At 64.5% G+C, this 56,239-nt stretch carries 51 protein-coding genes (2 of these 51 running past the window's edge); 24 read left to right on the top strand and 27 right to left on the bottom strand.

Annotated features, from left to right (window positions below; translation table 11 throughout):
• A protein-coding gene (locus BRA1253DRAFT_RS22090; protein WP_007598001.1) for an MFS transporter crosses the window boundary here: on the top strand, positions 1-684 show its 3' portion. It extends 552 nt beyond the left edge of the window; 684 of the gene's 1,236 nt are visible here — the last part of the coding sequence; its start codon lies beyond the left edge, outside the window; its stop codon occupies positions 682-684.
• A 127-nt stretch (positions 685-811) separates the two neighbouring features.
• Here BRA1253DRAFT_RS22090 and BRA1253DRAFT_RS22085 read toward each other — a convergent pair whose 3' ends face one another.
• A complete protein-coding gene (locus BRA1253DRAFT_RS22085) occupies positions 812-1,306 on the bottom strand; it encodes a VOC family protein (RefSeq protein WP_007597999.1) in 495 nt (164 codons plus the stop codon).
• A gap of 91 nt (positions 1,307-1,397) precedes the next feature.
• Positions 1,398-1,943 carry a carboxymuconolactone decarboxylase family protein gene (locus BRA1253DRAFT_RS22080; RefSeq protein ID WP_007597998.1) on the bottom strand — a complete coding sequence of 182 codons (546 nt, stop codon included), beginning with the start codon at positions 1,941-1,943 and terminating at the stop codon, positions 1,398-1,400.
• 136 nt (positions 1,944-2,079) lie between these two features.
• On the opposite strand from BRA1253DRAFT_RS22080, the gene BRA1253DRAFT_RS22075 reads away from it, so the two are divergent.
• Positions 2,080-3,294, top strand: a complete 1,215-nt coding sequence (locus BRA1253DRAFT_RS22075) for an acyl-CoA dehydrogenase family protein (RefSeq protein ID WP_007597997.1) — start codon at positions 2,080-2,082, stop codon at positions 3,292-3,294.
• Between the two features lie 146 nt (positions 3,295-3,440).
• Entirely contained in the window at positions 3,441-4,580 is a 1,140-nt protein-coding gene (locus BRA1253DRAFT_RS22070; RefSeq protein ID WP_007597996.1) for an acyl-CoA dehydrogenase family protein, read from the top strand.
• A gap of 281 nt (positions 4,581-4,861) precedes the next feature.
• Here the strand turns inward: BRA1253DRAFT_RS22070 and BRA1253DRAFT_RS22065 are convergent, their stop codons facing one another.
• The 10 genes from BRA1253DRAFT_RS22065 to BRA1253DRAFT_RS22020 all read right to left on the bottom strand — a co-directional run bounded on the left by BRA1253DRAFT_RS22065 (position 4,862) and on the right by BRA1253DRAFT_RS22020 (position 16,372).
• A complete protein-coding gene (locus BRA1253DRAFT_RS22065; protein WP_035995346.1) occupies positions 4,862-5,899 on the bottom strand; it encodes an amino acid ABC transporter substrate-binding protein in 1,038 nt (345 codons plus the stop codon).
• A gap of 54 nt (positions 5,900-5,953) precedes the next feature.
• Entirely contained in the window at positions 5,954-6,547 is a 594-nt protein-coding gene (locus BRA1253DRAFT_RS22060) for a L,D-transpeptidase (protein WP_007597994.1), read from the bottom strand.
• 383 nt (positions 6,548-6,930) lie between these two features.
• Positions 6,931-7,905 (bottom strand): hypothetical protein, encoded by a 975-nt coding sequence (locus BRA1253DRAFT_RS22055; protein ID WP_007597993.1) that lies wholly within the window; start codon positions 7,903-7,905, stop codon positions 6,931-6,933.
• Between the two features lie 103 nt (positions 7,906-8,008).
• Positions 8,009-8,572: a thioredoxin family protein gene (locus BRA1253DRAFT_RS22050; RefSeq protein WP_007597992.1), complete on the bottom strand. Its 564-nt coding sequence runs from the start codon at positions 8,570-8,572 to the stop codon at positions 8,009-8,011.
• A 31-nt stretch (positions 8,573-8,603) separates the two neighbouring features.
• Positions 8,604-9,302 carry a cytochrome c biogenesis CcdA family protein gene (locus tag BRA1253DRAFT_RS22045; protein ID WP_007597990.1) on the bottom strand — a complete coding sequence of 233 codons (699 nt, stop codon included), beginning with the start codon at positions 9,300-9,302 and terminating at the stop codon, positions 8,604-8,606.
• A gap of 508 nt (positions 9,303-9,810) precedes the next feature.
• The gene (locus BRA1253DRAFT_RS22040) at positions 9,811-10,422 is read right to left on the bottom strand and encodes a sigma-70 family RNA polymerase sigma factor (RefSeq protein WP_007597988.1); all 612 of its coding nucleotides are present in this window, start codon (positions 10,420-10,422) and stop codon (positions 9,811-9,813) included.
• 409 nt (positions 10,423-10,831) lie between these two features.
• The gene (locus tag BRA1253DRAFT_RS22035; RefSeq protein ID WP_007597984.1) at positions 10,832-11,566 is read right to left on the bottom strand and encodes a response regulator; all 735 of its coding nucleotides are present in this window, start codon (positions 11,564-11,566) and stop codon (positions 10,832-10,834) included.
• 10 nt (positions 11,567-11,576) lie between these two features.
• On the bottom strand, positions 11,577-13,322 hold the full coding sequence (locus BRA1253DRAFT_RS22030; protein WP_007597982.1) for a DUF3369 domain-containing protein: 1,746 nt from the start codon (positions 13,320-13,322) through the stop codon (positions 11,577-11,579).
• On the bottom strand, positions 13,292-15,322 hold the full coding sequence (locus BRA1253DRAFT_RS22025) for an ATP-binding protein (protein WP_007597974.1): 2,031 nt from the start codon (positions 15,320-15,322) through the stop codon (positions 13,292-13,294). The genes BRA1253DRAFT_RS22030 and BRA1253DRAFT_RS22025 overlap by 31 nt, the downstream gene beginning before the upstream one ends.
• Before the next feature lie 54 nt (positions 15,323-15,376).
• A complete protein-coding gene (locus BRA1253DRAFT_RS22020; protein WP_035995345.1) occupies positions 15,377-16,372 on the bottom strand; it encodes a TRAP transporter substrate-binding protein in 996 nt (331 codons plus the stop codon).
• Between the two features lie 185 nt (positions 16,373-16,557).
• Between BRA1253DRAFT_RS22020 and ugpB the strand changes: the two genes are divergently transcribed.
• From ugpB to BRA1253DRAFT_RS21970, 10 genes are all read left to right on the top strand, one after another.
• A complete protein-coding gene (ugpB, locus tag BRA1253DRAFT_RS22015; RefSeq protein ID WP_007597972.1) occupies positions 16,558-17,898 on the top strand; it encodes a sn-glycerol-3-phosphate ABC transporter substrate-binding protein UgpB in 1,341 nt (446 codons plus the stop codon).
• 189 nt (positions 17,899-18,087) lie between these two features.
• Complete coding sequence (locus tag BRA1253DRAFT_RS22010) at positions 18,088-19,035, top strand: phosphotransferase (RefSeq protein ID WP_007597971.1); 948 nt, start codon at positions 18,088-18,090, stop codon at positions 19,033-19,035.
• A 395-nt stretch (positions 19,036-19,430) separates the two neighbouring features.
• The gene (locus tag BRA1253DRAFT_RS22005; RefSeq protein WP_007597970.1) at positions 19,431-21,053 is read left to right on the top strand and encodes an ABC transporter substrate-binding protein; all 1,623 of its coding nucleotides are present in this window, start codon (positions 19,431-19,433) and stop codon (positions 21,051-21,053) included.
• A 239-nt stretch (positions 21,054-21,292) separates the two neighbouring features.
• On the top strand, positions 21,293-22,306 hold the full coding sequence (locus BRA1253DRAFT_RS22000) for an ABC transporter permease (RefSeq protein WP_007597968.1): 1,014 nt from the start codon (positions 21,293-21,295) through the stop codon (positions 22,304-22,306).
• Between the two features lie 9 nt (positions 22,307-22,315).
• The gene (locus BRA1253DRAFT_RS21995) at positions 22,316-23,215 is read left to right on the top strand and encodes an ABC transporter permease (protein ID WP_007597966.1); all 900 of its coding nucleotides are present in this window, start codon (positions 22,316-22,318) and stop codon (positions 23,213-23,215) included.
• Between the two features lie 103 nt (positions 23,216-23,318).
• Positions 23,319-25,076 (top strand): ABC transporter ATP-binding protein, encoded by a 1,758-nt coding sequence (locus BRA1253DRAFT_RS21990; protein WP_007597964.1) that lies wholly within the window; start codon positions 23,319-23,321, stop codon positions 25,074-25,076.
• 19 nt (positions 25,077-25,095) lie between these two features.
• A complete protein-coding gene (locus BRA1253DRAFT_RS21985; protein ID WP_007597962.1) occupies positions 25,096-25,275 on the top strand; it encodes a DUF4089 domain-containing protein in 180 nt (59 codons plus the stop codon).
• A 7-nt stretch (positions 25,276-25,282) separates the two neighbouring features.
• Entirely contained in the window at positions 25,283-26,680 is a 1,398-nt protein-coding gene (locus BRA1253DRAFT_RS21980) for an AtzE family amidohydrolase (protein WP_007597960.1), read from the top strand.
• Between the two features lies 1 nt (position 26,681).
• Positions 26,682-27,074: an oxalurate catabolism protein HpxZ gene (hpxZ, locus tag BRA1253DRAFT_RS21975; RefSeq protein WP_007597958.1), complete on the top strand. Its 393-nt coding sequence runs from the start codon at positions 26,682-26,684 to the stop codon at positions 27,072-27,074.
• 4 nt (positions 27,075-27,078) lie between these two features.
• Positions 27,079-27,801: a GntR family transcriptional regulator gene (locus BRA1253DRAFT_RS21970; protein ID WP_007597956.1), complete on the top strand. Its 723-nt coding sequence runs from the start codon at positions 27,079-27,081 to the stop codon at positions 27,799-27,801.
• Between the two features lie 111 nt (positions 27,802-27,912).
• On the opposite strand, the gene atzF is transcribed toward BRA1253DRAFT_RS21970, so the two are convergent.
• A complete protein-coding gene (atzF, locus tag BRA1253DRAFT_RS21965) occupies positions 27,913-29,730 on the bottom strand; it encodes an allophanate hydrolase (protein ID WP_007597954.1) in 1,818 nt (605 codons plus the stop codon).
• A gap of 295 nt (positions 29,731-30,025) precedes the next feature.
• Between atzF and BRA1253DRAFT_RS21960 the strand changes: the two genes are divergently transcribed.
• Positions 30,026-31,876, top strand: coding sequence for a feruloyl-CoA synthase (locus BRA1253DRAFT_RS21960; RefSeq protein ID WP_007597953.1), 1,851 nt, complete (start codon positions 30,026-30,028; stop codon positions 31,874-31,876).
• A 359-nt stretch (positions 31,877-32,235) separates the two neighbouring features.
• Here the strand turns inward: BRA1253DRAFT_RS21960 and BRA1253DRAFT_RS21955 are convergent, their stop codons facing one another.
• The gene (locus tag BRA1253DRAFT_RS21955) at positions 32,236-32,742 is read right to left on the bottom strand and encodes a MarR family winged helix-turn-helix transcriptional regulator (protein ID WP_007597952.1); all 507 of its coding nucleotides are present in this window, start codon (positions 32,740-32,742) and stop codon (positions 32,236-32,238) included.
• 84 nt (positions 32,743-32,826) lie between these two features.
• Between BRA1253DRAFT_RS21955 and BRA1253DRAFT_RS21950 the strand changes: the two genes are divergently transcribed.
• Both BRA1253DRAFT_RS21950 and BRA1253DRAFT_RS21945 read left to right on the top strand, forming a co-directional pair.
• Entirely contained in the window at positions 32,827-34,047 is a 1,221-nt protein-coding gene (locus BRA1253DRAFT_RS21950; RefSeq protein ID WP_007597951.1) for a cytochrome P450, read from the top strand.
• Positions 34,048-34,091: 44 nt separating this feature from the next.
• Entirely contained in the window at positions 34,092-35,303 is a 1,212-nt protein-coding gene (locus BRA1253DRAFT_RS21945) for an ABC transporter substrate-binding protein (RefSeq protein WP_007597950.1), read from the top strand.
• A gap of 176 nt (positions 35,304-35,479) precedes the next feature.
• On the opposite strand, the gene BRA1253DRAFT_RS21940 is transcribed toward BRA1253DRAFT_RS21945, so the two are convergent.
• Positions 35,480-36,742, bottom strand: coding sequence for an NAD(P)/FAD-dependent oxidoreductase (locus tag BRA1253DRAFT_RS21940; RefSeq protein ID WP_007597949.1), 1,263 nt, complete (start codon positions 36,740-36,742; stop codon positions 35,480-35,482).
• A 307-nt stretch (positions 36,743-37,049) separates the two neighbouring features.
• Here BRA1253DRAFT_RS21940 and BRA1253DRAFT_RS21935 point away from each other — a divergent pair, with 307 nt between their 5' ends.
• A complete protein-coding gene (locus BRA1253DRAFT_RS21935) occupies positions 37,050-38,222 on the top strand; it encodes an ABC transporter substrate-binding protein (RefSeq protein WP_007597947.1) in 1,173 nt (390 codons plus the stop codon).
• A gap of 154 nt (positions 38,223-38,376) precedes the next feature.
• Here BRA1253DRAFT_RS21935 and BRA1253DRAFT_RS21930 read toward each other — a convergent pair whose 3' ends face one another.
• From BRA1253DRAFT_RS21930 to BRA1253DRAFT_RS42915, 9 genes are all read right to left on the bottom strand, one after another.
• Positions 38,377-40,248 (bottom strand): bifunctional sugar phosphate isomerase/epimerase/4-hydroxyphenylpyruvate dioxygenase family protein, encoded by a 1,872-nt coding sequence (locus BRA1253DRAFT_RS21930; RefSeq protein WP_007597946.1) that lies wholly within the window; start codon positions 40,246-40,248, stop codon positions 38,377-38,379.
• The gene (locus BRA1253DRAFT_RS21925) at positions 40,245-40,982 is read right to left on the bottom strand and encodes an ABC transporter ATP-binding protein (protein WP_007597945.1); all 738 of its coding nucleotides are present in this window, start codon (positions 40,980-40,982) and stop codon (positions 40,245-40,247) included. Before BRA1253DRAFT_RS21925 ends, BRA1253DRAFT_RS21930 begins: the two co-directional genes overlap by 4 nt.
• A gap of 10 nt (positions 40,983-40,992) precedes the next feature.
• Positions 40,993-41,736: an ABC transporter ATP-binding protein gene (locus tag BRA1253DRAFT_RS21920; RefSeq protein ID WP_007597944.1), complete on the bottom strand. Its 744-nt coding sequence runs from the start codon at positions 41,734-41,736 to the stop codon at positions 40,993-40,995.
• Complete coding sequence (locus BRA1253DRAFT_RS21915; RefSeq protein ID WP_007597943.1) at positions 41,733-42,731, bottom strand: branched-chain amino acid ABC transporter permease; 999 nt, start codon at positions 42,729-42,731, stop codon at positions 41,733-41,735. Before BRA1253DRAFT_RS21915 ends, BRA1253DRAFT_RS21920 begins: the two co-directional genes overlap by 4 nt.
• Positions 42,728-43,603 carry a branched-chain amino acid ABC transporter permease gene (locus tag BRA1253DRAFT_RS21910; protein WP_007597939.1) on the bottom strand — a complete coding sequence of 292 codons (876 nt, stop codon included), beginning with the start codon at positions 43,601-43,603 and terminating at the stop codon, positions 42,728-42,730. Before BRA1253DRAFT_RS21910 ends, BRA1253DRAFT_RS21915 begins: the two co-directional genes overlap by 4 nt.
• A 138-nt stretch (positions 43,604-43,741) precedes the next feature.
• A complete protein-coding gene (locus tag BRA1253DRAFT_RS21905; protein WP_007597937.1) occupies positions 43,742-44,872 on the bottom strand; it encodes an ABC transporter substrate-binding protein in 1,131 nt (376 codons plus the stop codon).
• 58 nt (positions 44,873-44,930) lie between these two features.
• On the bottom strand, positions 44,931-45,809 hold the full coding sequence (locus BRA1253DRAFT_RS21900) for a shikimate dehydrogenase (protein ID WP_007597935.1): 879 nt from the start codon (positions 45,807-45,809) through the stop codon (positions 44,931-44,933).
• A 143-nt stretch (positions 45,810-45,952) separates the two neighbouring features.
• Positions 45,953-46,891 carry a LysR family transcriptional regulator gene (locus BRA1253DRAFT_RS21895; RefSeq protein WP_007597933.1) on the bottom strand — a complete coding sequence of 313 codons (939 nt, stop codon included), beginning with the start codon at positions 46,889-46,891 and terminating at the stop codon, positions 45,953-45,955.
• A 332-nt stretch (positions 46,892-47,223) separates the two neighbouring features.
• Entirely contained in the window at positions 47,224-47,400 is a 177-nt protein-coding gene (locus BRA1253DRAFT_RS42915; RefSeq protein WP_007597932.1) for a hypothetical protein, read from the bottom strand.
• Between the two features lie 167 nt (positions 47,401-47,567).
• Here BRA1253DRAFT_RS42915 and BRA1253DRAFT_RS21890 point away from each other — a divergent pair, with 167 nt between their 5' ends.
• The 7 genes from BRA1253DRAFT_RS21890 to BRA1253DRAFT_RS21860 all read left to right on the top strand — a co-directional run bounded on the left by BRA1253DRAFT_RS21890 (position 47,568) and on the right by BRA1253DRAFT_RS21860 (position 52,905).
• The gene (locus BRA1253DRAFT_RS21890) at positions 47,568-48,296 is read left to right on the top strand and encodes a LuxR family transcriptional regulator (RefSeq protein ID WP_007597931.1); all 729 of its coding nucleotides are present in this window, start codon (positions 47,568-47,570) and stop codon (positions 48,294-48,296) included.
• 82 nt (positions 48,297-48,378) lie between these two features.
• A complete protein-coding gene (locus BRA1253DRAFT_RS21885; protein WP_035995340.1) occupies positions 48,379-49,038 on the top strand; it encodes an acyl-homoserine-lactone synthase in 660 nt (219 codons plus the stop codon).
• Position 49,039: 1 nt separating this feature from the next.
• The gene (locus BRA1253DRAFT_RS21880) at positions 49,040-49,258 is read left to right on the top strand and encodes a hypothetical protein (protein WP_007597928.1); all 219 of its coding nucleotides are present in this window, start codon (positions 49,040-49,042) and stop codon (positions 49,256-49,258) included.
• A 307-nt stretch (positions 49,259-49,565) separates the two neighbouring features.
• The gene (locus BRA1253DRAFT_RS21875) at positions 49,566-50,483 is read left to right on the top strand and encodes a branched-chain amino acid ABC transporter permease (protein ID WP_007597926.1); all 918 of its coding nucleotides are present in this window, start codon (positions 49,566-49,568) and stop codon (positions 50,481-50,483) included.
• Positions 50,480-51,424: a branched-chain amino acid ABC transporter permease gene (locus BRA1253DRAFT_RS21870; protein WP_007597924.1), complete on the top strand. Its 945-nt coding sequence runs from the start codon at positions 50,480-50,482 to the stop codon at positions 51,422-51,424. Before BRA1253DRAFT_RS21875 ends, BRA1253DRAFT_RS21870 begins: the two co-directional genes overlap by 4 nt.
• Positions 51,417-52,184: an ABC transporter ATP-binding protein gene (locus tag BRA1253DRAFT_RS21865; RefSeq protein ID WP_007597922.1), complete on the top strand. Its 768-nt coding sequence runs from the start codon at positions 51,417-51,419 to the stop codon at positions 52,182-52,184. The genes BRA1253DRAFT_RS21870 and BRA1253DRAFT_RS21865 overlap by 8 nt, the downstream gene beginning before the upstream one ends.
• Complete coding sequence (locus tag BRA1253DRAFT_RS21860) at positions 52,177-52,905, top strand: ABC transporter ATP-binding protein (protein ID WP_007597920.1); 729 nt, start codon at positions 52,177-52,179, stop codon at positions 52,903-52,905. Before BRA1253DRAFT_RS21865 ends, BRA1253DRAFT_RS21860 begins: the two co-directional genes overlap by 8 nt.
• Before the next feature lie 167 nt (positions 52,906-53,072).
• On the opposite strand, the gene BRA1253DRAFT_RS21855 is transcribed toward BRA1253DRAFT_RS21860, so the two are convergent.
• The 3 genes from BRA1253DRAFT_RS21855 to BRA1253DRAFT_RS21845 form a co-directional block, all read right to left on the bottom strand.
• Positions 53,073-53,438, bottom strand: a complete 366-nt coding sequence (locus BRA1253DRAFT_RS21855) for a hypothetical protein (protein WP_007597919.1) — start codon at positions 53,436-53,438, stop codon at positions 53,073-53,075.
• A 290-nt stretch (positions 53,439-53,728) separates the two neighbouring features.
• On the bottom strand, positions 53,729-55,177 hold the full coding sequence (locus BRA1253DRAFT_RS21850) for a glutamine synthetase family protein (protein WP_035995338.1): 1,449 nt from the start codon (positions 55,175-55,177) through the stop codon (positions 53,729-53,731).
• A gap of 180 nt (positions 55,178-55,357) precedes the next feature.
• Positions 55,358-56,239 carry the 3' portion of an aromatic ring-hydroxylating dioxygenase subunit alpha gene (locus BRA1253DRAFT_RS21845; protein WP_007597912.1) on the bottom strand. Its footprint extends 477 nt past the window's final position, so the window shows 882 of its 1,359 coding nt (coding positions 478-1,359); its start codon lies beyond the right edge, outside the window; it ends in the stop codon at positions 55,358-55,360.

Here is a 56,239-nt window from a genome sequence, read left to right as displayed (position 1 = left end):
GCCATGCTGGCGTTGCTCGTGCCGGTGATCCTGGTTGTCGTCGGCCGCCCGCCCGATCTCCATGGCCGGCGCGCCGCGACGAAAACGAAACCGCAATCGTCGGCGCAGATTCGCAGCCAGGCGTTGCGCGATGTCGGCTTCCTCACGGTGACAATTGCCTTTGCTTTGGTGCTGTTCGCGCAGGTCGGCTTCATCGTCCACCTGATCTCGTTCCTCGATCCCGTGATCGGGCGCGAGCGCGCGGCCGTCGCGGTTGCGGTGCTGACCGCGATGGCGGTGATCGGCCGGGTGCTGTTCTCGCTGGTGATCGACCGCCTCAATCAGCGGCTTGCCTCGGCGCTGTCGTTCCTGAGCCAGGCCGTCGCGCTTCTCGTCGTCATCAATTTGCACAATGATTACGTGCTGATCGCCGCCTGCGCATTGTTTGGCTTCTCGGTCGGCAATCTCATCACGCTGCCGTCGCTGATCGTGCAGCAGGAATTCGATTCCGCCTCGTTCGGCGTGCTGATCAGCCTCAACACCGCGATCAACCAGGTGACTTATGCATTCGGCCCCGGCGTGGTCGGTTTTCTGCGCGATTTCTCCGGTGGCTATGAGCTGCCGTTCTATTTGTGTATTGCGCTGGAGCTGGTAGCGGCGGCGCTGATCATGGTGCGGGGGAAGCCGCATGCGACGACTGCGTAGAGGCGCGGCGTCGCTTCAACATCCTCCGTCATTGCGAGCGCAGCGAAGCAATCCAGACTGCTACTGCGGAAAGATTCTGGATTGCTTCGTCGCTTCGCTCCTCGCAATGACGAGGAGAGAGTTGAGTTTAAGCCTCCCGCTGCTTCAGCAGCCCGTCCACATCCAGCCGCTTCGTAAACATCGACAGCTTGCCATCCGGCCCGAACGGCCATTGCTCCCGCGGCTTGTCCCAATACAGCTCCACGCCGTTCTGGTCCGGATCGCGCAAATACAGCGCCTCGCTGACGCCATGGTCGCTCGCCCCGTCGAGCGCAATGCCGGCAGAGAGCACGCGGTGCAGCGCATCCGCCAGCGCGGGCCGGGTCGGATAGAGGATCGCGGTGTGATAGAGCCCGGTCGTGCCTGGCGGTGGCGGCGAGCCGCCCTTGCTCTCCCAGGTGTTGAGCCCGATGTGGTGGTGATAGCCGCCGGCCGAGATGAAGGCCGCGCCCGAGCCCATGCGCTGCATCAGCTCGAAACCGAGCACGCCGCAATAGAAGCCGAGCACGCGATCGAGATCGGCGACTTTGAGATGGACGTGGCCGATCCTGGTGCCGGCGGCGACGGCTTGGTTCTGCGACATGCGGCTGCTCCGTTGATGGACTCCACATAAGCCCGGGCTCGGAACAGTGCTACTGACCTATCCCGAAACCCAGCGTTTCCGGATAGGCAACTTACGACAGCTCCCGCGCCTCGCCCTCCGGCAGCTCGAACTCGAACGTGTTCAGCGTCATCGACACCAGCGTGTAATAGCCGCAGAGACCAATCACCTCGACCACGCCGCGCTCGCCGAGCAGCTTTACCGCCTCATCATAGAGACCCTTCTCGACGCCATGGCCCTCATGCAGCGACTTCGCGACGTCGTAGATCATCTTGCCCTTGGGATCGTCGAAGACAGGCGTGCGGCGGTCGCGGATCGCGTCGATGATGTCGGGGTCCATGCCGCCGGCAAGCGCGAGGCGCTTGTGCGCGTACCATTCGTAATGCGCGGTCCAGTGCCGCGCCGTCACCAGGATCGCGATCTCCGAAAGTTTTGCGGGGAATATCGTGTCGTAGCGCAGGACCTCGCCGAGCCGCGTGGCATGACGGGCCATGTCGGGACTGTTCAGCCACGCCATCATCGGTGCCGGCGGCTTGCCGCGCTTGCCGGCAATCGACTCGTCATAGGTCTGCCGCTGGCTCTCGTTCATTTCGCCAGGCGAAAGAAGCTTCAGGCGCATTGTTGTTTCCTCTTTGTTTTCAAGCTCGCCGTGGCCGCGACTATAGCGGATGCGTGACACGGAAGTGGTTGAATTCCGCGGGAGCTTGGCCCAGAGTCGTGCCCAACAAGCCGATTTTGAATGATGGAAACGACCCATGACTGACTCCAGGGCCAGCGAGACTGAGACCGCCGATCTCGAAACATTCCGCAGCGAAACGCGCGCCTGGTTGGAAGCCAATTGCCCGCCGGAGATGCGCAAGCCCGCAACGTCCGACGCCGACGTGTTCTGGGGCGGACGTAACGCAAAATTCTCGTCCGAGCCGCAGCGCATCTGGTTCGAGCGCATGCGCGACAAGGGCTGGACCGTACCCGATTGGCCGAAGGAGTACGGCGGCGGTGGCCTGAGCGCCGCCGAGCACAAGGTGCTGCGTGCGGAGATGGGACGAATCGGAGCGCGCCCGCCGCTGTCGAGTTTTGGCATCTGGATGCTCGGGCCGGCGCTGCTGAAATACGGCAACGACGCGCAGAAGAAAGAGCACCTGCCGAAAATCGCAGGGGGCCTGATCCGCTGGTGCCAAGGCTATTCCGAGCCGAACGCCGGCTCCGATCTTGCCTCGCTGCAGACCCGCGCCGAGAGCGACGGCGACGATTTCGTGATCACTGGGTCGAAGATCTGGACGTCCTATGCCAATTACGCCGACTGGATCTTCTGCCTCGTCCGCACCGATCCCGCCGCGAAGAAGCATGACGGCATCAGCTTCATCCTGTTCGACATGGCCTCGAAGGGCGTCTCGACCAAGCCGATCCTGCTGATCTCCGGCTACTCGCCGTTCTGCGAGACGTTCTTCGACAATGTCCGCGTGCCGAAATCGCATGTGGTCGGCACCGTCAATCGCGGCTGGGACGTCGCGAAATATCTGCTCCAGCATGAGCGCGCGATGATATCAGGCATGGGCGAGCGCGGCGTCGGCCGTCCGCTAGGCCAGATCGCGGCCGATTCCATCGGCACCGATGCGCTGGGACGGCTCGACGATTCCATGCTGCGCGGCCGGATCGCCAGCTTCGACGTCGATGAAGCCGCCCTTGCAGCCTGCGCCGAACGCGCGGTCGATCTCGCCAAGGCGGGGCAGGCGCATCCGGCGTTCTCGTCGGCAATGAAATATTACGGCACCGAGCTCAACAAGCGCCGTTACGAGATCCTGATGTCGGCCGGCGGTGTCGATGCGCTGGAATGGGAGAGCGAGCGCTCCAGGCAAGGCGCCCGTCCGCGCGCCTGGCTGCGCACCAAGGCCAACTCAATCGAGGGCGGCACGACCGAGGTCATGCTCGGCATCGTCGCCAAGCGCATTTTGGATTTGCCGGGGGCCTAGCAAAAGTCCTCATCCTGAGGAGCGGCCGTCAGGCCGCGTCTCGAAGGATGAGTGGGGCCTGCATGGTTCGAGACGGCGCTTTGCGCCTCCTCACCATGAGGTTCAACCACCGAATTCAGTCGAACCGCATTTTGTTGGAGCCCGTCATGGCCCTCGTCCTCACCGAAGAACAATCGATGCTCCGCGACAGCGCGCGCGGGTTGATCAGCGACAAGGCGCCGGTGTCGCATTTGCGCCATCTGCGCGACAGCAAGGGCCCCACCGGCTTTTCCAGGGAGTTTTGGCATTCCTTCGCCGAGATGGGCTTTGCCGGCTTGCTGGTGCCGGAAGAGTTCGGCGGCAGCGGCCTCGGCTATGTCGAGGCCGGCGTGGTGATGGAGGAGATCGGCCGCACGCTGATGCCGTCGCCCTTCCTCGCCACCAGCGTGGTCGCGGCCTCGGCGCTGAACCGTGGCGGCAATGCCGCGCAGAAGTCGGAATATCTGCCGAAGATCTCCAACGGCTCCCTGCTGGCGACGCTTGCGGTCGACGAGGGTGCAAAACATCGCCCGCTTCAGACCAGCCTCCAGGCCGTACGCGCCGGCAACGGCTTCAAACTCTCGGGCGCCAAGGCGCTGGTGGTCGACGGTCACGTCGCTGATCTCCTCATCGTCGCTGCGCGCACCGCGGGCTCGGCCGGCGAGCGAGAGGGGCTGACGCTGTTCCTGGTCAACCCCAAGGCCAAGGGCGTTGCGATCGAACGCACCATCATGGTCGACGCGCACAATGCGGCGCGGATCGAGCTTGCCAATGTCGAGGTCGACGCCGACAGCGTGCTGGGCGAGATCGACCAGGGCGCCGGCTTGCTCGACGGCGTGCTCGATATCGGGCGCGGCGCGGTGGCCTCCGAAATGGTGGGCTTGAGCGAAGAAGTGTTCAACCGCACCGTCGAGTACCTCAAGAGCCGCAAGCAGTTCGGCAAGTTGATCGGCGAATTCCAGGCGCTGCAGCACCGCGCCGCCGAACTCTATGTCGACATCGAGATCACCCGCGCCGCCGTGATGAAGGCGCTGCAAGCGCTCGATACGGACGTCGCCAAGGCGGCGTCAAGCGTCGCAGTGGCAAAAGCCCGCGCCGGCACCACCGCCACGCGCGCGGTGCAGGAAGGCGTGCAGATGCATGGCGGCATGGGCATGACCGACCAGTTCGACATCGGCTTCTTCATGAAGCGCGCGCGGGTGTGCGAGGAATTGTTCGGCGATGCGAACTACCACACCGAGCAGCTGGCGAGGGCGCGGGGGTATTGAGGCGAGACGGGTGTGAGGTCCAGGGCGTCGCCTCACAGGCGGTGTCGTCGCCCGGCTTGACCGGGCGACCCAGTACGCCGCGGCTTCTCGATTGATCGCAACCGTCTCTGGAATACTGGATCGCCCGGTCAAGCCGGGCGATGACAGTTGAGATTGTGGATAGCGCGCCCGCCCCAAGCTCGTCATTGCGAGGAGCACTTGCGACGAAGCAATCCAGACTGTCACCGCGGGGGGATTCTGGATTGCTTCGCTTCGCTCGCAATGACGGCGGATAGAGCGCCCTACCGCACCGGCGGTGCATACTGCACGCCGCCCGCATTCCACAGCTGGTTCATGCCCCGCGGGATCTTCAGCTTCGACTTCTCGCCGATGTTGCGCTCGTACATCTCGCCATAATTGCCGACGTTGCGGATGATGCGGACCACCCAATCCTTGGTGAGGCCGAGCTGCTCGCCGTAATTGCCCTCGGTGCCGACCAGCCGCATCACTTCCGGCTTCTTCGACTTCAGGGCCTCGTCGATGTTCTCCGAGGAGACGCCGAGCTCCTCGGCGTTGATCATCGCGTAGAGCGTCCACTTCACGATCATCATCCAGTCGTCGTCGCGCTGACGTACGACGGGCGCAAGCGGCTCCTTGGAGATCATGTCCGGCAGGATCATGTGGTCGCCGGGCTTCGACAGGTTGATCCGCAGCGCGTAGAGCTGCGAGACGTCGGCGGAGAGCGTGTCGCATTTGCCGGTGTCGTAGGCTTTCACGACGTCGTCCAGCTTGTCGAACTTCACCTCTTCATACTTCATGTTGTTGGCACGGAAGTAGTCCGCGACGTTGAGCGCCGTGGTGGTCCCGGTCTGGACGCAGACCTTGCTGCCGGTCAGGTCCAGCGCGGTTTCCTTGTTGCGCGCGCGCGGCAGCATGAAGCCTGCGCCGTCGTAATAGGCGACCGCGGGGAAATAGAGATCGTAGTCGAGTTCGCGCGCCATGCTCCAGGTCGAGTTGCGCGAGAGGATGTCCACTTTCCGGCTCTGCAATTCCTTGAAGCGCTCGCTGGCATCGAGCGCGACGAACTTCGCCTTGCTCGGGTCGTTGAAGATCGCGGAGGCCACCGCACGGCAGAAATCGACGTCGAAGCCGGTCCAGTTGCCCTTGTCGTCGGGGATCGAGAAGCCCGGCAGGCCCTTGTTGACGCCGCACAGCACTTCGCCGCGGCGGACGGTGCGCTTCAGCGTGCGGGTGTCGTAGAATTCATAGATGATGGCCAGGACGGCGACCAGCACGGCGACTGCGAGCCCGATCAGCAGGCCGCCACGAAAAGTGCGCATCATGTTGCTCTCTCGAAATAATCGGGAAAAGGAATATTCGCCAGGGCGAGAAGATCAGAGTTCAGGCTTCTGCCGGATGACAACCTTGGTGCCGACCGGGACGCGATCGTAGAGATCGGCGACGTCGCGGTTGACGAGCCGGAAGCAGCCGGAGGAGACCTTGGTGCCGATCGTATCGGGCCGGTTGGTGCCGTGGATGCGGTAGACCGTGGTGCCCAGATACATGGCGCGGGCGCCGAGCGGATTGCCGGGGCCGCCGGCCATGAAGCGCGGCAGATAGGGCTGGCGCTGGATCATCTCCGGCGGCGGCGTCCAGTCCGGCCACTCCTTCTTGTTGGTGATGTTCACCAGCCCTTGCCACTGAAAACCATCGCGGCCGACGCCGATGCCGTAGCGGATCGCGCGACCGCCGGGCTGCACCAGATAGAGATGCCGTTCGGCGGTCGAGATGATGAGGGTGCCCGGCGCTTCGGTGGTGCGGAAGTAGACGACCTGCTTCTGCCATTCCGGATCGAGCTCATAGGCATCGTCGGCGACCAGGCCCGGCTCGTCGCCGCGGTCGGGCTGCTGGGCGTAGGCATGGGGCGCGGACAGGATCAGGCCGATCGCAGCCACAAACATCCCGGTCAGGCGACGAAAATCCGTCATTTCAAGCTCTCCCCCACTGCCACAGCAAATATCGTTCGGAACCATCTGAACCCAGCGGCAGCTTCATGGCAAGTTGATGGCGCGCCCGGCTGGCATGTCACGAGAATGCTTTGGTTTTCTGACGGACCGCCGGCAATGCCACAAACAGGGGATGGCGCGAAAAGCAGTGAGCTGGGCACGATGTGCTCCCTCCCCCGCCTGCGGGGGAGGGTCGGGGAGAGGGTGTCTCTGCAATGGGGCACTCCCAACGTGGAGAGAACCCTCACCCGTCGCGCGGGACGATGCTTCGCATCGCCCGGACGCGCCGACCTCTCCCGCAGGCGGGAGAGGCTCAGACCGAATTCGCGGCGAGATCAAACTTCGCCAATCGCACTGGATCCCAGCTAGATCTGGTTGTTCTCCGGCGCGATCCCGAGCCGCCGGACGATCTCCGTCCCCACGGCCCGGGCCTCTGGCCTTGACCCGATGCGAGGGCTGCGAAACCGTCGTCCCGACTGCAATCGGACCACGACGATGCAGTGCTCGTCCTCGGAGCGGCCGCGGCGCTCGACCGTGATCGACTTCACGTCGCGCCCCTCGATGTGGTCGGCGCGCAGCGTGCCGTCGCCCCACAGGCGTTCGACGCGGATATCGCCCTGGCGGATGATCCAGAAGGCGCCGGTCACAAGGTTGGCATATCGATAAACGCCGATAGCGGCGATCGCGCCGACCGGCAGCAGCATGATGTCCACCGGCCCGGGCGACAGGCCACGCCAGAGCCTGTAGGCGTAGGGAACGGCGCACAATGCGACGACGATCAGTGCGACGATCCTGATGTCTCTTGCGGAAAACGGCTCGAGGGGGTCGCCGAGGCGCATCTCGGGATTGCTGGCATCTAGAGGATTGACCGGAGACTCGACCTCGGGAACGTCGAATTGCGTGGCGATCCGCGCCACCGTCTCGTGCACGTGGGTGACATCGGCGATCGGCGGCGATGTCAGGCGCTCACCGGAGGCCAGCGTGAAGGCGAGCTGGAAGCGGGCTTTCGCCCTCTTGCTGCCGGGAACCTGTAATCCCTTGATGTCGTCCTTGGCGACGATCCGCGTCCGGAGTTTTCCGAACGGGCGCTGCTCCCCGATCAGGATCTCGTCTGGCGTGATGATCCACACCACCGCCGGCGCCAGCATGATGATTCCGACGAACGCTGCTCCCACCAGCAGCGCGACCACGGAGATGATCACCTCCAGGGGGTCGTGCGTGAACAGGCCCGGCGTGAAGCACAGCGCAACGGCAGCCGCAAAGCCGGACATGACCAGCCGCTGCGCGATCGAGGCGCCTTCACGAAGGCGAATGTCAGTGCTGCTGGTGGCGTCGTCCATCGCGGGCGGCTGATTACGTGGCCCGCGAAACTCCACGGACGGGTCCGTGGAGTCAAGCAACAAGCCCGTCAGGCGAACCCAGCCGCGTGATATCCGGGCCGCATCAGCTGCTGGCGTTCAGCAGCTTTGCCACGGTGCGGTCGATCTCGTCATAGCGGCCCTCGCCCGCGTGCTGGAACACGATCTTGCCGTTCTGGTCGATGATGTACTGCGCCGGCCAATACTGGTTGCTGTAGGCGTTCCAGGTCCTGGAATCATTGTCCTGCGCCACCGGATAGGTGATGCCGTGCCGCTTCAGCGCCGCCTGCACATTGGACGCCGAGCGCTCGAACGGGAATTCCGGCGTGTGCACGCCCACCACGACGAGACCCCGGTCCTTGTACTTGGCGTAGAGCTCGGTGACGTGCGGCAGCGTGTTGACGCAGTTGACGCAGCCATAGGTCCAGAAGTCCACCAGCACGACCTTGCCGCGGAGGTCGGCGAGGCTGAGCGGCTTCGAGTTGAACCAGTTGTTGATGCCGGTGAAGTCGGGCGCAGTCTGCTGGCTTGCGGCAGCGGTGACGACAGGGACAGCGCGCGCGGCCTCGCCGCAGATGCCGGGGATGACAGCGCCTGTTACGGCGATGCCGATCAGTGCGGCGGAGACGGCGAGCAGTTTGAAAGTCATGGACGAGTCCTCCGGTTGAGATGCGCGATGATCACAGGCCGATCTGGCCGGTGGGATAGAAGCCGGTGAGCCACGCCACGATCAGCGTGTCGTATTGGAAATAGGCGGCGAGCGCGAAGCCGATCACGACGACGCCAAAGCCCTGCTGCAGCCGCGGCGAGATGCGCGCGAGGCTGCGCACCCGCGTCGTCGCGGCCTGCCCGCCATAGGCAATCGCCAGCATCGGGATCGCCGCGCCGATCGCGTAGGCGATCAGCAGCGTGCCGGCCCAGGTCGCGTTCTGAGTCGTCGCGACCAGCGTCAGGATCGAGCCGAGCACCGGGCCGGCGCAGGGCGTCCAGACCAGGCCAAGCGTGGTGCCGAGCACGAGCCCGCCGAGCGCACCCTCGCGCTGCGTGGCGCCGGAATTGCCGAGATCGAGCCAGCCGTTGAGCCGGATCGACAGCCATTCGAACGGCGCCGGCCACAGCATCAACAGGCCGAAGCCGAGCAGCAGGATCGATGCCGCCTCGCGCAGCACGTTCGGATCGAAATTAAACAGCCGCGTGATGGCGCCGAGCAGCAGCGCGGTCGCGGAGAACGACACGACGAAGCCGAGCGCGATCATCGCCGGACGCAGATGCGAGCTGCGGCCGATCGAGGCGCCGAGCAGGATCGGGAGCATCGGCAGCGTGCACGGCGCGGCGATGGTGAGGATGCCGGCAAGGACGGCGAAGAGAAGTTCGAGCATCAGGGCACTCGTGAAGGGGTCACGAGGATGGTTCGGCGGTGATGGGCGGATTGTTACGAGTGTCACGTGCTCGTGACGGAGGAGGTGCCGGCCAAGGGCGGCGGTGCGTTCCCTCCCCCCTTTGTGGGGGAGGGTTAGGGAGGGGGTAGCCCAGCAAATGGTCTATCCGTCTGGCATCATGCCGCGCGTACAAGTCGAGAGAGTCCCCGTGTGGGCCCCTCTCCCTGCCCCTCCCCCACAAGGGGGGAGGGAAGGAGAGAGACCGCCCGCCTCACTCAAGCGCACCGCCGCAGCAGTCTGCCCCAAACACAAAACGACCCGGAGGGGGGCATCCCGTCCGGGTCGTTGGAGGTCTTGGGAGGTTTAACGAAACCGTATGTGAGCTTTATAGGAGGGAAGTTTTTCCGCCTGATGTTGTGCTTTGTTTCAATTGTTTCGTCGGCGGTAACACTTCCGTGTCCGGGACAGGGCCAAAACAGATGTCCTATCCCTTTGAAGTCTCTGAACTTCAGGCGGCGAAGCGCTCGACGCCACAGCCCTTAAGCAATTCGGCGAGTTGCTTGCGGGCGTAGAACATCCGGGTCTTCACCGTGCTCTGCGGGATGCCGATGATCTGTCCGACCTCCTCCACCGACTTCTCATGATAGTAGACCAGAGTGATGATTTCCCGATGCGCGGGTGACAGCTTCTGAACGCAGGCGCGCAGGATGGCGCTGGTGTCGCTGCGGTCGAGCGAGGTCTCCGGCGTGTCGCAACCATCGGCGATCTGGCGCACGTCTTCCTGGTCGATGTCCTCGAAGCGACGCTGGCGCATCGCGGTCAGCGCCTTGAAGCGGGCGATCGAGAGCAGCCAGGTCGAAACCTGCGAGCGGCCCTGGAATTGGCCGGCGGTCCGCCACACGTCCAGAAACACCTGGCTGACGAGGTCTTCCGCCGTGGTGGCGTCGCGCACGATCCGCAGGATGAAGCGGTAGACGCGCACATTGTGCCGGCAATAAAGGATGTGCATGGACGTCCGGTTGCCGTCGGCAATGCTTTCGAGAAGCATGTCGTCCGAGGTCGCCTGAACGGCAATGATGCTCTGGCTGGCTTGGGCGTTGATGGCGATCACGTTCGGCATTGACTTGGCTCCCCGTAGCGCCGCAACCGAGCGGCGTTTCCTTCGACCAAAGTGTTAATGAGCCAACGTTTCGGGACGTCTGCACGAAAAGGGGAAAATGGTTTCGTGCGCCGCCAAATTGTTTCGTCGGATTAGTCGCGACGAAACATTCGGGGCAAAAAAGCGTGGAATTTCAATGTACGGAAAATACGGGGTGGGGATGAGGCGACAAGCGGAGGCGCCGGGAACGTATTTCGGGCTTTTGCGTTCGCGCTTCCGTGTCGTCCTGGACAAGGGAGCAAAGCGAGCGCCGATCCAGGACCCATTACCCCAGGGAGACGTTTTGCGACGACTGGCGATCACCAGCCGTGTGCCAAATTAGCCGTCGGGGTAATGGCTCCTGGCTTTCGCCAGGACGACAATGGGGCCGCTACGCCTTCTCGCCCGCCGGCGAGAACAGATAGCCGCCGCCGCGGATGGTGCGGATCACGGCGGGTTTTGCCGGATCGGGCTCGATCTTGCGGCGGATGCGCATGATGCGCAGATCGACGGCGCGGTCGAAGGCTTCGGCGTCGCGCGCGTTGGCCAATTCCAGCAGGCGCTCGCGCGACAGCACGCGCTTCGGATTGGCCGCGAACACTTTCAAGAGCCCGAACTCGGATGCTGTCAGCGGGTGCTCGTTGCCCTCGTCGTCGCGCAAGGCCTGCGCTTCGAGATCGAGCCACTTGGTCCCGAACCGCACCAATTGCTCCTTGTCCGATTTCGCAGCCGCCGTTTCCGCCACCGCTTTCGCCGGCGCGCTCCGGCGCAGCACCGAGCGGATGCGCGCCATCAGCTCACGCAGCTCGCACGGCTTGGCCACGTAATCGTCGGCGCCGAGCTCGAGGCCGACGACGCGGTCGATCGGGCTCGCCGTCGCCGTCAGCATGATCACCGGCACGTTGATGCGGCTCTTGAGGTCGCGGATGATCGAGAGCCCGTCTTCCTCCGGCATGTTGAGGTCGAGCACGACGAGGTCGGGCATGCTGCCGTCGATCGCCGTGCGCAAGGACTTGCCGCCGTCGCACAGCGTCACGGTGAAGCCGTGCATCTTGAGGTAATCGCCGACCATCTCCCGGGCCGGGGCCTCGTCGTCGACGATCATGATGTGCTGGCTTTGGGTCATGGTCCTGAGATCACGGAATTTCGGTCGCGGGGAGGGTGATGGTGAAGGTCGAGCCCTTGCCGGGGCCCTCGCTCTCGGCGGTCACCTCGCCGCCGTGCATGTCGATAATACGCTTGACGATGGACAACCCAAGCCCGGTCGAGCTCTCACCGGCGGTCGGTTTTGCCGACAGTCGCTGGAACCGGCCGAACAGGCGGCCGAGATCCTCCGGCGACAGGCCGGCGCCCTCGTCGCTGACGCGGACGATGGTGTCGCCGCCTTCATGGCTCACGATGACGCCGATCTTGCCGCCGATCGGTGAGTATTTGATGGCGTTGCTGATCAAATTGTCGATCGCCTCGCGGATGCGGTCGGTGTCGCACATGGTGACGATGTTGACGGGCGCGGTGACGCTGATCGCCTGCTGCTTGTTGACGGCGAGCGGCTGGTTGGCCTCGGCGACCTCCTTGACCAGAGCCGCGACGTCGACGGGCTCGCGGCGGATGGTGATGTCGAAGGCATCGGCCATCGCGTCCGAGATCAGATGATCGACCATCGTGGTCAGGCGCTTGGTGGCATCGCGGATGTGATCGACCTGGGCCACCACGCCGCTTGACGACGCGCCGGTCGAGATCAGCTCCTTCAGCATCTCGGTGCGGCCGAGGATGACGCCGAGCGGGTTCTTCAGATCGTGGGCAACAGTGCCGAGGATCTCGTTCTTGAAGCCGTTGGCGCGCTGCAGCCGCAGCCATTGCGCCGAGAGGCGGCGGTTGGCCTGCATCAGCGCGCGGGTGCGCTGGGCGACGCGGTCTTCCAGCTGGGTGTTGGCGGCCTGGAGCTGCTGGTAGAGGATGACGTTGTCGAAGGCGATCGAGAGCCGGCTGGAGAAGATCTCGACCAGCGAGCGGTCGGTCTCGGACAGCTCGCGCTCGGCCTGCAGCAGCACCACGACCTCGCGTCCGCTTCCGGTGCGCAAATAGATCACGCTGCGGTGGTCGGCGAATTCGTTCTTGCGGCCCTGGAAAGCGGCTTCCACCATTGCGCGCAGATCGGGGTCGAGCGCCTTCGACGAGGTCGTGCCGATGAAGCGGCTGTAGCAGCCGCTGCCGGCGAGCACCGAGAGCTCGGGGTCGATGCCGCCATTGTCGCGCAAGACCAGGATGCCGGCGCAATCGACGTTGAGCAGCGAGGCGAGCTGGGTCAGCACGCCCTCGGCGAGCCGTTGCATCGACTTGAAGTCGTACAGCGTGGAAGCCGCGTCGATGATGATCTCGAGCCCACGCCTTGTCTGCAGCATGCGCTCGAGCTGCTGGTAGGAGCGCAGCGCCGCGGTCAGCGAGGTGAACAGCTTGTCGGCAGTGAGCTCGGTCTTGGCCTTGTAGTCGTTGATGTCGTACTGCACGATCACGCGCCGCTCGGGCGCCTGGCCGGGCTGTCCGGTGCGCAGGATGATGCGGACGGTCTCGTTCTTGAGCTCGTTGCGGATGTACTCGACCAGCTCGAGGCCGGCGACATCAGTCTCCATGATGACGTCGAGCAGCACGGCGGCGATGTCGTTGTGCGCGGCCATCAGCTTGCGACCTTCGGCCGCGGAATGGGCGGAGAGGATCTCCAGGCCCTGGCCGTTGAGGTTGTAGTCGGACAGCGCGAAGCGCGTGCCGTCATGCACGGCCGGATCGTCGTCGATGACGGCGATCTTCCATTTCCGGGCGTCAACATCCTCCGATGCGGTACCGGTGTCGTCGATCAGGTGGAGGACATCGTCCTGTTCGGCCATTGAGAAGTCCCGTCAGTCTCTGTGCTTTGCCCGCCGCCCCTGGCGACCCGGGGCATGATAATGCGAAATGTAGTGCCTTGTCCCAGCTTGGATTCCAGCATCATGCGACCGCCGAGCTGCTGGGTGACGAGGTTATAGACGATATGGAGGCCGAGTCCCGTGCCACCTTCATTGCGCCTGGTGGTAAAGAATGGGTCAAAGGCCTGGCGCTGCACGTCGGAGGTCATGCCGGCCCCGTCATCGGTGAATATGATCTCGACGTCGTCGGCCCCGCGCGGCCGCGCCGAGATCGTGATCGTGCCGGCGCGGCCGTCGGCAAAGGCGTGGTTGGCGGCATTGAGGAACAAATTGGTCAGGATCTGGCCGTAGGAGCCGGGATAGCCATCGAGCAGCAGCCCCTCGGGCATGTCGACATGGAGCGTGATCGGCGACCGCTTCAGCACCGGCCGCAGGCTCGCGATGATCTGGTCGGTGGCTTCGCTGAGTGAGAACTGCCGCCGCTCGGCATGGGAGCGGTCGACCGCGACCTGCTTGAAAGACTGGATCAGTTCGCCGGCGCGCTGCAAATTGGCAACAAGCTGCTGCGAGGCGTCGCGCGAGGACTGCACGAATTCTTCCAGTTGCGAGCGGCGCAGGCCGCCTTCACCCTTGAGCTGGGCCTCGAAGATTTCGGTGCGCCGGGCAAAACTCGACGCAACGGTGAGGCTGATGCCGATCGGATTGTTGACCTCGTGCGCAACGCCGGCGACGAGGCCGCCGAGGGCTGCGAGCCTCTCGGCATCGATCAGATTCTGCTGCGCGGCGTTGAGCTCGAGCAGTGCACTCTCGGCTTTCTCCTTGGACGCGCGCAGCTCGTCCTCGGTCTGGCGTTTCGCGATGGCGTTTTCGCGGAACACTTCCACCGCGCGCGCCATGGCGCCCACTTCGTCGCGCGCGCGCGTGCCCTGCACCTCGCGGCCGAGGTCGCCGAGCGTGATCGCGCGCATCGCCGCCATGATCTGCTGCAGCGGCAGCCGGATCGACAGCGCGATCAGCACGCCGGCGGTGAGAATGATGCCGAGGAAGATCACGGCGATGGAAAGAACGCGACGGGAAATGTCCGCCAGCGTGCGGTCGAACGTCTCCTGCGCCTTCTGCTCGCGCTGGCGCATCTTGGTGGAGAGATCGTCGATGGCGCCGATCGCCTCGGCCTGGTTGGCGTCGATGGTGTTGCGCAGCAGCTCGGTGCGGTTCGTGAGCTGCTCGGAGAGCTTTGCAAAGCCTTCGCGCAGCGCGGCGGTCCGGGCCGCGAGTCGTCGCAGCGCCATGCGCTGGAGGTCGTTGTCGGCGAGATCGATCATCACGGGGATGGTCTTCTCGATCGTCTCGGTGTTGCGGCGGGCGTCGTCGGCCGCACCCGATGACAGCGACAGATAGTAGGAATTGGCCGCGACCAGCATCGCGGTGAAGGCCTCGCGCGACTTGCCCAGCGAAGGCCAGATCAGCGCGTCGCGATGGCCGGTGGCGCCTTCGATGATGGAGTAGAGCCCGGCCATGTCTCTGGCCGGTCCCTGCACCTGATCCTCATAGGTCCTGGCGATGGTCGCCTGCACGCCGCGCAGCTCGCCGAAGCCGTTGAGGAAGCGGTCGGTGGTGCGCTCCAGCTCCTCGACCGAGCCCGACAGCATCGGGTCCTTGGCGGCTCGGTTGCTCAGTGTCCCCAGCACCGCCTCGCGCAGCAGCAGGATCTCGGCGAACAAATCGGGGCTCGGCTGGTTGATGTAGCGGTGGATCAGATTGTGCAGCCGTCCCGTCTCGCTTTCGAGCAGCGCCAGGATCCGGTCGGACTCGCGCACCTGGCGCACGTCGTCCCAGGCCGAGCCGAGCACCTGCGAGCCGTTCCAGATCAGCCCGACCAGCACGATGACCACGGCGGAGTTCAGCGCCGCGATGGACAGGATGCGCCAGCGGATCGGCACGGCCCGGAGCATGCCGACCAGCCGCGCGCGCAGCCGCCCCATCGGGCCCGGCGACCTGTCTGCGTGCTCGCTGTGTCCAAGCCCGGGCAAGTGGCCTCACTCCACCTTGCGAATGCGTTCGATCAGCGCGGCCGCGGCCGGATCCTGCCCGGCCTTGGCGTAGATCGCGACCATCGCGTCTTCGAACGGCTTGCGGTCGATATCCCTGACGATGGTGACGTCCGCTGCTTCCGCCTTGCGCTGCGACTGCTCCTCGAGGTCGCGCCATTTCTCGCGCATGAACCGGCTGGAGCGCTGCGCGGCTTCCCGGAAGATGGTCTGGTCGTCGGCCGAGAGGCTGTTCCAGGCCTTCAGCGAGATCACCAGCACTTCGGGGCTCATCGTGTGCTCCGTGAGCGCGAGATAGCCGGCATGCTTGTAATGGTCCGTCGTCACGTAGGAGGGCCAGTTGTTCTCGGCACCGTCGATCAGATGGTTGGCAAGCCCGGCAAGCACCTGCCCATAGGGCATCTCGACCGGCTCCGCGCCGAGCGCGCGGATCATCTGGCTCATCAACTCCGACTGCTGCACCCGGATCCGCAATCCCTTGAGGTCCGCGACACTCCGCACAGGCCGGGCGCCGTTGTAGATCGACCGCGCGCCGGAATCGTAGAAGGCGAGGCCGACGAAGCCATAGGGCTCGAAGCTGCCGAGGATCTCGCCGCCGATCGGTCCGTCCAGCACCTTCTGCATGTGCTCGATGGACCGGAACAGGAACGGCATCGCCAGCACGTTCATCGCCGGGACGAAATTGCCGATCAGCGCCACATTGGTCCGGTTGAGATCGATCGCGCCGACCCGGGTCTGCTCGATGGTCTCCTTCTCCTCGCCGAGCTGGCGGGAGTGAAACACCTTGACCTCGTGCCGGCCGCCGCTGCGCTCGGCGATCAGGGCGCCCATGTAGCGCAGCGCCTGCACGGTCGGATAATCCTCGGTCTGGGTGTCGGCCGCGCGGAATTCGCGCGCAACGGCTCCCGTCGCGCAGATGGCGATCAGAAGCGCGACGAAAACCATCCCGGTCCGCTTGCGTTCGGCACGGTTCAACACTGGCACACTCAACCCCTCAGTGGTGGAGTCTATGGCGGGAGGAAAAGGTTCAATGCAATCTAGCAGATGGTCGTGGGAAGGCCATCCCGCCCGGCACTGCTGCGTGATTGTGCGGCGCGGCCGGGGCTCATTCCCGGTTGAAACCGCAAATGCCGCGCCTTAAGCAGGGACAGCCGCTTTCGTCGTGCGGCATGGAAAGAGCCATCGTGACTTCAGCATCGCGCCTTTTGCAGGTCGTCGCCGCCTTTGCGGTCCTCTCATTGGCCGCGCCGGTGCGTGCCGCGACCGACATCGCGTGGTGGCACGCCATGTCCGGCGAGCTCGGCCGGCAACTGGAAAAGCTCGCCTCCGACTTCAACGCCTCGCAGCCGGACTATCGCGTGGTGCCGACTTACAAAGGCAATTACACCGAGACGGTGACGGCCGCGATCTTCGCCTTCCGCTCGCGCAGCCAGCCCGCGATCGTCCAGGTCAACGAGGTCGCCACCGCCACCATGACGGCGGCCAAGGGCGCGATCTATCCCGTGTTCAGCCTGATGCGGGACATGAACGAGCCGTTCTCGCTAAATGACTACCTTCCCGCCGTCTCCGGCTACTACACCGATGCGGCCGGCAATCTTTTGTCCTTTCCGTTCAATTCGTCGACGCCGATCCTCTATTACAACAAGACCATGTTCCGCGACGCGGGCCTCGACCCGGAGGCGCCGCCGAAGACCTGGCCGGAGCTCGGTGCTGCTGCGAAACGCCTGCGCGATCGCGGCGCGGCGTGCGGCTTCACCACGTCCTGGCCGTCCTGGATCCATGTCGAGAATTTTTCGGCGTTTCACAATCTGCCGCTGGCGACGCGGACCAACGGCTTTGCCGCGCTCGATGCGGAGTTGACCATCAACAATCCATCTCTGGTGCGTCATGTCGCCGAGCTCAGCGAGTGGCAGAAGACCAAAGTATTCGACTACAGCGGCCGCGGCCAGTCGGCCGAGCCGCGCTTCCAGAACGGCGAATGCGGCATCTTCATCGGCTCCTCGGCGACGCGCGCCGACATCAAGGCGAATTCGAAGTTCGAGATCGGCTACGGCCTGATGCCGTATTGGCCCGACGTGAAGGGCGCGCCGCAGAACTCGATCATCGGCGGCGCCACACTTTGGGTGCTGCGCGATCGACCGCGCGAGGAATACAAGGGTGTGGCGCGATTCTTCGCTTACCTCTCGCAGCCTGGCGTGCAGGCCGCGTGGCACCAGAACACCGGCTATCTGCCTGTGACCCGCGCCGCCTTCGAGCTGACGCGCGCGCAAGGTTTTTACGAGCGCAATCCCGGCTCGGCGATCTCGTTCGAGGAGATCACGCTGCATCCTCCGACGGAGAATTCGAAAGGCATCCGGCTCGGCTCCTTCGTGCTGATCCGCGGCGCGATCGAGGACGAGCTGGAGCAGGCCTTTGCCGGCCGCAAGAGCGCGCAAGCCGCGCTCGATGCCGCGGTCGAGCGCGGCAACAAGATCCTGCGCCAGTTCGAACGCGCCAGCCCGGATCGGTAGGGGGCGCTGAGCGCACGCCTCGTCCTTCGAGACGACCGCTGGCGCGGTCTCCTCAGGATGAGGCTAAGCGGCATCGGTGCCGCCAAAATTGTTATCGCGCACTCCGTCCTCATCCTGAGGAGCCCGCCAAAGCGGGCGTCTCGAAGGATGGGCCGCGGGGAAACTACTCTTGAAATGCATTAGGTTACGATGTCGATGTTACTCCCCCACTTCGCCGACGCCGAGAGCTTTCGCGCCTTTCGCGCCGACCCTCCGCGATGGCTCTCCGTCGCGCTCGACATCGCCCGCAGCCACGATCTCGATGTCAGCGCGCCGCACGTGTTTACCACCGGCACCAATCTCGTGGTCGGGCTCGGCGATCGCTTGATCCTGAAAATCTTCCCGCCGCTGCTCCGCGCGCAATTCGTCTCCGAGCACGGCTCGCTGACCCAGCTTGCCGGCCGCCTCCATCTGCCGATCCCCGAGATCGTCGCCGAAGGCGAGCGCGACGGCTGGCCTTATCTCGTCATCACGCGCCTTGCCGGCACGCTCGGCTCGGAGGTCTGGCCGTCGTTGCCGGAAGCGCAGAAGGAGCGCGTGCTGCGCCAGATCGGCGAGACCATCGCGTCCGTGCAGCGCGCGCCGCTCGGTCCGCTCGCGCAGATCCAGCCGCGCTGGGACGACTTCATGCGCGCCCAGATGCAGGGCTGCGAGGCGCGCCACACGCGTCTCGGTCTTGCGCCGAAATTCCTCGCCGGCCTCGACGATCTCCTGCGTGATGCGGCAAAACTGATTCCGACGGATGCGCCGCCGGTGATCCTGATCGGCGAATACATTCCGGAGAATTTTCTGCTCGCCTGTCATGACGATCAATGGTCGCTCGCCGGGCTCTTCGACTTCGGCGACGTGCTGGCGGGATGGCGCGACTACGATCTGCTCGGCCCCAGCGCCTTCATGGCAGCGGGCCGGCCGGGGAGGGTGCGCAGCCTGCTCGAAGGCTTTGGCTACGCCAAGCCCGACTTCGCGCTCAAGCGCCGCCTGATGGCGCTGATGCTGCTGCATCGCGCCAGCGACCTCAACAGCCACATCTGCATCGAGGGCTGGCAGGACAAGGCGAACGATCTGGTCGAGCTGCAGGAGCTGATCTGGGCAGAGTAATTCACCGCTGCCGACCTCATCAACGCTGTCGTCCTGGACAAGCGCAGCGCTGATCCAGGACCCCTTACCCCAGGGCGGGGTTTTGCGAAGACTCGTGGTTGCCAGCTTCGCGCCGCAACTTCTCCCTGGGGTAATGGGTCCTGGCTTTCGCCAGGACGACGGCGGTTCAATAAGCCGCCCGCCAAACAAGCGAAGCTCAATTCAGCTTATTTTATGAGCAAATGCGCATCTTTGTATGCAACGCCCCAAATGATTGGCCCTTGATCGACGGTCCGGTCAATGGCTGTTTCATGTAGATATATCAGTGGCTTATGCTGGTTTAAACGCTCCTTAAGCCTTGGCACGAACCTTGCGAATCCAGTTCCAACCAGAAAACTTTGTGTTGGAGCCATTTCATGAAGCGCCGCGATTTCCTCAAGTCCGTTTCCGGATTGGCCGCAGGTGCGGCGCTTCCGGCCATGCCCTCCGTGATCTCGTCGGCCAAAGCCGATGCGCGCTCGGAGACGCTGCTGATCGTCTCGGAAGGCGGCCCCAACAATCTCGACATCCACGGCGTCGGCACCAACGTGCCCGGCTACGAGGTGTCCTGGAATTGTTACGATCGCCTGCTCAGCCACGAGATGAAGACCGGCCCCGGCGGCGTGCCCTATTACGACCGCGACAAGTTCAAGGGCGAGCTCGCCGAGGACTTCAAGATCGACGACATGTCGGTCACCTTCAAGCTGAAGAAGAACGCCAAATTCCACGACGGCGCGCCTGTCACCGCCAAGGACGTGAAGTGGTCGCTCGACCGCGCCGTCAGCGTCGGCGGCTTCCCCACCTTCCAGATGAGCGCGGGCTCGCTGACCAAGCCTGAGCAGTTCGTCGTGATCGACGACTACACGGTGCGTGTCGACTTCCTGAAGAAGGACAAGCTGACGATCCCCGATCTCGCGGTGATCGTGCCCTGCATCATCAACTCCGAACTGGTGAAGAAGAACGCCAGCGAGAAGGATCCCTGGGGTCTCGAATTCACCAAGCAGCAGACCGCGGGCTCGGGCGCCTACAAGGTGACGAAGTGGACCGCCGGCACCGAAGTGGTGATGGAGCGCAACGACGACTGGGTCGGTGGCCCCCTGCCGAAGATCAAGCGCGTGATCTGGCGCATGGTGCCGCAGGCCGGCAATCGCCGCGCGCTGCTGGAGCGCGGCGACGCCGACATCTCCTATGAGCTGCCGTTCAAGGACTTTCAGGAGATGAAGGCGAGCGGCAAGCTCAACGTGGTGTCGCTGCCGTTCTCCAACGGCATCCAGTATATCGGCATGAACGTGACCAAGCCGCCGTTCGACAATCCCAAGGTGCGTCAGGCGGTCGCCTACGCGATTCCCTATCAGAAGATCATGGACGCGGTGATGTTCGGGCTGGCGAACCCGATGTTCGGCGCGCCGAAGGACAAGCCGACCGAAGTCGCCTGGCCGCAGCCGCACAAATACAACACCGACATGGACAAGGCGAAGGCGCTGCTGGCCGAGGCCGGTTATCCCAACGGCTTCGAGACCACGATCTCGTTCGACCTCAACTTCGCGGGCGTCAACGAGCCGCTCTGTGTGCTCGTGCAGGAGAGCCTGGCCCAGATCGGCATCAAGACCACCATCAACAAGGTGCCCGGCGCCAATTGGCGCACCGAGTTGAACAAGAAGGAGATGCCGCTCTTCACCAACGTGTTCTCGGGCTGGCTCGATTACCCCGAATACTTCTTCTACTGGTGCTATCACGGCAATAATTCCGTCTTCAACACCATGAGCTACAAGTCGGCGGAGATGGACAAGCTGATCGACGGCGCACGCAATGCTGCCGCCACAGGCGACACCGCGACCTACGACACCGACGTGAAGGGCTTTGTCGACCTCGCCTACAGCGACATCCCGCGCATCCCGCTGTACCAGCCCTTCGTCAACGTCGCGATGCAGAAGAACATCAGCGGCTACCAATACTGGTTCCACCGGAGGCTGGATTATCGCGCGATGGCGAAGGGGTGAGGGCGGATGGCGGGCGCTGTCCTTCAGAGTGAGGTGAGCACGCTCTTCGGGCTCCCTCCCCCCTTGTGGGGTCCGAGGCGAGCGAAGCTCGCTCTCGAGGTTGGGGAGAGGGGTAGCCACAACCTCAGACCTCTCGCGGAGCCACCCCCCTCCCTAGCCTTCCCCCACAAGGGGGGAGGGAACGCAGTGGAGCGAGCCGCGCGAGCGTGCTCACCAGCGCAGCCCAGGAGGAGCACCCCATGCTGACCATGATCGGCAAGCGCCTGATGTTCGCGATTCCCTCGCTGATCGGGGTCGTCATCGTCACCTTCCTGCTGACCCGCGCGCTGCCCGGTGATCCCGCCGCGTATTTCGCCGGCCCCGCCGCGACGAAGGAAGCCGTCGAGCAGATCCGCAAGAAGCTCGGCCTCGACAAGCCGCTGATCGAACAGTTCTTCCGCTACACCAACGATCTCGCCCATGGCGATTTCGGCAACTCGCTCACGACGGGCCAGCCGGTCGCGGCCGAGATCCGCAATCGCCTGCCGGCCTCCGCCGAGTTGACGCTGCTCGGTCTCATCGTCTCGATCGTGATTGCGATTCCGCTCGGCGTGCTGGCGGCGACGCGACCGGGATCGTGGGTCGATCATCTCTGTCGTGTGACGACGACCGCCGGCGTCTCGTTGCCGGTGTTCTTCACCGGCCTCGTGCTGGTCTATGTCTTCTATTTCCGGCTCGGCTGGTCGCCTGCGCCGCTCGGTCGGCTCGACGTGTTCTACAGCGCGCCGCCGACGGTGACTGGCTTCTATCTGATCGACACCCTGATCGCGCGCGACTTCGAGGCGTTCCGTTCGGCATGCAGCCAGCTCATCCTGCCGGCGACGACGCTTGCGATCTTCTCGCTGGCGCCGATCGCGCGCATGACGCGCGCCTCGATGCTGGCGGTGCTGTCGTCCGAGTTCGTTCGCACCGCGCGCGCCAGCGGCCTGTCGCCGGCGACCGTCATCGTCACCTACGCCTTCCGCAACGCGATGCTCCCCGTCATCACCACGCTGAGCATGGTGTTCTCGTTCCTGCTCGGCGCCAACGTACTGGTGGAAAAAGTGTTCGCCTGGCCCGGCATCGGCTCCTATGCGGTCGAGGCGCTGATCTCGTCGGACTTCGCGCCGGTGCAGGGTTTCGTGCTGACCATGGCGGTGATGTACGTGCTGCTCAATCTCGTGATCGACATTCTCTATGGCGTGATCGATCCGCGCGTGCGCTTGGAAGGGTAGGGGGACACAATGAGCTCCGTTGCGCCTGCTGTTGAACCTGTCGGTCCCGCGCGGACTTCAGGGTTCGTCGCGTTGCTCGATCAGACCCGCTACGTGCTCGGCGAGAACAAGGTCACCGGTTTTGCCTTTGCACTGCTGATCGTGATCCTCCTTGCCGCGATCTTCGGTCCCTATGTGGTGCCGTATGACCCGCTGGCGTCCGACACCGCGGCGTCGCTGAAGCCGCCATCGGCCGCGCATTGGTTCGGCACCGACCAGTTGGGCCGCGATATCTTCAGTCGCGTCGTGGTGGCGACGCGGCTCGATACGTTCATCGCGGTCGCCTCCGTCGTCCTGGTGTTCCTGATGGGCGGGCTCGCCGGCATCGCGGCCGGCTATTTCGGCGGCTGGACCGATCGCATCGTCGGTCGCATCGCCGACACCATCATGGCGTTCCCGCTGTTCGTGCTCGCCATGGGCATCGTCGCCGCGCTCGGCAACACCGTGCAGAACATCATCCTGGCCACCGCCATCGTGAACTTCCCGCTCTATGCCCGCGTCGCGCGCGCCGAAGCCAATGTCCGCCGCAACGCCGGCTTCGTGCAAGCCGCGCGGCTGTCCGGCAACGGCGAATTCCGCATTCTGCTGGTGCACATCCTGCCGAACATCATGCCGATCATGATCGTGCAGATGTCGCTGACCATGGGCTACGCCATCCTCAATGCCGCCGGTCTCTCGTTCATCGGCCTCGGCGTCCGTCCGCCGACGGCGGAATGGGGCATCATGGTCGCCGAAGGTGCCGGCTTCATGGTGTCAGGCGAATGGTGGATCGCGCTATTCCCGGGCCTCGCTCTGATGATCGCCGTGTTCTGCTTCAACCTCCTCGGCGACGGCCTGCGCGACATCGTCGACCCCCAGCGGAGGACGTGATGGCTGGATTCCGCGCAAATTTTCGCTCAAAATTCTCCAATGATTTCAATCCCGTTCTACTGTGCATGGGGTTGTTTTCGACGTTTTTGTTTGGGAGGCACCCATGACCGCCCAGCCGCTGCTCGACGTCCAGGACCTCACGGTCGAATTCACCACCCGCCGCGGCATCGTCAAAGCCGTCCAGCACGTCAACATCTCCGTCGCCAAGGGCGAGACGCTGGCGATCGTCGGCGAGTCCGGCTCCGGCAAATCGGTGACCTCCTATGCCGTGATGCGCATTCTCGATCGTGCAGGGCGGATCGCCGAGGGCTCGGTGATGTTCTCGGGCATCGACGTGAAGGCCGCGACCGAAGACCAGATGCGTGATTTGCGCGGTCGCGAAGTCTCGATGATCTTCCAGAACCCGCGCGCCGCGCTCAACCCGATCCGGAAGGTCGGCGACCAGATCGAAGACGTGCTGCGCACCCATGTCCAGCAGGCCATGGTTTCCGATCGCGGCGAAAAGGCGATCGAGGCGCTGGAACAGGTCAAGATCGCCCGCCCGCGCGAGCGCTATCACGCGTATCCGTTCGAATTGTCCGGCGGCATGTGCCAGCGCGTCGTCATCGCGCTCGCGCTCGCCTGCAATCCGCAGCTGCTGATCGCGGATGAGCCGACGACCGGATTGGACGTCACTACGCAAAAGGCGGTGATGGATCTGATCGTCGAGCTGACCAAGCGCAAGGCGATGTCCACCATCCTGATCACGCATGATCTCGGCCTCGCCGCAGCCTATTGCGACCGCGTCGTGGTGATGGAAAAGGGCAGGGTGGTCGAGACCGCGAAGGCCGCCGACATCTTCGCTAACCCGCAGCATCCCTACACCAAGAAGCTGATGCGCGCGACGCCGCGGCTCGGCGTGAGCCTGCGGGATCTGTTGCCGGAGGAGGAGACTCTTGCCTCTCCCAGCACCGTGTCCGCGGAAGCAGCCCCTCACCCCAACCCTCTCCCCGTGAAGGACGGGGAGAGGGAGAAGACGCCTCTTCTCCTCATCGACAAGCTGGTCAAGGAATATCCCCGCCAGGGCGCGACCGCCACGCTCGGAAAATTGTTCGGCCGCAAGCCGCCGGTCGAGCCGGATGTGTTCCGCGCGGTCGACGGCATCAGCTTCACGGTCGGCCATGGCGAGAGCGTCGGCCTGGTCGGCGAGTCCGGCTGCGGCAAATCGACCACGTCGATGATGGTGATGCGGCTGCTGGACCAGACCTCGGGCCTGATCCAGTTCGACGGCGAGGACATCGGCGCCATCGCGCCCGCCGGCTTTGCCCGGCTGCCGCAGCGCAGCCGCATCCAGATGGTGTTCCAGGATCCGACCGACAGCCTCAACCCGCGCTTCACCGCCGTGCGTGCCATCGCCGATCCCATCATGCAGCTTGGCGACATCAGGGGGCGGGACGCGCTCCGCGCCCGCTGTGAGGAGCTCGCCACCATGGTGGGCCTGCCGCACAATCTGCTGGATCGCTTCCCGCACCAATTGTCGGGCGGCCAGAAGGCCCGCGTCGGCATCGCCCGCGCCATTGCCCTGCACCCGAAACTCGTCATCCTGGACGAGCCGACCGCCGCGCTCGACGTCTCGGTCCAGGCGGTGGTCCTTAATCTGCTCCAGGACCTCAAGGCGCGGCTAGGTATGAGTTATCTGTTCGTCTCGCATGATTTGAACGTAGTGCGCTTGTTGTGCGATCGTGTCATTGTCATGCGGTCGGGTCGAATCGTCGAGGAAGGATCTTCCGAGCGGGTCTTGAGCGATCCGCAGGACGACTACACCAAGGAGCTGCTGACGGCGATCCCGCATCCGCCGCTGCAGACACTGGGCGCACACTGAGAGCTTGTTTGGGAGCGTGATGGCCGAACCGCTGGACGATTATATCGACGCTGTTACGAAAGCGTTGGCGTTGCCTGTCGAGGAAGCATGGAGGTCGTCCATTCGCGCCAATCTCGAGGTCTCGCTACGGCTCGGCCGCTTCGTCGACGAATTCGCGCTGCCGGACGAGACCGAGCCGGCGCCCGTCTTCACGGTCTGACGCCGCCATGACGACCAAGCCAGAGATGACGGCCTCCGAGATCGCGAGCGCGGTTGCGGGCCGCAAGATGTCGGCGCTCGATGCGACCGAAGCAGCGCTTGCGCGTATCAAGCAGCACGACACCATCCTCAACGCCTTCACCGACATCACCGCCGATCGCGCCCGCGCCAAAGCGCGCGCGATCGATGCCGACATCGCCGCCGGCAAGACCGTCGGCCCGCTCACCGGCGTGCCCTTCGCGGTGAAGAATTTATTCGACGTCGCAGGCCTCGCCACCCGCGCCGGCTCGAAGATAAACCGAGACCGCGCGCCCGCGACGCGCGATGCCACGCTAATCGAGCGTATGGAAGCGGCTGGCGCCGTGCTGGTCGGTGCGCTCAACATGGGCGAATACGCCTATGACTTCACCGGCGAGAACGTCCATGACGGTCCCTCGCGCAATCCGCATGATACCACGCGGATGAGCGGCGGCTCCTCCGGCGGATCCGGCAGCGCCGTCGGCGGCGCGCTGGTGCCGATCGCGCTCGGCTCCGACACCAACGGTTCGATCCGCGTGCCGTCCTCGTTCTGCGGCATCTTCGGCCTGAAGCCCACCTATGGCCGGCTCTCGCGTGCGCGCTCCTTCCCGTTCGTCGCGAGCCTCGATCATCTCGGCCCGTTCGCGCGCTCCGCCACCGATCTCGCGCTCGCCTTCGACGCGATGCAGGGGCCGGATGCGGACGACGCCGCCTGCACCACCACACGTGGTCTGGAGCCGACGCTGCCGCTGCTCGCCAATCCGGTTTCGGACCTGCGCATCGCAATCGCCGGCGGGTACTTCCAGCAGAATCTGTTTCCGGAAGCCGTCGAAGCCGTCAGCCGCGTCGCCAAGGCGCTGGGCGCAACGCGCGTGGTGGACGTGCCGGAAGCCGCGCGCGCCCGCGCGGCGGCCTATGTCATCACCACCACGGAAGGCGCCTCGCTGCATCTCGACCGGCTCCGCAAGCGGCCGAACGATTTCGATCCCGCCGTGCGCGACCGGCTGATCGCGGGCGCTATGGTGCCGGCGCCGCTGGTCGACCGCGCGCAAAAATTCCGCCGCTGGTATCGAACGCAACTCGCCGAGATATTCAAGTCGGTCGACGTGCTGATCGCACCGGCGACGCCGTGCACCGCGCCGAAACTCGGCCAGATCAATTTCAATCTTGGCGGCGTCGAGCTGCCGGTGCGCGCCAATATCGGCATCCACACCCAGCCGATCTCCTTCATCGGCCTGCCTGTGGTTGCCGTGCCGGTGCCGCTCGAACCGCTGCCGATCGGCGTGCAGATCATCGCCGCGCCATGGCGCGAGGACATCGCGCTGCGCGTCGCATACGCGTTGGAGAAGATGGGCGTCGCCGCCGCGCCCAGCGCAAAAGGATTTTGAGATGGAGATCGATCTCCCCGACGTGATCGCGGACGTCAAAGCCGCGTTCGATCGCTATGAGCAGGCGTTGATCACCAACGACGTCGCGGTGCTCGGCGAGCTCTTCCGCAACGATCCCCGCACGCTGCGTTATGGCATCGGCGAGAATCTCTACGGCTATGAGGCGATCTCCGGATTCCGCGCCGGGCGCTCGCCGGTCGGCCTCAATCGCCGCACCGCGAAAACCGTGATCACCAGCTATGGCCGCGACACGGCGGTCGCCTCCACCCTGTTCTATCGCGACACGATGCCGGGCAAGGTCGGCCGGCAGATGCAGACCTGGGTAAAATTCCCGGAGGGCTGGCGCGTCGTCGCCGCCCATGTCAGCATCATCGACGAGTCGAAAGAGACCTGACCGTATGACGCTTGACGATCTTCCGCCCGGAGCGCTGCCGGCCGATCCGGCGGTGCCGCGTGTCGACCGGGCGTCACCATCAGCTCACAAAATCACGCGCGCCGAGGAGCTGCGCCTGCAGCTCGCCGACGAGATCGTGCGCGGCGCTCTGCCGCCCGGCGCGCCGCTTGACGAGACCGACATCGCGCGCCGCTTCAGCGTCTCGCGCACGCCGGTGCGGGAAGCGCTGCGCCAGCTCGTGGCAAGCGGCCTCGTCGAAGCACGCGCCCATCGCGGCGCGGTGGTGGCACAGCCTTCGTTCGAACGGCTGACGGGCATGTTCGAGGCGATGGCGGAGCTGGAAGCGCTGTGCGCGGGTCTTGCCGCCGAACGCATGTCGGCCACTGAGCGTCACGGTCTGGAAGCCATCCACGAAGAGCTGCGGGTGTTGAGCTACGCCGGCAATCCCGAGCGCTTCCACGAGGTCAACGAGCGCTTCCACAACGCGATCTATGCGGGATCGCAGAACGGCTACATCGCCGAGATCACGCTGGCGACGCGCGTGCGCGTGCAGCCGTTTCGTCGCGCCCAGTTCCGCAACCTCGGCCGATTGGCAAAGTCGCAAGCCGAGCACGACCGCGTCGTCGTCGCGATCATGCGCGGCGACAAGCAGGGCGCCGCCGCCGCGATGCGCGCGCATATCGAGCTGGTGCGCGGGGAGTACGAGATCTACGCGGTGTCGGTGTAGGGCCGCGCGCACGGTGCCGTAGGATGGGCAAAGGCGCAAAGCGCCGTGCCCACCATCTACCCAAGCTGACGGTGATGGTGGGCACGCTTCGCTTTGCCCACCCTACGAGACCTATGCCGTAGCGGCTTCCGCCATAAACTTCCGCCATCCACCATAAGCCGTGATATCTCGCGCCTCGCCCAGCACCTCGGGCTCGACGAGAAATCCCTTCACGCTGCGGCCATCCGCCAGCCGCACGGTGCCAATCGCCATCGGCGCGGGAATCGCGTTGACGAACTTGCCGAAGGCGGACGACGACAGTATCCAGATCTCCAGCTCGATCGACGCGCCCTTGCCGGTTTCGACGCGCAGCATGCCCGGCTTCGGCGGCGTGGTCTTCAATGCGTAGAGCTTGTAGTCCGCCGCGGTCCTGGTCGCCTCGATCAGCTGGCCGTTCAGCGCTTTCAACTCGCCGTTCAACGCCATGCCGGACAGATGCGCGCCGACCACGGCGATGGGAATCTCGTCGATGCCGTTTGCGGCAAGCGGCGCCAGCGCTGCTTGCGCCGCACCCTTTGCGCCAAGCGTCAGTTTGGTATCGGCATGAAACACGCGTCCGATGCTCGCGAGCAGCGCGTCGTGACCCGTGGGTGCAAGGAGCGTGATGCCGAACGGGATGCCGTCGGCGCGCATCGCCGCCGGCAGCGCGAGACCGCAGAGGTCGAGCAGATTCACAAAATTGGTGTAGGTGCCGAGCCGGCTGTTGAGCTCGATCGGATTGGCCAGCACCTGCGCGGTCGTATAGGCCGTCGGCGCCGTCGGCAGCACCAGCGCGTCGATATTGGTGAAGGTGCGCTCGGCGATCTTGCGCAGGCCCTGCAGGCGATAGAGCGCGGAGAAGGTCTCCGCCGCCGTTAACCGCGCACCGGCCGCGGTGATCTCGCGTGTCACCGGATGGATCGTATCCGGCGCGGAGGCGAGCAGGTCGCGGATCACGAGATAGCGCTCGGCGACCCACGGTCCTTCGTAGAGCAGCCGCGCCGTCTCGTAGAATGGCTCGAGGTCGAACTCGATGAGGGTTGCGCCAAGCGCGGTCCAGCGCTTCAACGCGTCAGCGTAAGCCGCTTCCGCCTTCTTGTCGCCGAAGAAGATCAGCTGTCCGCTGCGCGGCACGCCGAGGCGCAGGTTTGCCGGGAGCGGGGTGATCGCGCCGAGCGGCCGGTCGCGCGAGAACGGATCGGCCTGGTCGGGACCCGCCATCACGGAGAGCGCCAGCGCGGCGTCGTCCACGGTCAGCGCGAACACCGAGATACAGTCCAGCGTCCGGCAGGCCGGCACCAGGCCAGCGGTCGAAATCATGCCGAGGCTCGGCTTCAGACCAACGATGTTGTTGAGCATCGCCGGCACGCGCCCGCTGCCGGCGGTGTCGGTGCCGAGCGACAGCGGCACCAGCCCGGCGCCGACGGCGGTAGCCGATCCCGAGCTCGATCCGCCGGGAATGAGGTCCTCACGGATCGCGTTTCTGGGGATGCCATAGGGCGAGCGCACGCCGACAAGGCCGGTCGCGAACTGGTCGAGATTGGTCTTGCCGATGATGATCGCGCCGGCGGCGCGCAGCCGCGCAACCGCGGTCGAATCGTGTGTCGGGATGTACGAGAAGGCCGGGCACGCCGCGGTGGTCGGAAATCCCAGCGCGTCGATGTTGTCCTTCACCACCACCGGCACGCCATAGAGCGGCAGGCCGGCGGCCTCCTTGGTGGCGAGCTTCTCGGCTTCCGCGATCGCGTCGTTTTCGTCGCGCAGGCTGATGAAGACGGCGGGATCGTTGTGGTCGCGGATGCGCTGATAGGTGCGCGCGACCGTCTGCGCCGGCGTGAGCGTGCCCGCGCGGTGCGCGGCCACGATCGCGGCGATCGTTTCAGGCTGCTCAGCCCCCATTTCAGCCCTCATGGCGACAAACTCCGGCTACGTCTCTTCACCCGGATCGAAGCAAGCGATGTGCCATTGTGTACAGAATCCGGGCAGGACAAGTGCTGCGGATATTATCGATGGATCAGTGGCTTGTGGGATATTTCGAGCGCCGGCGGGCCTGCGTGTCAGCGCCCTGTTACGGGCATTTGCGCAAATAATGGGCAGCTCACCGAGCCCCGAGCTTGCGCCCCAACAATTGTCGTGGCCAACATGCTGGCCAACGCGGTCCCGACGAGGCTGCGGTCGGTCCCGGCTCCCGGGCGAGGAGGAAACCATGACAGCCGCCCCTCGCGGTGATGCTTCGAGCCTGTTCGCGACACCCAGAACCGTTGCCGAGCATCGCGCCGACGGCAGCATCGTGCTGCGCTCGCCCGAGCCGCTGCGCGATGGCGCGCGTTGCGTCGGCGACTGGCTGGAGCAATGGGCGCGGCAGAGGCCTGATACGATTTTCCTCGCGGAGCGCAGCAGTGCCGAAGCGCCATGGACCACCGTCACCTATGCGCAGGCGCTCCGGCAGGTGCGCGCGACAGCGTCCTGGATTCTGGCGCAAGGTCTCAGTCCGGAGCGCCCGCTCGCGATCCTCTCCGACAACAGCATCGATCATGCGTTGCTGGCATTGGCGGCCCAGCATGTCGGCGTGCCCTCGGCGGCGATCTCGCCGGCCTATTCGCTGATGTCCAAGGATTTCGACAAGCTCAAGAGCATGATCACGCTGCTTGAGCCCGCCGCGATCTATGTCTCCGCGACGAGGCCGTTTGCGGCGGCACTGGCCGCGATCAAGCCGCTGCATAGCGCGCAGATCATCAGCGGCAACGCGAGCGACGCCGATGCGCTCGCCTTTCGCACCGTTGCGGCGACGCCTGAAACGGCGGACGTCGCAAGAGCCTTCGCCGCTGTCACACCGGACACCATCGCAAAATTCCTGTTCACCTCGGGCTCGACCGGCACGCCGAAAGCCGTGATCAACACCCAGCGCATGCTGACGTCGAGCCAGCAGGCCAAGGCGCAGACCTGGACGTTTCTCGAACAGGGGCGCGACGATCTCGTCATTCTCGACTGGCTGCCCTGGAGCCACACCTTCGGCGCCAACCACAATTTCAATCTCGTGCTGCGCAATGGCGGCTCGCTCTATATCGACGGCGGCAAGCCGGCGCCCGGTCTGTTTGCGATGTCACTCGCCAATCTCAGAAGCGTGATGCCGACGGTCTATTTCAACGTGCCGCGCGGCTTCGATATGCTGATCGCGGCGCTGCGCGGCGACGGGGAACTGTGTCGCCGCTTCTTCAGCGAGGTGAAATTCGCGTTCTACGCCGGTGCCGCGTTGCCGCAGAATCTCTGGGACGCGCTCGAAGAACTCTCCGTCAAGACTGTTGGCCGCGCGATGCCGATGGTCTCGGCCTGGGGCTCGACCGAGACCTCGCCGCTGGCCACCGACTGCCATTTCCTCGCGGAACGCTCGGGCAACATCGGCGTGCCTATCCCCGGCACCGAATTGAAGCTCGTCACCTCGGGCGACAAGCTGGAGGTGCGCGTGCGCGGCCCCAACGTCACGCCGGGCTATTGGAAAGCGCCGGAGCTGACCAGGCAGGCGTTCGACGACGAGGGATTTTATCTCATCGGTGACGCCGTGAAGTTCGCCGATGCGAAGCGGCCCGAGCGCGGCCTGTTCTTCGACGGTCGCGTCGCGGAGGATTTCAAACTCAATTCCGGCACCTGGGTCAGCGTCGGCACGCTGCGCCTCGCCGGCATCGCCGCGCTGGCGCCGCTCGCGCAGGATATCGTCATCACCGGCCATGGCGGCGACGAGGTGCGCTTCCTGGTGTTTCCGAACATCGCTGCGTGCCGCGCGCATGCCGGCCTGCCTGAGACCGCAGGCGTCAACGACGTGCTTGCGCATGACAAGGTCAGAGCCGCGATCGCGCAGGGTCTGGCGAAGCTCAAGCAACACGGCGCCAACTCCTCCGGCCACGCCACGCGTGCCCTGCTGCTCGACGAGCCGCCGTCGGTGGACGGCGGCGAGATCACCGACAAGGGCTACATCAATCAGCGCGCGGTGCTGACGCGGCGTGCCGATGCGGTGGCGCGGTTGGATGACGCTGCGCCAGGCGAGTGGATCGGTCTGTAGCGCTTGGGCCCGTGCCCCGGAAGCAGCGCAGCACCCAGTGATGCGCTGCAGAGCCGGGCCTATCTCGTTTGTGCGCGCGGTCGCGTGGATCCCGGCTCTGCGCAGCAGCGCTTCACGCTGCAGCGCGTCCGGAACACGAGAGCGGGGCAAAGAAAAAGGCCAGCCAACCTGCCGCATTATCCTGCATGATTCTTTTGTTGCCTAAGCAACTAGTTTGTGCGAACCGTTCCAGACTAGGATGACGGCGGGAGAACCGCCGCGTCGGATCGGAGGAAGCTATGCTCGGCAGAGAGGGTACCGCCGGCGAACGACGGTGCATGCCCGGACATGACAGGGCTCAGCGCTCGCTGCGTGGTTCGTCAGGTCTCGGTGCTGCCGGTGACCGCGCCGAGATTTTCGTGCAGACGGCGCAACAGGTCGATCAGCACCTCGCGCTCGTCTTTGTCCAGGCAGGACAACAGGCGCCGTTCGCGCTCGAATGCCGCGACGATCACCTTGTCATGGATGGCGCGGCCCTTCGCCGTCAGCGAGATCGAGTGGGTGCGCCCATCGTTGGGATCGGTGCGGATCGAGATCAGGCCCCGCTTTTCCAGACCGGCCAGCGTTCGGCTCACCGGGCCCTTGTCGAAACCGATGACGTGGCAGATGCGCGACGCCGGAATGCCGGGCTCGATCGCCAGCAGCGACATGATCCGCCATTCCGTGACGTTGACGCCGAACTGCCGCTGATAGAACGCCGTGGCGCTGTTCGAGAGCTTGTTGGCGATGAAGGTGATGAACGCGGGGACGTAGCGGTCGAGATCGAGCGTCGGTCCCGTATCGGCGGGCGCAGGTTTCTGGCGGGCTCTGGTCGAAGACGGCGGCATATCGGGATTCTGTCTCGCGGCGTGTCCGAAAGACCTAAGGGTAAGCGCCGCCCTTGCACAAGATCAAAATAAGTGAGGACTTCCATGAGCGCTTCCAGCTCCCCGGAAATCAACGGTTCGTCGGCCGTCCCGCATCTCGACGTCGATCCTTTCGCGATGGATTTTTTCGCCGATCCCTATCCCACGCATGAGCTGCTGCGGGAGGCGGGACCTGTCGTCTATCTCGACAAGTGGAACGTCTATGGCGTCGCGCGCTATGCCGAGGTCCATGCCGTGCTGAATGATCCCGCGACCTTCTGCTCCAGCCGCGGCGTCGGCCTGTCCGACTTCAAGAAGGAGACGCCGTGGCGGCCGCCGAGCCTGATCCTCGAAGCCGATCCTCCCGCGCACACCCGTACCCGCGCCGTGCTCTCAAAGGTGCTGTCGCCGACGGTGATGAAGGGGCTCCGCGACCGCTTTGCCGCGGTAGCGGAACAGCGTGTGGACGCGCTGCTGGAGAAGCGCAGCTTCGATGCCATCACGGACCTCGCCGAGGCCTATCCGCTGTCGATCTTCCCGGATGCGCTCGGGCTAAAGCCGGAGGGGCGCGAGAATCTCATTCCCTATGCCAGTGTCGTGTTCAACGCCTTCGGCCCGCCGAACCAGTTGCGCCAGGAAGCGATCGCGCGCTCGGCGCCGCACCAGGCCTACGTCACCGAGCAGTGCCAGCGGGACAACCTCACGCCCGGCGGCATCGGCGCCTGCATCCACGCCCATGTCGACGAGGGTGCCATCACCGCCACCGAAGCGCCGCTGCTGGTGCGTTCGCTGCTGTCGGCGGGCCTCGACACCACGGTCAACGGCATCGGTGCTGCGGTGTATTGCCTGGCGCGCTTTCCGGAGCAGTGGCAGCGCCTGCGTGGCGATCCCACCCTGGCGCGCAACGCTTTCGAGGAGGCCGTTCGTTTTGAAAGCCCGGTGCAGACCTTCTTCCGCACGACAACGCGCGAGGTCGAACTGTCAGGCGCGACCATCGGTGAGGGCGAGAAGGTGTTGATGTTCCTGGCGGCTGCCAATCGCGATCCGCGGCGCTGGGACAAGCCTGACAGCTACGACATCACCCGCCGCACGTCCGGCCATGTTGGCTATGGCTCAGGTATTCACATGTGCGTCGGCCAGCTGGTCGCGCGGCTGGAAGGCGAGACAATGCTCGCGGCGCTGGCCCGACGGATCGCAAAAATCGAGATCACGGGCGAGCCAAAGCGCCGCTTCAACAACACGCTGCGCGGGCTCGACAGCCTGCCCGTGAGCATCACGCCGGCCTGACGCGACCGGCATCGAAAACAACAAATACGACAGGGGAGGGAACAATGAAGAACTTGAAGTGGACGCTTGCGCTGGCCGCGAGCCTGATTGGCGGCGCGGCAAATGCCGAGATTTCGGACAACGTCGTGCGTGTCGGCGTGCTCAACGACATCTCCGGCATCTTCCAGGACACCAACGGCATGGGCTCGGTCGAGGCCGCGCGCATGGCCGCCGAGGATTTCAACGGCGGCGGAAAAGGCATCAAGGTCGACATCGTCTATGCCGATCACCAGAACAAGGCCGATGTCGGCAACGCCATCGCGCGCAAATGGCTCGATGTCGAGGGTGTCGACGCCATCGTCGACGTGCCGAACTCGGCCGTCGGTCTCTCCATCAACACGCTGCTGCGCGACAGCCGCATGACGTTTCTTGCGTCGTCCACCGCGAGCTCCGATCTCACCGGCAAGGCCTGCTCGCCCAACACCATCCAGTGGGTCAACGACGCCTGGGCCACCGGCAACACCACGGCGGCGGCGATGATGTCGCGCGGCGGCAAGGAGTGGTATTTTCTCACGGTCGACTACGCACTCGGCAAGGGCATCGAGGCGGAAGCCCAGAAATACATCGAAGCGCATGGCGGCAAGGTGTTGGGCTCCAGCAAGCACCCGCTCGGCACCTCCGACTTTGCCTCCTTCCTGTTGCAGGCGCAGGGCTCGAAGGCGCAGGTGATCGGGCTCGCCAATGCCGGCGGCGACACCATCAACGCGGTAAAGCAGGCCGCTGAGTTCGGGATCCAGCAGGGCGGACAAAAGCTCGTCGCCTTCCTGCTCTTCATCAACGACGTCCACGGCATGGGCATCAAGGTCGCGCAAGGGCTCCAGCTCATGGAAGCGTTCTATTGGGACATGAACGACGACACCCGCGCCTTCGCCAAGCGCTTCGCGGCGCGGCCCGGTATGAACGGCAAGATGCCGAGCGGTAACCAGGCGGGAGTTTATGCCTCCACGCTCGCTTATCTCAACGCGGTCGCCGCGACCGGCAGCGACAACGCCAAGGACGCCGTGCCCGAGATGAAGAAGTTTAGGGGTAAGGACAAGCTGTTCGGCGACACCACGATCCGCCAGGACGGCCGCGTCGTGCATCCGATGTATCTGTTCGAGGTGAAGAAGCCGGAGGAATCGAAATATCCGTACGACTATTACAAGCTGGTCTCGACGATCTCTGCGGAGCAGGCGTTTCGACCGTTGGCGGAAGGTGGGTGCGGGTTGGTGAAGTAGTGATGTAGCCGCGAGCGCCGCTGCACCCTCTCCATCTGTGGGAGAGGGTGGCTTCGCAAAGCGAAGCCGGGTGAGGGGTTCTCTCCGCGAGTCATTCTCTTTCGAGCGCGCTGAGACAGACCCCTCATCCGGCGCTTCGCGCCACCTTTTCCCGCAAGGGGAGAAGGAAGAAAAAGCTACACCACCTTGCTGCTTCCCTGCGTAATCAGCCGCGCGGCGCGCTGGTCGCGGGCGTAGATCCAGAGCCAGCTCAGCGCGACGCTGAGGCGGTGGCGCAAGCCGATCAGGAAGTAGATGTGGGCGATGCCCCAGATCCACCACGCGATGGTGCCGCGCAGCTTGATGCGGCCGAAATCGATCACCGCGAGCCGCTTGCCGATCTGCGCGAGGCTGCCGGAGTGTTTGTAGCGGAACGGCCCGGTCGGCTCCTGGCGCAGCCGGGCCTTGATGGTCTCGGCCACGTGACGGCCCTGCTGCTTGGCGGCCGGCGCGATGCCGGGCACCGGCTTGCCGTCCCAGGCGTTGATCAAAACGGTGTCGCCGATCGCAAAGATTTCTGGATGACCGGGGATGGTGAGATCGGCTTCCACTTGGACGCGTCCGGCGCGATCGGCCGGTGCGCCCAGCCATTCCGCGGCGGGCGAGGCACGGACGCCGGCGGCCCAGATCTTGGTTTTGGCATCGAGCCGCTCGCCGCCGAACACCACGCCGTCGCGGTCGATCTCAGTGACGGCCTGTCCCAGCACGACCTCGACGCCGATTTTCTCCAGCGAGGCCTGCGCATAGGCCGAGAGATCATCGGGAAAGCCTGCGAGCACGCGCGGACCCGCCTCGATCAGCACCACCCGCGCCTTGTTGGTGTCGATATTGCGGAAGTCGGCTGGCAAGGTGTGGTGCGCCATCTCGGCGATGGTCCCCGCGAGCTCCACGCCCGTTGGACCGGCGCCGACGATGACGAAAGTCAGCCGTGCCGCGCGTTTGGCCGGATCGGTCTCGCGCTCGGCGCGCTCGAACGCCACCAGGATATGACGGCGCAAGGTGGTCGCGTCCTCCAGCGTCTTCAGGCCGGGCGCGAACTGCTCCCATTCGTCGTGGCCGAAATAAGCGTGCCGCGCGCCAGTGGCGAGCACCAGCGTGTCGTACGGCACCTCGCTGCCATCGTCGATCAGCACGCAGCGCCTGTCGGCATCCACCCCGCTGACGGCCGCAAACAGCGTCGTCACGTCGCGCCGGTCGCGCATCAGATGCCGGACCGGCCAGGCGATCTCGCTGGTCGCGAGCGAGGCGGTCGCGACTTGGTAAAGCAGCGGCTGGAACAAATGATGGTTGCGGCGGTCGATCAGCGTGATCTCGACCGGGCTGCCGGCGAGCCGGTAGGTCGTCTCCAGCCCGCCGAAGCCGGCTCCGACAATGACGACGCGGTGCGGTGTCGTGGTCATGTTGCGCCCTCGAATCTCGCTGCTCTATTCTCTCATTTAAGTGCGGATTGGGCGTGGCGGTCCAATAGCCGTCATCAATGGACGCATAGGCTAAGGGTATCGAGTGTATCGCTATCCCGCGAAAAAGCGCCGCATGCTCCGCCGAAGTGAGTAGAATTATATTTCTTGCTATCGCCGATCGGGGCGAAATATGGTGCAGGGGCGGGCGCCGAGCCATTGGCGGCGCGAGAGATTTTGCGTTCAATAGAGATGACCCGGGGCGGCAATCACCCCGCTTCCGGGCATAATAATATGGAGGGGAGTGGTTATGAGGACGGCATTCTGGCTGGCGGGCGCAGCGGCGCTGGTGCTGGCAGGCCCGGCATCCGCCGGCGACACCATCAAGATCGGTTTCGTTTCGACCTTCAGCGGCCCGACCGCCGTGATCGGCAATGACATGCGCAACTCGTTCGAGCTCGCGCTCGATCATCTCGGCCGCAAGATGGACGGCAAGCCGGTCGAGGTGATCTACGAGGACGACGGACAGAAGCCCGACGTCGGCAAGCAGAAGACCGAGAAGCTGGTGCAGTCCGACAAGGTCGACTTCATCGTCGGCTATATCTGGTCCAACGTGCTGCTGGCCTCGCTGAAGACCGCGGTGGACTCGCAGACTTTCCTGATCTCGGCCAATGCCGGCCCGTCGCAACTCGCCGGCGATCTTTGTTCGCCCTACGTGTTCTCGACCTCCTGGCAGAACGACCAGACTCCGGCTGCCATGGGCCTCTACATGAACCAGAAGGGCGTCAAGAGCGTGTTCCTGATCGGCCCGAACTATGCCGCCGGCAAGGACATGCTCGCGGGCGTGAAGAGCACGTTCAAGGGAGAGGTCAAGGGCGAGGAATACACGGTCTGGCCGAGCCAGCTCGACTTCTCCGCCGAGCTGTCCAAGGCGCGCGCCTCGGGGGCCGAGTCGATCTTCGTGTTCTATCCGGGTGCAGCCGGCGTGCAGTTCCTCAATCAATATGCGCAGGCCGGGCTGAAGAGCACGATGCCGCTCTACACGGCTTTCACCGTCGACGAGCTGTCGCTGCCGCTGCAGAAGGAGAATGCGCTCGGCGTTCCCGGCGCGCAGGAATGGGTGAATGATCTGCCCAACGAGCAGAACAAGCGCTTCGTCGCCGACTATCGCAAGAAATACACCGGCCTGCGTCCCACCTATTACGGCGCGCAAGCCTACGACGCGGCCCAGCTCATCAACAGCGCGGTGGTCGCGGTGAAGGGCGACACCAGCAAGAAGGACGCGATGAAGGCCGAGATGGAGAAGGCCAACTTCAAGTCGCTGCGCGGTCCCTTCAAGTACGGCAAGAACCACATCCCGGTGCAGAGCTTCTATCTCCAGGACGTGGTCAAGGACGGCGAGGGCCAACTCTCGCTGAAGACGGTCGCGACCATCGTCGAAAACGACCAGGATCGTTTCCACGACAAATGCGCGATGAAGTGAGCTGATTGCTTCTCCCTCTCCCCGTCCTTACGGGGAGAGGGGTTCTCAGCTCTCTCTCTCTCTCGTCATTGCGAGCGTAGCGAAGCAATCCAGAATCTTTCCACGGAGGGATTCTGGATTGCTTCGTCGCAAGGGCTCCTCGCAATGACGGCCACTACACCCGCGGCATGCTCACAGGCCGCACTTCGCGTGACTGCGCGGCAAGCCTGATCCCGGCATTGGCTGCACCAAACCCCTGATAATCCCGCCGCTCCACGATCTCGAAGAAGAAACGCTCATCGAAGATGTGGGTGTAGACCTGGAAGAACTCCCCGTCGCCTTCGCGGTCGTAGAGAATATGGTTGGCGCGCAGCTGCGCCATCAGCTCGGGTGCGAGGTCGTATTTGGCTTCGATGTCATCGTAGTAATTGTCCGGGATATCCAAAAAATCCGCGCCCCGCTTGCGCATTTCCGCGACCGCCGCAAAGATGTCGCGGCAGGAGAATGCAACGTGCTGCACGCCCGAGCCGAAAAACTCCGAGATGAAACGGGCCGGCAGCGTGCGGTTGGCGGATGAGCCGTTGAGCACGAAGCGCAGGCTCTGGTCGCCGTTGATGACGGCCTGGCTTTGCACGAGGCCTCTGGGATCGGCGATCTCCATCTGCGGCAGCCGCTCGAGATCGAGGATGCCGGTGTAGAACAGCAGCCAGGACAGCATCTCGTCGTAGGGCATCGACTGCGCGATGTGATCGACAGCTAGCAGCGCGTCCGCGCCGGCGTCGCTCGGGACCGGTTCGAAATCCGTGTTCCAGTTCTTGCCGGCTTGGTCGAGAAAATACAGCAGGCTGCCGCCGACGCCGTGAATTGCGGGAATCTCGAGCTCGCCCGGCCCGACCGGCTGGTAGAAGGTGCGCGCCTTCAGTGTCTCGGCGCGCTGCATGACGAGGCCGGCATTGTCGACGTCGAGCGCGATGGCGCAGACGCCGGGGCCATGCGTCACGTAGTGCGAATGCGCAAAGCCGTCGGTCTCGGAGTTGACGACGAGCTCGACCTTGCCTTGCGACCATCGCTCCACCGCCTTGCTGCGATGCTTGCCGGTCTTGCGAAAACCGAGTTGCGCGAGCAGGCGGGCCAGTTCGCCGGCCTTGGTCTCGTTGACGGCAAACTCGATGAATCCCGTGCCTCCACTTTTGGGCTTGGGCGCCAAGGGTTCGCTGACGAGCTTTGGCCAAGCCGGTGCAAGCTGGTCCTCCAGCAGGATCACCGAACGCAGGCCGTCGACCGCGGTCTGTATGGCCGAGCCGGCGCGGAATTGGTCGTTGAAGATCTCCAGCGACAGCGGCCCGGCATAGCCCGTCGCCGCGATCGCCGCCATGAACTCGCCGACCGGCAGGTCGCCCTGGCCGGGGAAGGAGCGGAAGTGCCGGCTCCACGACAAGATGTCGAGCTCGAGCTTCGGCGCGTCCGCAAGCTGGACCAGGAAGATCTTGTCGCCGGGGATCGAGGCCATCGCGCGGACCGGAAAGCCGGGGGCCAGTGCGTGAAAGCTGTCGAGGATCACGCCGATCGCGGGATGGTCGGCGCGCCGCACGATCTCCCAGGCGTCGCGGTAATCGTTGACGTGGCGTCCCCAGGCCAATGCCTCGTAGCCGACGCGCAAGGACCGCTTGGCGGCGCGCTCGCCAAGCTCGCGAAAATCGTCTGCGGCGCGGTCGATGCCGCCGAGCGCGGCCGGCGACACGTTGGAGCAGATCAGCAGCAGATCGGTGCCGAGCTCCTGCATCAGGTCGAACTTGCGTTCGGCGCGGGCAAAGTTGCGCGAACGCTGCGGCTCCGGCATGCCCTCGAAATCGCGGAACGGCTGAAACGCGCAAATCTCGAGATTGAGGTCCCCGCAGAGCTTTGCGATGTCGCGCGGGCCTGAGCCGAACGACAGCAGATCGTTCTCGAAAATCTCGACCGCGTCGAATCCGGCGGATGCGATGGCGCGGAGCTTTTCGTCAAGTGCGCCGGAGAGAGAGACCGTTGCGATCGAGCGTTTGGTCATGCTGCGTTGTCCTCCATGGCGCCGCCAAGGAACAATTGTCCGATGCGGGGATCATTCAAAATGCGCTTCGCACCGTCGACCATGCGGGTCTGGCCGAGCTCGAGCACGATGCCGATGTCGGAAATCTCCAGCGCCGAGCGTGCGTTCTGCTCGATCATCAGAATGGTGACGCCGCGGTCGCGCAGGGATTTCAGGATGTCGAAAGTCTGCTGCACCATCAGCGGCGACAGGCCGATCGACGGCTCGTCGATCAGCACGAGCTTCGGCTCGAGCAGCAGCGAGCGGGCGATTTCGAGCTGCTTCTGCTCGCCGCCAGATAGCGTGGAGGCCTGCTGCGTCGATTTCCGCCGCAGCGCCGGGAACAGGTCGAGCGCGGCCTCGATCCGGCTCTGCAGGTCGATGCCCTTGCCGGCGGAAACGCCGCCGAGCTCGATGTTGTGGCGCACCGACAGCTCGGGAAAGATGTTGCGGCCCTGCGGCACGTAGCAGATGCCGGCATTGAGCAGCGCGCGCTGGCTCAGATTGGTGACGTCGCGGCCGGCGAAGCTGATTTTGCCCTCGCGCAGCTTGAGCAGGCCGAAGATCGCCTTGAACACGGTGGACTTGCCGGCGCCGTTCGGGCCGATGATGGTGGTGATGGTGGCCTGCGGCACGGCGAAGGTGGTGCCGTTCAGGATCGTCATCTTGCCGTAGCCGCCGACGAGATTGTGAACCAAGAGGATCGGATCGCTCATGGTCGCTCTCCTAATGTCCGAGATAGGCTTCGATCACGGCGGGGTTCTTTCGGACCTCGTCGGGTCGTCCCATTGCCAGCACTTTGCCTTCCGCCATCACCATCACGCGCGAGCACAGCGACATCACGAATTCCATGTTGTGCTCGATCACGACGAAGGTGGCGTTCTTCTCGCAGTTGATCGCGACCAGCCGCTCCTTCAGGTCCGCCAGCATCGACGGGTTGACGCCGCCGGCGGGCTCGTCGAGCAGCACCAGCCGCGGTCCGCCCATGAAGGCCATGGCGGCGTCGAGCAGCTTCTGCTGGCCGTAGGACAAACCGCCGGCCGGCTCGTCGGCAAGATGATCGAGCTTGAAGAAGCCGATCATCTGGTTGGCGGCCTCCGTCAGGCCGGCATCGGAGCGGCCGACCAGCCGCGAGGCCATGCTGCCCTGGTGCTCCTGTCCTGCGAGGATCAGGTTCTCGCGCACCGAGAGTTTTGGGAAAACCTGCAGGAGCTGGAATGTGCGGCTGACCCCGAGCTTGTTGAGCTCGGCGGGTCGCAGGCCCGTGACGACCTTGCCGTCGAGCTTGACCTCGCCGCCGCTCGGCGTGAGCTGGCCGAGGATGCAGTTGAACAGGGTCGACTTGCCGCAGCCGTTCGGTCCGATCAGGCCGAGGATCTCGCCCTCGCGGACGTCGAAAGAGACGCCGCCGACGGCGCTGATGCCGCCAAAATTCTTCTTGATGTCGGAGACTTCGAGGACCGCGCTCATTGCACTGTCTCCAGCCGGGACTTTGCGACGGCGCGCTGGGCCGAGGCCGCCTTGGTTCGGCGCTCGGCGAGATAGCGGTCGAGGATTCCCAAAATGCCGGTCGGCGACCAGATCAGCAGCCCCATCACCGCGATCGCGTACAGCATCAGATAATAGCCCTCGGTGAAGCGCAGCCATTCCGGCAGCAGCACCGCGATCATCGCGCCGAGGAACGGACCCAGGAAGAAGCCGGCGCCGCCGACGATCACCATCATCAGGAGGTCGAGCGAGAGCGACAGGTTGAACGGCACGGGATCGATATATTGCGTCAGCGGCGCATAGAGCGCGCCAGCGACGCCGCCGAGCGCCGAGCCGATCGCGAATGCCATCAGCGTATAGCGGCGCGTGTCGACGCCCAGGGACTGCGCCCGCAGCGGGTTTTCACGCAACGCCATGAAGGCGCGGCCCCAGGGCGAGCGGATCAGCCACCACACTGCAAGCGACACGATCGCGAGCGAGCCGAGACAGACATAGTAGAACGGCAGCGGCTTGTTGGTCGCGATGCCGAAGATGTGCGGCCGCGGAATGTTGGAGATGCCGTAGATGCCGCCGGTGAGCCAGCTCTCGTTGCGAAACACCAGGAAGGCCAGCGTGGAGAAGGCGAGCGTGACGAAGGCGAGGTAGTGGTGCTGCACCCGCAGCGCCGGATAGCCGAGCACCCAGCCGACCGCGAAGCTCAGGCCGATCGCGACGACGATCGCCGCCGGCAGCGGCCAGCCATGCGTGGTCATGATCGCTGCCACGTAAGCGCCGATGCCGACGAAGGCGCCCTGCGCCAGCGAGACCTGGCCCGCATAGCCAAGCGTGAGGTTGAGGCCCATCGCGGCGATGGCCATCACCGCCCATTGGCTCAGGATGAACAGGCCATAGCGGTTGAAGTTCATGGGGACTGCGATCAGCGCAGCGATGACGATGAGGCCGAACGCGATCTTGAGAGGTTTGGCGAAGCCGCTCATACGGTGCGCTCCTCGGCGCGGCCGAGCAGGCCCTGCGGCCGGAACAGGATGACGGCGATCAGGAAGATCATCGGCACGGCGGCGCGATACTGCGTCGAGACATAGGCGGCTGCGAGATTGTCGAGCACGCCGATCAGGAGGCCGCCTGCGATCGCGCCTCGCACCTGGTTGAAGCCGCCGATGATCGCGGCGATGAAGGCAGCCTGGCCCAGTACCTCGCCGGACGTGAATTTCGCGAGGTAGATCGGCGTGATCAACAGCGAGGCGAGCGCGACCAGGAACGCGTTGATCAGGAAGGTCAGGAGAATCATGCGCTCGACAGGGACGCCGATGATGCGCGCCACCGTCGGGTTCTGCGCCGCCGCCTGCATCTGGTGGCCGAGCGAGGTGCGGTTGAGAAGCGCAGTCAAGCCGAAGACGGCAAGGATGGCGAGGAGGAGAACGCCGATGCTTTGCAGCGAGACGGCATGGCCGAGGATGGAGATGTCGCCGGTCGGCACGATCGAGGGGAAGGGTGAGGCTTCGGCGCTGAAGAACTGCTTGACGGCCTCCTTGAGGCCGATCGCGAGCGCCATGGTCGCGATCGCGAGCGGCAGCACGCCATGGCGCATCATCGGATCGACCAGCAGCATCTTGAAGGCAAGCCCGAGCAGAAGCATCGACAGCAGGATGCCGAGGATGATCGCGAGCCAGAACGGCGCGCCGGCATGCATCGCCGCCAGCATCAGGAACGCTGGCAGCATCACGAACTCGCCCTGCGCGAAATTGATGGTCTGCGAAGTCTGCCACAGCAGCGTGAAGCCGACCGCGACCAGCGCATAGATCGCGCCGGTGGCAAGTCCCGCGACCAGAAGATCGAACAGATTGGACATTTTCCCCTCTCGGCGCTCGCGCTCTGTCTTCTCGCTCTCCCCGCTCTTCCTTTTCACCCTCTCCCCGTTCTTACGGGGAGGGCGGGGAGAGGGAGACGAAAGATCTCGCTCCGCAAGGAGCGGGAGAAGAGCGCGCCCTCACTTCACCTTAGGCAGCACCTGCTTCACCACTTGCTTGCCTTCGACCACTTCCACCAGAAAGCTCTGGCGGTCGATGTCGCCGGTGTCGCTGAAGGTGACGTCCATCAGGATGCCCGGCTCGTCCGCGGCCTTAATGGTCAGGCCGTGCAGGGTGTCGGCGAACGCCTTCGAATCCACCTTCCCCATCTTGTCGGTGGTGGCCTTCACCATGTAGACCGCGAGATAGCCTTTCAGCCCGTTATGGTCGGGCACGTAATTGTACTTCTTCGCGAACTTGTCGCGAAACGCCTTGATCAGGTCGACCGGCGCATCTGTGGTGAGGCCGACATGGCCGCGCGCGCCGTTGGCGGCATCGCCCGCGAGCTCGATCACCTTCTGCCCGATCAGCGTGGTCTCGCCCATCAGCGGCGCGGTGACGCCCTGACGTTTCAGCTCCTTCAGGATACGTGCGCTCTCTTCCTCGTTCAAATAGACGAACACGGCATCGGGATTGGCGGCCTTGATCTTGCCGACGTCGGCGGCGAAATCGGCCTGACCTGCTTCGGTCGAGAGATCGGCGACCACCTTGGAGCCGAGCCGGTCGAGCTCCTTGACGACGACATCGCGACCGCCGCGGCCAAAATCGTTGTTGACCCAGACCACGGCGACCGACTTCGCCTTCATGTCGTCGTGAATGTATTTGGCGACCTTCGGCATCGACGATTGCTGGCCGAACGAGGTGCGGAACAGGAATTTGTTTCCGCCTTGCGTCAGCTCGGCGGCTTCGCCGCCCATGATCTGCGCGATGCCGGCTTCGGCCGCCAACGGCGCGGTCACCTTCACCGAGCCGGAATAGCCGGGTCCGAGCAGCACATAGGGCTCGGCGTCGAGCGCCTTTTGCACCTGCGCGCGCGCGACGCCGGGGTTGGATTGCGAATCCGCATGAGTGACTTCGAGCTTGCGGCCGAGCACGCCGCCCTTGGCGTTGATCTCCTCGATCGCGAGGTCGATGCCGTTTTTCCAGTTGGTGCCGACGGTGGCGCCGCCGCCGGACAACTCGGCGACGTCGGCGAGCTTGATCGCCTGGGCGTGGACGCTGGTTGCAGTCGCGAAGGCAAGCAGGGCGCCGGCCAGAATGGTCGATTTCATGGTCTCTCCTCCCATTTTTCGTTGATGTTGTGCGCGGCCTTGTGTCCGGCCGCTTCGGTTACGCTGCGTGATAGGCCGAGCTTCGTGCCGCCATCACCTCGTCGAATGCCTCTCCCATGATCTCGGTCGATGGGGCAAGACCCGTGAACAGTTCGAAAGCGTCGGCGGCCTGGTAGATCGCAAGCTCCCGGCCGGTCATGATCCGCGCGCCCTTGGCTTGGGCGGCCGCCAGCAGCGGCGTGATCAGCGGTGAGTAGACGGCGTCGGCGACCCACAGGTTTTGACGCAGCAGCGTCGGCGAGACCGGCGTTTCCCGGTTCGGCAGCATGCCGACCGGTGTGCCGTTGACGAGGCCGGTTGCGCCGTCGAGCGCATCCTCGACGCTTGCGGCGACCCTGGCGCCCCCCTGCTTGACGAGCAGCGCGGCGAGTTTTTCGGCGCGTGCCGGCTCGCTGTCGAAGATGCGGATGTCGGTCACGTCAAGGCTCGCCAGCGCAAAGGCGATCGCCTTGCCGACGCCGCCGGTGCCGATCACGGCCACCGCGTTGCCGGACGGCGCCAGCAGCGGCGCGACGGCGCGCGCAAAGCCGGTCGTGTCGGTGTTGTGGCCGGTCAGCCGTCCGTTCCTGACGACGACGGTGTTGACCGCCCCCATGGCGGCCGCACCCGGTGCCAGTTCATCGAGCAGCGGGACCACCGCCTCCTTGTAGGGAAAGGTGACGTTGACGCCGGCAAAGCCGAGGCGCCGCACGCCTTCCAGCATCAGCCGGAGCCCGGCCGTATCGGCGCCGGCCACTTCGATGAGCTGATAATGTCCGCGCAGGCCAAGCCCCTCCGCGGCGCGCTCATGCATGGCAGGGGAGGCGGAATGCGCGATGGGTGCGCCGATCAGGCCGGTCAGGAGCTTTTTGGATGCGGCGGGTCCGCGCTTTGACATGGTTCGCTATCGTCTCGTTGGGAGCGTTCGGTCCCGGCCATTAGCGGGGAAATCCGCCCAGTTCCAAGGGGCTTCCCCTAGGAACGATAGTCTTTCCTCGGCCTAACACAATTACCCTTTTGTCCTGCAAACCTAACATAATGTTATCTCTTCCGCCCCCGTGCCGCCGCGGCCCTGCCTTTGCCCTGCGACGGCTCGACTGCGCGCATCTCCGCGCGCAGGGACTCGATGAAATACTCGACATGAAGCGACAGCGGCGCGCCGCGCTTCACCGCGATATAGGTCTCGAATCGCGTTGGCTCGGTGATCTTGATCAGCTCGATGCCGGGATAGCCGCCATGGGCCACCGTGAACTGGTCGATGACGGCGATGCCGAGCCCCGCCTTCACCAGCGCGCAGACCGTGGTGCCGAAACGGGCGCGGATGGTGATGTTGTATGCGAGGCGGTGGCGCGCGAAGATCTCGGCCATGATCCGCCCGTAGGGATCGTTGGGATCAATGCCGATCAGCGGATAGCGCGTGATCTCGGCGGCGGAGACCTGCTTGCGGCCGGCGAGCTCGTGGCCCGGCGGCACGATGCAGTAGAGCTCGCCCGAGGCGAGCGGCATGAAGTCGAGCCCGGAATGCTCCAGGCGGTAGCTCATCGCCACGCACTCGCCCCGGCCGAGCATGAGATAGTCGATGGCTTCCTCGAGCTTGAGGATGTTGATGTCGATGCCGAGATCCGGATAGCGCCGCCGGACCCGCTCGATCGCGCGCGGCACCATGACTTGCGAAATGCTCGGCACCGAGCCGATGCGCAATTCCGACAATCCGCCGCGTCCGATCTTGGAGATGATCTCGGAAAGGTCGTCGAACTTCTTGTAGACGCCGTTGATCTGCTCGAAGATGTTCTCGGCTTCCGGGGTGGGGAAATAGCGTCCGTTCTGGCGCTGGAAGAAGCGGATGCCGAGCGAGCGCTCGGTGTATTTGACGAGGCGGCTGATGCCCGGCGCCGAAACGTTCAGCAGCTTCGCCGCGCCGCCGATCGTGCCCGTCACCATCACGGCACGGATCACTTCAACCTGGCGCAGCGTCATCATGTCCTGGGCATCCAAAAGATAATCGTGGGCGGCGCTGCCTTTCCCTCTCCCCTTTGTGGGAGAGGGTGGATCACAGCGATAGAGCGAGACGGGTGAGGGTTCTCTCCCGCGCGAGCCTCGCGCATTTGAACGCGTGGAAACAACCCCTCATCCGGCGCCATAGCCGATGCGAAGCATCGGCGTTTTGTTTTAAGAACGGCGGCCGAAGGCCGCCTATGCCACTTCTCCCACAAGGGGAGAAGGAAGGAAACATTCGCGTTCGGTTGTTCGGTTCAGATCAGAGGAAGGCATGGCACCGAACGGACCGTTCGTGCGCTCACAGCGATTGCGTGCTAGCTCGCCGGTCCGTCCGGCGAGGCGCTCTCTGCTGGCTTGCTGCGCTCGCTTTGCAGCACCCCGCGCGCGAACTCGATGATCTTCTGCTTGTTTGCCGTTTCGCGGACGGCGAAAAATACGCGGTTGAGTTCCAGGCCGAGCACGCTGTTGAGGGCGATGTCCTCGTCTTCCATCGTGGTTTCCCCGCTTCAGACATTGTAGGTGTATCTTGACGTCACTTCTTCCACAAGTAGATTAAGCCTTCGGGGTCAATGGGATACCGGGAAACTACGGAAACCGTGAATTGAGGCAGTGCCCAAAGACGTGCTATATCGCACAGCGAGGGTCAGGAAACGCACCGATGTCCGCCGTGGATTATGGCCGGGAAGCGCTCGACTTCATTGAGGGGCTGGGGGCCTATCGTAGGGTTCCGGACGCTATGAATGCGCTCGAAGGGGCGTTCGGGCGCTTCGGCTTTGAAACCATCATCGTGACAGGGTTGCCGAATCCCGATCAGCGGTTTGCGCAGATGGTGCTCGCCAAGCGCTGGCCCGCGGAATGGTTCAGCCTCTACACCCAGAACAACTACGACCGCGTCGACCCGGTGGTGCGGATGTGCCGACAATCGGTCAATCCGTTTGAATGGTCGGAAGCGCCCTATGATGCCGAACTCGATCCGGGCGCGGCGGAGGTAATGAACCGCGCCGGCGATTTTCGCATGTCGCGCGGCTTCATCGTGCCGATCCACGGGCTCACCGGCTATGAGGCCGCCGTGTCGCTCGGCGGCATCCATCTCGATCTCAACGCCCGCAGCAAGCCGGCATTGCACCTGATGGCGATGTATGGCTTCGACCACATTCGCCGTCTGCTCGATCCGGCGCCGTATCCCTCGACGCGCCTCACCCCCCGCGAGCGCGAGGTGATCTCCTGGGCCTCGCAGGGCAAATCGGCCTGGGAAATCGGCGAGATCCTGCACATCACGCAGCGTACCGCCGAAGAGCATCTCGCGACCGCCGGGCGCAAACTCGGAGCCGTGAACCGTACGCATGCGGTTGCACTGGCGATTCGCAACAAGATCATCAATCCCTAAGCGACGTACTGGGAAATTTCCCAATATCGAACCATTCTCTTTTCGCAGAGGGTGCCTCCATTGAGGACGAATGGGGGCCTTCATGATTCACGCCATTTCTGCAGTAAATCGCCACCTTTACGAAGATGTACTCGATCAGTATTTCCGCCTGCGGCACGACATCTTCGTCGTAGAGCGGCGCTGGGAGACGCTGCGCAGGCCGGATTGTCGCGAAATCGATTCCTATGACGACGAGGACACCGTCTATCTGCTTGCGCTGGAGGGACGCCGCGTTATCGGCGGTCACCGGCTCTACCCGACCACCAAGCCTTCGATGATGAGCGAAGTCTTTCCCCATCTGGCGGCCGTGCGCGGTTGCCCGGCGGATCCGCTGGTCTGGGAATGGTCGCGCTACTTCGTCGTGCGCGATCGCCGCGACGGCGCGCTCAACCTGCAACTGATGGCAGCGGTGCAGGAGTTCTGCCTCGGTCAGGGGATCGCGCAGGTTAGCGCGATCATGGAAACCTGGTGGTTGCCGCGCTTTCATGAGGCCGGCTTCGTCGTGACCCCGCTCGGTCTGCCGGCTCTGGTGGAGAATGCGTGGACCATGGCGGCGGCGATCGACATTCGTCGCGAGACGCTCGATGCCCTGCATGATCGCATCGGCGTGCCTTCTATCGTCCAACAGGACGGCCCGCGTCTGGACGCCGTCGCCCGTGCCAACCTCTGCGGCCTCGCTGCCGCGCAACGAAAGAGCGCCTGAGATGTCGAACATGATGCGGGACAGCCAGATCATGGCGCAGATCAAGGACGAAAATCTCGGCTACATGTCCGACATGGCGCTCGAACTGGCGCAGATGGCGGAAGACACCGGATTGGCGACGCTCGCCTATCTGTTCCGGATGGCTGCGCTGGAGGCCTCGACAGCCAACAGTGTGCTCGCCGAGCCGGATGACCTTGCCCGGCAGATGACGTCGCACTAGGCGTCTCCATCCCCGTTGCGACGAATTCACACCCTCTCTCCGGCAACGGAGAGAGGGTGATCCGCTTGGGTGCGGCAGGTTGACCCATCCTGCGCGGCAGTCTTCTTGCAAGGCTGATTGCAGGGTCGGATTCGATCGCATGCATCGGCATGCAACAAAGTGCATGTTGGGTGTCGAATCGCTCTTGCCTCGGAACGATACTGCCATTACCCATTTTTCCGCCTTGTACAGGCAGGGGGAGCTCTTTCACTGATGGCGACCGTGTTCGAACATCGGCGCGAACCTGCGTGCGCCTGAAAGAGTTTTGATGCTGCTCGTCGTCGAACAGTTCTTGAACGGATTGCAGTTTGGCCTGCTGCTGTTCCTGCTCGCCGCGGGCCTGACGCTGGTGTTCGGGATCATGGATCTCGTCAACCTCGCGCACGGCTCGCTCTACATGATGGGCGCCTATTTCGCCGCGACCTTCGCAGCCTGGACCGGCAGCTTCCTGCTCGGCGCGCTGCTGGCGCTCGGCGCCACGCTCGTGCTCGGCATCGTGCTCGAGATGACCGCGCTGCGGCATCTCTACGGCCGCGACCATCTCGACCATGTGCTCGCGACCTTCGGCCTGATCCTGTTCTTCAACGAGGCCGTGCGACTGATCTGGGGGCCGGCCGGGCTTGCGCTGCCGCTGCCGGCCTGGCTCACCGTGCCGGTGCCGATCCTGCCGGGCATTCACTATCCTGCTTATCGCCTCGCCATCATCGCCGTGGCGCTGCTGGTTGCGCTGCTGCTCTATCTCGGCGTGATGCGCACCCGCATCGGCATGCTGATCCGGGCCGGCGCTTCCAATCGCGAGATGATCGGTGCGCTCGGCATCAACATCAAGCTGCTCTACACCCTCGTGTTCGGCCTCGGTGCCGCGCTCGCCGGCCTTGCCGGCCTGATGCAGGCGCCGATCCTCACCGTGCAGATCGGCATGGGCGAGAACATCCTGATCCTCGCCTTCGTCATCATCGTGATCGGCGGCATCGGCTCGATCCGGGGCGCGTTCCTGGCCGCGATCTTCGTCGGCATGATCGATACGCTCGGCCGCGCCTTCCTGCCCAATCTGCTGCGGCAGGTGCTGAGCGGCGCCGCGGCCTCCACCGCCGCGCCCGCGTTGTCGTCCATGCTGATCTACCTGCTGATGGCGATCGTGCTGGTGGTGCGGCCGGAGGGGCTGTTTCCGGCCAACCGTCCATGAAGACTTTTTCTGTAGCTAAGGCCGTCACGGCCCTGATGCTGGCGGGCCTCGTGCTGCTGCCGCTGTATTCGCAACTGTCCGGCAACATCTTCATCCTGACTCTGTTGACCCGCATCGTCATCCTGGCGCTGGCGGCCGCGAGCCTCAACCTCATCATGGGCTTTGGCGGCATGATGAGCTTTGGCCACGCCGCCTATCTCGGCATCGGCGGTTACGCGGTCGGCATGCTGGCGCAGGAAGGCGTGGGAAGCGGCTTCATCCAGTTTCCAGTCGCGCTTGCGGCCTCGGCAACTTACGCGCTTGTGATCGGCGCGCTCTCGCTTCGCACGCGTGGCGTTTACTTCATCATGATCACGCTCGCCTTCGCGCAGATGGCCTATTACGTCGCCTCGGGGCTGGCGCGATACGGGGGCGATGACGGCCTCACCGTCTACAAGCGCAGCGACTTCTCCGGATTGATCAATCTGTCGAACCGCACGCAGTTCTATTATCTCTGCCTCGCCTGCCTGTTCGGCGTGGTGTTCCTGATCTGGCGCATTGTCAATTCTCGCTTCGGCCTCGTCCTGCAGGGCCTGCGCTCCAACGAGCAACGCATGCAGGCGATCGGCTTCCCCTCGAAACGCTACCAGCTGGTCTGCTTCGTCATCTCGGGCATGATGTGCGGCCTCGCCGGCGCGCTGCTCGCCAACAACACCGATTTCGTCAGTCCGGCCGCGATGTACTGGACACGTTCCGGCGACCTCATGGTGATGGTGATCCTCGGGGGCATGGGCACGCTGTTCGGTCCGGTCATCGGCGCGGTGGTGTATTTGCTGCTGGAAGAGTTCTTGTCGCAGCTCACGGAATACTGGGCGCTGATCATGGGCCCGATGCTGCTGCTGATCGTGCTGTTCGGCCGCGGCGGCATCATGGGCCTGCTCGGGAGGCTCAACCGTGGCTGAGCCGCTGCTCCGGGTCGACAAGCTGGTGCGCCGCTTCGGCGGCATCATTGCGACCGACAACGTCTCGCTCGACGTTGCGGCAGGCGAGCTGCACGCCATCATCGGCCCGAACGGCGCCGGCAAGACCACGCTGATCAGCCAGCTCACCGGGCATCTGGAGCCGCATTCCGGTACCGTATCGCTGGCGGGGCGCGACATCACCTATCTCCCGGCCTATCGCCGCTGCGCGCTGGGCCTGGCACGCTCGTTCCAGATCACCTCGCTGCTGCTCGATTTCACCGCCGCCGACAATGTCGCGCTCGCGGCGCAAGCGCATGCCGGCACCTCGTTCCGCTTCTTCGCCGATGCACGCAAGGAGAAGGGCTTGCGCGATGCCGCCCATGCCGCGCTCGACCGCGTCGGTCTCGCCCATCGTGCCGATGTGCTGGTGTCCAGACTCAGCCATGGCGAGCGTCGCCAGATCGAGCTGGCGGTTGCGCTGGCAAGCAAGCCGAAACTTTTGCTGCTCGACGAGCCGATGGCGGGCCTCGGCGTCACCGAGTCCCAACGCATGGTGCAGCTGCTCCAGGAGCTGCGCAAGGAGGTCTCGATCGTGCTGGTCGAACACGACATGCCGGCGGTGTTTGCGCTCGCCGACCGTATCTCCGTGCTGGTCTATGGCCGCGTCATCGCCTCCGGCGATCCGGCCGCGATCCGCGCGAACGAGGACGTCAAGCGCGCCTATCTCGGCGAGGCCCATGTGGTGACGCACCATGGCTGAAAAAGGGATGGATGACACGCTGCTCGAGGTCGACGGCATCGAGACCTGCTACGGCCTGTCCCAGGTGCTGTTCGGCCTGTCCCTGTCGGTCAAATCAGGCGAGATGGTCTCGCTGATGGGCCGCAACGGGATGGGCAAGACCACGACCATCCGCTCCATCATGGGCCTGACGCCGGCGCGCGCAGGCAGCATCCGCTTTGCGGGCTCGGAAGTGCGCACGCAGCCGTCCTACAGGATCGCGCAACTCGGCGTTGGCCTCGTCCCCGAGGGGCGGCAGATCTTCCCGAACCTCACCGTGCGCGAAAACCTGGTCGCGGCCGCGGCCGATCGTTTCGACAGCAGCCAGCCCTGGACGCTGGCGGCGATCTACGTGATGTTTCCGCGCCTGGCCGAACGCGCCTCCAATATGGGCAACCAACTCTCCGGCGGTGAGCAGCAGATGCTCGCCATCGGCCGCGCGCTGATGACCAACCCGAAGCTCCTCATCCTGGATGAAGCGACCGAAGGCCTGGCGCCGCTGATCCGCGAAGAGATCTGGAGCTGTCTGTCGCTGCTCAAGAGCCGGGGACAGTCGATCCTGGTCGTCGACAAGAACGTCGATCACCTTGCCCGCATCTGCGACCGCCACACCATCATCGAGCGCGGCAAGACGGTGTGGACCGGCACCTCGGACGAGTTGATGGCCGAGCCGGATCTGCAGCACAAATATCTGGGTATCTGAGGCGGTGAGGGCGCGATGCTGGCGCTGCTCATACGGTGTCCGCCTGGCGAAAGCCAGGACCCATAACCGCCGAATTCAATTTGGCGAAGATTGGCGGTTGGGAGCCGCGCGCGACAACTTCTCCCTGGGCTAATGGGTCCTGGCTTTCACCAGGAAGACATTGGCAATCACCAGTAAATCCCGTGCCGATGCAGTTCGCGAATCACGCGGGCCTCGGTGGATGGCTGACGACGCTTCGGCTTGGTCGTTTCTGTTGTGCTGGCAATCGGCGCGGCACTGGACTGGGTTGCGGCCGGAGCGGTCGCGGATGTCGTCGCAGTCGCTGCCGGAGACGTTGAAGCTGGGGCGGTCGTCGCCGTCTGGACATTGGTGGGCGCTGCCGCCGGAGCTTGTGGCGGCGTGGCTGCTGTCGTTGCCGGCTCGGCGGTCTGCTGGCTCGCATTTGTCGCCGCAAGACTAAGGCTCCGTGGTCCGCCGGCATAGGCCTGGCTTGCCAGCAGCGACACTGCCGCGATCAGGATCAGCTTTCGCATGACACCCTCCATTACCTGGTCAATCCGTCTTACCTAATTCGCTGCCTCTATCGCGACGAGCGGCCCGTCCCGATTTCGATCAAGGTGGCCCGGCAGGACAGGCGATAGATCAGGCTGAACAGTTGACCCCACATGACCGAACTCCATCGTTGATCACGGAGCCAATGTACATCGCCCGTCTTTCCGGCGGTTTTCGCGGGTCTTGGAAAATGGCTTCGTCGGGAGCGGTGAAATGTCGTCGGAACAGAGCGGACGAAGTCGCCTCACGGGGAGGTGAGGGCGCATCTGGCTCAAAACACCTCGAAATATTCGCGGTGCTCCCAGTCGGTTACCTCGGACAGGAAGCGGTCGATCTCGGCGTTCTTGATGTGGGTGTAATAATCGACGAATTCAGGCCCGAGCTTTTCCCGGAAGAACGGATCGTCCTTCAGTGCGCTGACCGCATCGCGCAGCGACTTCGGTAACAGCGGCGCCTTGGTTTCGTAGGGCGTATCAGCCGACGGGCCGGGATCGAGCTTGCGGTCGACGCCGTCGAGGCCGGAGAGGATTTGCGAGGCCATGTAGAGATAAGGATTGGCGGCGGGCTCGCCGATGCGGTTTTCCAGGCGCGTGGCGGCGTCGCCGGCCGCGCCGAGCACGCGGATCATCACGCCGCGATTGTCACGGCCCCAGATCGCGCGGTCCGGCGCCAGCGAATAGGAGCGGTAGCGCTTGTAGCCATTGATGGTCGGCGTGGTGAACACGGTCGAGGCGCGGGCGTGATCGAGCAGGCCCGCAAGCCAGGCGCGGCCGAACGCGCTGAGCGGCTCGCCGCCGTCTTTGGTCGTTTCCTGGGCCATGAACTGGTTCTCGCCGCTCGCGCGTGAGACCACCGATTGGTGCAGATGCCAGCCGCTCGCGAACAGGTTCGGCAGCTTCGGCCGGCACATGAAGGTGGCGTGATAGCCGTGGCGGTGCGCGATCTGCTTCACGGCAGAGCGGAACAGCACCATGTTATCGGCGGGCTCGAGGCCCTTCTTCGGCGCGAAGGTGAATTCGCACTGGCTCGGCCCGAATTCGACCTCGACCGAACGCAAGGGTAGACCGAGCGCGACGATGTCACGCCGCAAAATTTCCAGCACCGGCTCCATCTGATCGAAGCGCTGCTCGGTGAGATATTGGTAGCCATGGCTGAGCAGGCTCACCGAAGGCGGCGTGCCGGGCTGGCCGGCATCTTCCGGGCGCATATGCGGATCGTCGAGCTTGAAGATGTGGAATTCGACCTCGAGGCCTGCCACGAAATCATGGCCGCGGCTTGCGAGTTCGCCGAGCACCTTGCGATAGAGCCCGCGGGTCGCGAACGGCACGGGACGGCCGTCGTTGAAATAGAGGTCGCATAGAACCCAGCCCGTGGTCGGTGCCCACGGCAAAACACGAAAACTGGTGGGATCGGCGACCATCAGCACGTCGGCCGCGCCCTCCATCTCCTTCATGCCGAAGCCGCCGCCTGACGTGAACACCGGAAACACCGTGCGGTGCGAGGTGTCCTTGGCGAGCATGGTGGTGGTGATGGAGCAGCCGCTTTCCAGCGAGGCGATCGCCTCGGCCGCGACGATGGTCTTGCCGCGCAAAATGCCGTGCTGGTCCGGGAAGGCGAGGCGGATGACCTCGAGGTTCTTCTCCTCGACGATGCGCCGCATGCGCAATGCGGCGTCCTTCTGCTCATCCGACCACAGCGCATGACGCGCGACGAAAGTCACTTTGGCAGCTCCTTCTTGCTCGGCGAGATTATAGCGCACACCGTCATCGTCCGCGAAGGCGGACGATCCAGTCTCCAGAGACATCCGTGTGTCCACGAGAGGCCGCGGCGTACTGGATGCCCCGCTTTCGCGGAGCATGACAGCGGAGTATGTGGCGCCCGCCGCGGCCCAACCGCACTATCACTCCGCCGCCGTCAGCCGATGCACGTTGTCCGCGATCTCCTTCGGCACCGGCGCCGTCCACGGCGCGCTGCGGCGGCGCTTGACGTCGACTTCCATCCAGTAGATCTCCCAGCCTCGTGTCGGCCCGATGCCGTCCATGGTCGCCGGGCCCTGGATCGAACGTGCGCTGGCCTCGTCGAGATGCAGCATCGGCTTCTCGCCGCCTGCGGCCTTCTCGATCTCCTGCCGGAGCAGGCGGCGGTATTGCACGATGGCCTTGTCGCTCGTGCCGAGGTGCTCCCTGGTGCGGTCCTGGATCGCGCCCATCGATTCCACCGCCCACTGGTCGTGGACATTGATGTCGGTGCCCATGCCGGTATAGGTCGCCGTCTGCTGCTCGTGCGGATCGAAGCCGTAATCGTTGTTGCTGTTCTTGCGAGATTTGTAGTGCGGCAGCTCATAGAGCTCGAGCCGCTGGTCGCGCATCTTCTTCTTGTCCACGGCATTCGTGTAGCTGGTGAAGATCGCGTACCAGTAGCAATTCTCGTCGTCGACCGGCACGTGCCACTGCGTGATCGTCATCTCCGTGCTCATGGGGATGACGAAGCCGTGCGGGAAGAGCTGGTTGGTGACGCGCACATGAGTGCGCTCCTCGTCGATCTCGCGCAGCGCGATCAGCCGCAGGCCATATTCGGTGTGCTCGACATTGATGATCGGGCGGTCGTATTCGCGCAGGATCTTGGTCATCGGCAAGTCGGAGCCCGCCGATGCGCCGCGGAACTGCTTGCCGTAGGCCGTCGAGGTGTCCTCGTCCTCGAAGAAGCGATGCAGATAGGAGGCGTGCGCGGGGTCGATGCCGACTTCGAGCGCCTGGAGCCAGTTGCAGGCCATATGGCCTTT

The sequence above is a fragment of the Bradyrhizobium sp. WSM1253 genome (assembly GCF_000244935.1).
GTDB lineage: Bacteria > Pseudomonadota > Alphaproteobacteria > Rhizobiales > Xanthobacteraceae > Bradyrhizobium > Bradyrhizobium canariense.
The sequence above is the reverse complement of the archived record's forward strand: the minus strand, read 5'-3'. Positions and strand labels throughout refer to the sequence as shown.

Coding starts and splice junctions, on each gene's coding strand:
- BRA1253DRAFT_RS22085 (WP_007597999.1), bottom strand. CDS start 1,306: ATGTCGCAGAACCAAGCCGTCGCCGCCGGCACCAGGATCGGCCACGTC.
- BRA1253DRAFT_RS22080 (WP_007597998.1), bottom strand. CDS start 1,943: ATGCGCCTGAAGCTTCTTTCGCCTGGCGAAATGAACGAGAGCCAGCGG.
- BRA1253DRAFT_RS22075 (WP_007597997.1), top strand. CDS start 2,080: ATGACTGACTCCAGGGCCAGCGAGACTGAGACCGCCGATCTCGAAACA.
- BRA1253DRAFT_RS22070 (WP_007597996.1), top strand. CDS start 3,441: ATGGCCCTCGTCCTCACCGAAGAACAATCGATGCTCCGCGACAGCGCG.
- BRA1253DRAFT_RS22065 (WP_035995346.1), bottom strand. CDS start 5,899: ATGCGCACTTTTCGTGGCGGCCTGCTGATCGGGCTCGCAGTCGCCGTG.
- BRA1253DRAFT_RS22060 (WP_007597994.1), bottom strand. CDS start 6,547: ATGACGGATTTTCGTCGCCTGACCGGGATGTTTGTGGCTGCGATCGGC.
- BRA1253DRAFT_RS22055 (WP_007597993.1), bottom strand. CDS start 7,905: ATGGACGACGCCACCAGCAGCACTGACATTCGCCTTCGTGAAGGCGCC.
- BRA1253DRAFT_RS22050 (WP_007597992.1), bottom strand. CDS start 8,572: ATGACTTTCAAACTGCTCGCCGTCTCCGCCGCACTGATCGGCATCGCC.
- BRA1253DRAFT_RS22045 (WP_007597990.1), bottom strand. CDS start 9,302: ATGCTCGAACTTCTCTTCGCCGTCCTTGCCGGCATCCTCACCATCGCC.
- BRA1253DRAFT_RS22040 (WP_007597988.1), bottom strand. CDS start 10,422: ATGCCGAACGTGATCGCCATCAACGCCCAAGCCAGCCAGAGCATCATT.
- BRA1253DRAFT_RS22035 (WP_007597984.1), bottom strand. CDS start 11,566: ATGACCCAAAGCCAGCACATCATGATCGTCGACGACGAGGCCCCGGCC.
- BRA1253DRAFT_RS22030 (WP_007597982.1), bottom strand. CDS start 13,322: ATGGCCGAACAGGACGATGTCCTCCACCTGATCGACGACACCGGTACC.
- BRA1253DRAFT_RS22025 (WP_007597974.1), bottom strand. CDS start 15,322: ATGGGGCGGCTGCGCGCGCGGCTGGTCGGCATGCTCCGGGCCGTGCCG.
- ugpB (WP_007597972.1), top strand. CDS start 16,558: ATGGAAAGAGCCATCGTGACTTCAGCATCGCGCCTTTTGCAGGTCGTC.
- BRA1253DRAFT_RS22010 (WP_007597971.1), top strand. CDS start 18,088: ATGTCGATGTTACTCCCCCACTTCGCCGACGCCGAGAGCTTTCGCGCC.
- BRA1253DRAFT_RS22005 (WP_007597970.1), top strand. CDS start 19,431: ATGAAGCGCCGCGATTTCCTCAAGTCCGTTTCCGGATTGGCCGCAGGT.
- BRA1253DRAFT_RS22000 (WP_007597968.1), top strand. CDS start 21,293: ATGCTGACCATGATCGGCAAGCGCCTGATGTTCGCGATTCCCTCGCTG.
- BRA1253DRAFT_RS21995 (WP_007597966.1), top strand. CDS start 22,316: ATGAGCTCCGTTGCGCCTGCTGTTGAACCTGTCGGTCCCGCGCGGACT.
- BRA1253DRAFT_RS21990 (WP_007597964.1), top strand. CDS start 23,319: ATGACCGCCCAGCCGCTGCTCGACGTCCAGGACCTCACGGTCGAATTC.
- BRA1253DRAFT_RS21985 (WP_007597962.1), top strand. CDS start 25,096: ATGGCCGAACCGCTGGACGATTATATCGACGCTGTTACGAAAGCGTTG.
- BRA1253DRAFT_RS21980 (WP_007597960.1), top strand. CDS start 25,283: ATGACGACCAAGCCAGAGATGACGGCCTCCGAGATCGCGAGCGCGGTT.
- hpxZ (WP_007597958.1), top strand. CDS start 26,682: ATGGAGATCGATCTCCCCGACGTGATCGCGGACGTCAAAGCCGCGTTC.
- BRA1253DRAFT_RS21970 (WP_007597956.1), top strand. CDS start 27,079: ATGACGCTTGACGATCTTCCGCCCGGAGCGCTGCCGGCCGATCCGGCG.
- atzF (WP_007597954.1), bottom strand. CDS start 29,730: ATGAGGGCTGAAATGGGGGCTGAGCAGCCTGAAACGATCGCCGCGATC.
- BRA1253DRAFT_RS21960 (WP_007597953.1), top strand. CDS start 30,026: ATGACAGCCGCCCCTCGCGGTGATGCTTCGAGCCTGTTCGCGACACCC.
- BRA1253DRAFT_RS21955 (WP_007597952.1), bottom strand. CDS start 32,742: ATGCCGCCGTCTTCGACCAGAGCCCGCCAGAAACCTGCGCCCGCCGAT.
- BRA1253DRAFT_RS21950 (WP_007597951.1), top strand. CDS start 32,827: ATGAGCGCTTCCAGCTCCCCGGAAATCAACGGTTCGTCGGCCGTCCCG.
- BRA1253DRAFT_RS21945 (WP_007597950.1), top strand. CDS start 34,092: ATGAAGAACTTGAAGTGGACGCTTGCGCTGGCCGCGAGCCTGATTGGC.
- BRA1253DRAFT_RS21940 (WP_007597949.1), bottom strand. CDS start 36,742: ATGACCACGACACCGCACCGCGTCGTCATTGTCGGAGCCGGCTTCGGC.
- BRA1253DRAFT_RS21935 (WP_007597947.1), top strand. CDS start 37,050: ATGAGGACGGCATTCTGGCTGGCGGGCGCAGCGGCGCTGGTGCTGGCA.
- BRA1253DRAFT_RS21930 (WP_007597946.1), bottom strand. CDS start 40,248: ATGACCAAACGCTCGATCGCAACGGTCTCTCTCTCCGGCGCACTTGAC.
- BRA1253DRAFT_RS21925 (WP_007597945.1), bottom strand. CDS start 40,982: ATGAGCGATCCGATCCTCTTGGTTCACAATCTCGTCGGCGGCTACGGC.
- BRA1253DRAFT_RS21920 (WP_007597944.1), bottom strand. CDS start 41,736: ATGAGCGCGGTCCTCGAAGTCTCCGACATCAAGAAGAATTTTGGCGGC.
- BRA1253DRAFT_RS21915 (WP_007597943.1), bottom strand. CDS start 42,731: ATGAGCGGCTTCGCCAAACCTCTCAAGATCGCGTTCGGCCTCATCGTC.
- BRA1253DRAFT_RS21910 (WP_007597939.1), bottom strand. CDS start 43,603: ATGTCCAATCTGTTCGATCTTCTGGTCGCGGGACTTGCCACCGGCGCG.
- BRA1253DRAFT_RS21905 (WP_007597937.1), bottom strand. CDS start 44,872: ATGAAATCGACCATTCTGGCCGGCGCCCTGCTTGCCTTCGCGACTGCA.
- BRA1253DRAFT_RS21900 (WP_007597935.1), bottom strand. CDS start 45,809: ATGTCAAAGCGCGGACCCGCCGCATCCAAAAAGCTCCTGACCGGCCTG.
- BRA1253DRAFT_RS21895 (WP_007597933.1), bottom strand. CDS start 46,891: ATGATGACGCTGCGCCAGGTTGAAGTGATCCGTGCCGTGATGGTGACG.
- BRA1253DRAFT_RS42915 (WP_007597932.1), bottom strand. CDS start 47,400: ATGGAAGACGAGGACATCGCCCTCAACAGCGTGCTCGGCCTGGAACTC.
- BRA1253DRAFT_RS21890 (WP_007597931.1), top strand. CDS start 47,568: ATGTCCGCCGTGGATTATGGCCGGGAAGCGCTCGACTTCATTGAGGGG.
- BRA1253DRAFT_RS21885 (WP_035995340.1), top strand. CDS start 48,379: ATGATTCACGCCATTTCTGCAGTAAATCGCCACCTTTACGAAGATGTA.
- BRA1253DRAFT_RS21880 (WP_007597928.1), top strand. CDS start 49,040: ATGTCGAACATGATGCGGGACAGCCAGATCATGGCGCAGATCAAGGAC.
- BRA1253DRAFT_RS21875 (WP_007597926.1), top strand. CDS start 49,566: ATGCTGCTCGTCGTCGAACAGTTCTTGAACGGATTGCAGTTTGGCCTG.
- BRA1253DRAFT_RS21870 (WP_007597924.1), top strand. CDS start 50,480: ATGAAGACTTTTTCTGTAGCTAAGGCCGTCACGGCCCTGATGCTGGCG.
- BRA1253DRAFT_RS21860 (WP_007597920.1), top strand. CDS start 52,177: ATGGCTGAAAAAGGGATGGATGACACGCTGCTCGAGGTCGACGGCATC.
- BRA1253DRAFT_RS21855 (WP_007597919.1), bottom strand. CDS start 53,438: ATGCGAAAGCTGATCCTGATCGCGGCAGTGTCGCTGCTGGCAAGCCAG.